Here is a 57671-nt window from a genome sequence, read left to right as displayed (position 1 = left end):
CTCTTGATTATCATTAGTTTCAAAAACAGGATTGGTAATTGTCATTACCGAATCCAGCACATCTCCATTGAAGCACATACAGTCACTAATTCCTTCGTGCTCTTTTTTGCAACTGAATAGAATAATGAAAATAAAAAGAAGAATTGAAACTTTCATAATAAGAGATAAATTTTAAATAGCAGGCAAAATCTTCCCTGAAACTTCCCCAAATCCAACTCGAATGCCGTCTTTCTCAGACCAAGCTTTCATCGTTATCGTATCGTTGTCTTCGATAAATTTTCTTTCGATGCCGTTTTTCAATTGCAATGGTTTTGTGCCTTTCCAAGATAATTCCAGCATCGAGCCGTAAGATTTTTCATCTTCTCCAGAAATCGTTCCGCTGGCGTAAACATCGCCAACTTCCACATTGCAACCATTGACCGTGTGATGCGCCAACTGCTGGAACATATTCCAATACATAAATTTGTAATTGCTTTGTGAAATCAAATTTTCTTCGGAGTTTTCCGGTTTCAAATAAACTTCAAGATTGATGTCATAATTTTTGTCGCCATCAAATTTCAGATAATCCAAGACTTCCGGTTCTTGCTTTGGAGATTCAGTTTTGAAAGGTTTCAAAGCTTCCAAAGTCACAATCCAAGGCGAAATAGACGAGCCAAAATTCTTCCCTAAAAATGGTCCCAGTGGTACATATTCCCAACTTTGAATATCTCTCGCCGACCAATCGTTGAAAATCATCATTCCAAAAATAACATCTTCCGCCTCAGCCACAGAAATCCTGTCGCCTAAATCTGTATTTTTATTTACGACAAATGCCATTTCCAATTCGAAATCGAGTTGTTTTGAAGCGCTAAAAATTGGTTTGTCTGCATCTGGCGGTTTGATTTGTCCGTAAGGTCTGATGATATCGATTCCTGATAAAACGATGGATGAAGCACGACCGTGATAACCAACTGGCAAGTGCTTCCAATTTGGAAGAAGCGCATTGGCAGGGTCTCGGAACATCATCCCGACATTGGTTGCGTGCTGGATACTACTGTAAAAATCGGTATAATTCGGGATGTGCAAAGGCATCATCATTTGGATTTCGTCGAGATTGTAGAAGCAATCTGTAATCGTTCGTTCGTCTTTCGAAAGAAGTGAATCTTCCAATAACAGTTGTTGGATTTTCTCTCTAACTTTATTGGTAATTGGTTTTCCAAGTTCGATGAATTCATTGATGGTGTAAGCTTCGAAGACATTATCGTCCATTTCGGTGATTTCTTCAAAATAGCCGAGGTCGTACAAAGTTGCCAAATCGATAACGATGTCGCCGATTCTCGTGGCGCAGGCAATAAATTCTTTATTAAAAACACAAACGCCAAACGGAATATTGTGAATGGAAAAGTCTGAATCTGAGGAATATTCTATGAATGATTTCATTTTTTTTAAGTTTAAAGTTTTGAGTTTAAAATTCAAAGTTTGGAACGTTGAATCTTAGCAACCCGACTTGAGCGGAAATCCTTTTTTGTGGCTGGAAAAGCTCGGCAAAAAGATTGAGAGCGGAAGGCGGATAAGTTGCCATAAAAAATTAAAGCATTAAAAATAATGCTTTAATTCTATAATGAATGATTTGGTTTATAAGTTACCACGTTTTTCCTGCTCTTTTTCCAAGGCTTCGAAAAGTGCTTTGAAATTTCCGGCTCCGAAACTCTGAGCGCCGTGTCTCTCGATGATTTCGTAGAACAACGTCGGCCTGTCTTCCACGGGTTTTGTGAAGATTTGAAGCAGATAGCCTTCCTCATCACAATCCACCAAAATTCCTAAATCCTGAAGTTTTTTGATGTCTTCGTCAATGTTCCCAACTCTGTCCGGAATCATATCGTAATAGGCTTCTGGCGGTGGTGAAAGGAATTCTACGCCTCTACTCTTCAGTTCTGTAACAGTTTTCACGATATCTTTTGTAGCGACCGCAATGTGCTGAACGCCCTCGCCTTCGTAGAAATCAAGATATTCCTCAACCTGCGATTTTCTCTGACCTTCTGCTGGCTCATTGATTGGGAACTTTGCAAATCCGTTTCCGTTGGACATTACTTTTGACATCAAAGCCGAATATTCTGTGTTGATTTGTTTGTCATCAAATGAGAGAATATTCACAAATCCCATCACTTTTTCGTACCACTCCACAGTTGGAATCATCCTGTCCCAGCCGACATTTCCTACGCAATGGTCCACGTACAAAAGTCCAACATCGGAAGGATTGTAGTCGCTTTTCCAAGGTTCGTAGCCTGGCATAAAGGCGCCATTGTAATTCTTACGTTCCACGAACATATGAACCGTTTCGCCGTAAGTGTATATTCCGGACATCTTCACTTCGCCAAATTCGTCGGTCAAAGTTTGAGGTTGCAAATATGGTTTCCCGCCACGTTTTGTGGTTTCTTCAAAAGCTTTTTCTGCATCATCTACCCAAAGTGCCAAAATCTTGACACCATCGCCGTGTTTTTTCTGATGTTCACAAATTGGAGAATCCGACTTGAGACCTGAAGTCAAAACCAATCTGATTTTTCCTTGCTGAAGAACGTAAGACGCTCTATCTCTGACGCCAGTTTCCGGACCTGCGTAAGCCACGGACTGAAAACCGAATGCGGTTTTGTAAAAATGCGCCGCCTGCTTGGCATTTCCTACATAAAACTCTAAATAATCTGTTCCGTTGATGGGGAGAAAATTCTCGGCTTGTGCGATTTTCTCGGCAAAAGTGAGTGTTGACATTTTACTTTTTACTTTTATACATGTTGATGCCAAGATAAGAATTTTCCGGATACCAACTAACGATTGTTAGTTTATTGCTCTTGAAAGTAAATTCAACTTCAAAAAAATATGAAATCAAGCTCATATCCATAAAATCTCCCTTCATAATCTCAAAAAAATAAAATTATATTATTCAAACAAGTGCTAGCACGCTCTATTAATAAATATAATGCAATATGTATTTTTAAGTACACTTAAGTTTAATTTTATTGATTGTGTATTAGTAGATTTGTTCGAGAGTCTTACAGATTCTAAAAACACAAATAATGATGAAAGCCGTAATTGCTACGGCTTTTTGTATATTCTGATATTTAGTAATCCAGAATTTGGATTGTAATTGTCCCAAATCATCCAGACATCATCAATGTTTTTTATAAAATAGATCTGTGTATTGAGTTCATTCACGATATGTTCTTCGCCAGATTCTTCTATGAAAACCAGATTCCAAAATTCCTGAGTCTTGATAACCATCTTGTCCGATTCTTCCGATATGACATCAAGATCAAAAATCTCAAAACTGGAACGGTTGTTTTTAATATTTAATTTCAGTTTTCTATCACAAAGACTGGAGCTGTACGTTCTGATCCTCTCGATAAAAGGAGACTCTGGGAAAATCAACTCATCAAAAACTTCCAATTTCTGCACTGGAAAACATTTGAAAAACTCAAAATTGGTATGGCAATATCTGTAAACTATATCCGTCGTAAGCTCTTTGCTGAAGGCATTTTCGTTGTAAAGATTTTGATCCTTCATACTCATCACGTAAGTATTAAGATCCTTGAAACCTAGGAAAATACAAATCTTGTCCAAAGTTTTCAGAAACCGTAAATCATTATGGGTTTTATAATGATAATCGCTTTCGAAAAAACGTTGCAAAGTGATGTGTGAAATACTGGTTCCTAACTCAAATTTCCTTTCATTTTGTAATTCTTCTCTAATGGAAAGGTCTTCTTTTATGATTTCCGAAAGAATGATGTAATGACTCCTTTTCCAGGGATCTGCTTTCCCTAGTATTGAATTCTTAACCGCAGGATTTCCCCTTATTTCGTCCTTAATTAAGTTATAGATTGATTTCAACTAGTTTTCTTCTTGAGTGTTCACTCAAATATACAAAAACAAGAAGAAAAATTAATGGTTTGTTTAATTTTTTATTTAAATCTTTCGAACGCTGCCCTATCCAACATTTCCCTGTCATCGGGATGCGAAATTTCGATCAAAGCCTGTGCTCTTTGACGAAGGTTTTTCCCATAAAGATATGCCGTACCAAATTCCGTAACAACATAATGAATATGACCTCTAGTCGTCACAACGCCAGCGCCTTGCTTTAGGAAAGGGACAATTCTCGGAACACCTTTTTTGGTTCTGGAAGATAAGGCCATAATTGGCTTGCCACCTTCGCTCAAAGCCGCGCCACGCATAAAGTCCATTTGTCCACCGATTCCGCTGAACTGATAAGTTCCGATAGAATCTGCACAAACCTGTCCTGTCAAATCAATTTCGATTGCAGAATTAATGGCATGCATTTTCTTGTTTTTCATAATATTAATTGGAAAATTCACGTGCTGAACATCCATAAAGGCAACCGCCGGATTGTCATCAACAAAGTCGTACAATCTTCTGGTCCCAAAACAAAAACTCGTGATCGTTCTGTTGGCGTGAGTACCTTTATATTTATTATTAATGACATCATTTTTGATCAAATCGATAACGCCGTCACTCAACATTTCTGTATGGACACCAAGGTCTTTGTGGTTATGAAGACATTGCAAAACCGCATCCGGAATGGTTCCGATTCCCATTTGGATCGTCGCTTTGTCATCAATCAATTCGGCAACATTTCTACCAATCTTCATTTCTTCCTCACCGACTTTCTCGCTATAATTAATGGTCAAAAGCTCGTCCTCGCTCCAAACCATTTTTTCGATTCTGTTGATGTGGATCATTCCATCGCCGTGGGTTCTGGGCATTTTCGGATTTACGATCGCGATGATTCTTTTCGCTGTATCAATTGCACCTCTCGCTACATCTACAGAAGTTCCAAGCGTGCAATAGCCGTGAGCATCTGGAGGTGAAACGGTAATCAAAGCAACATCAATTGGCAAAATCCCATTTTTGAAAAGAATTGGAATTTCACTCAGAAAGATTGGAACGTAATCGCCATTTTCGGAATTCACAGCTTCTCGAACTGGAGCTGATGTGAAGAGTGAATTGATGTAAAAACTATCTTTATATTGAGGTTTGGCGATTTCCACATTGCCTTGTTGCGTGATGGAAACCATCTCCACATCTTTCAAACGGGAGGATTGTTTTGCCAATTCATCGTACAAAAGGTTGGGTGTACACGCACTTCCGTGTCCGAAAATCCTGTCACCACTTTTGATAATTGAAACTGCTTCTTCTGGGCTTACGTAATTGATCATTGCTTTTTATTTTTAACAAAGTTAGATTTATAATTTTTGAATCGAAATGAGCATTGTCATTCAACCAGCTACAAATCAACCAAAATGATAAAAGTCACAATAATATTTTGAGAATTCAATAAAAAGATTTTACTTTGTAATTCAAAGTTCTTTATCATTAATTAAAATTTTAAAATAATGACAACACAAAAGCAAATTTCAAAAATCCTTTATTCTCTTCCAGTTTTTATATTAATGATTCCATTGGTCGCAATGCAGTTTACGAAAGAAGTCAATTGGACTTTATCCGATTTTCTGATTATGGGACTCTTGCTATTTGCAACAGTTTTTACGATTGATTTTATTTTGAAAAAAGTGAAAACTTTCAAAGCCAGATTGATTTTGGTCCTCGGAATTCTTGCTTTATTAATTTTGATTTGGGCAGAAATGGCCGTTGGGATTTTTGGAAGTCCGATTGCGGGGAGCTAATTCATTTAATTTTGAACAAAACTTAAAAAGCTAACATTTCTGTTAGCTTTCTTTATTGATTTAATCTTCCAACCAACTCGTTTTATAACTTGGGTCTTCCACTCTTATTGCTTCTTCCGTCAGTTTGAAAGGTCTGAACGGGTCAACCATCACCGCATATTCGTCGGTAGATTTTTTGCCGATGCTTCGTTCCATCGCGCCAGGATGCGGACCGTGAACAACGCCACCTGGATGAAGCGAAAAATCCATCAAATCCACGTGGTTTCTGCTCATAAAATCACCTTCCGTATAAAACAAAACCTCGTCGGAATCGATATTCGAATGGTTGTACGGCGCAGGAATCGCTTGTGGATGATAATCGTACATTCTTGCCACAAAAGAGCAAACCACAAAATTATGCGCTTCGAAGTTCTGATGAACCGTAGGCGGTTGATGTATTCTCCCCGTAATCGGTTCGAAGTTCTTAATATTGAATTTATAAGGATAAAAATAACCGTCCCAACCAACAACATCAAACGGATGCGTGGCATAAATGAAATCCGTGATTTGATTTTCCTTTTTTACTTTAATTAGAAAATCGCCTTTCTCATTTTTCGGTTCTACGAAAGTTGGCGGAACAATATCGCGCTCACAAAACGGAGAATGCTCCAGCAATTGTCCGAACTCATTTCGGTAACGCTTCGGCGTGTAAATCGGGGAATGTGCTTCGATGAAAAGAAAAACATTGTCTTCAGATTCCAATTCCAGCTGATAAATCGTGCCTCTCGGAATGATGAGATAATCGCCGACCGAAAACTCAATATTTCCGAGCATGGTTTTGAGAATTCCTTTTCCGGCGTGTACGAAGAGCAGCTCGTCGCATTCTGCATTTTTGTAGAAATAATCTGGCGATTTTCTTGGTTTTGCCAGACCCATTTTCAAATCGTTGTTTAGCATCAAAACCTTTCGGCTTTCCAAAAAGTCATCTTCGGGTGTGACTTTTGCGCCTTTTATCATTCTTGGCGTGACGTTTTTCTCGACTGCGATTTTCGGCGTCACGTCTTTTGCTTCGCCAATGGATTTGATTTGAGTCGGGCGATGCGTGTGATACAACAACGATGCAATGCCGTGAAAACCTTCTGTTCCAAAGAGTTGCTCGTAATAGAACTGGTCGTCTTCGGATTTGAAAACCGTGTGTCTTTTTGGTGGAATCTTACCTAGCTGAACGTATCTCATTTTGTTGGATTTGGCTTTTCTCAAATGTAATATTTTTTTCTGATACTTTTATTTGAACGCTAAGTGCGCTAAGATTTATTGGAAATTATTGAAAATATTTTTAAGGTTCGCAAAGGCGCTTCGCTCAGCTAAGTTTAAACACAATCTTTGTCATTCCGTAGGAATCTCAGCAGTCTAGATTCCTACGGAATGACAAAAATACGTTTTTAGGAACACTGTTGTTTTTATGCTGAAACCCATAGCCCTGATTGCAGTGGAAATCCCACAGCAGGCCCTTCGACAGGCTCAGGACAGGCTGGCTTGCGAGGAATTGCAACGGAAAGCAGGTTCCCGGCTCCTAAAAAATAATTATGAAAGTCTTAAGATTCGTTTTTATTAGAAAATGTTATCTTTGAGATTATTAAAATTTTTACAAATGAATGATTCATTAATGGTTTCGGAAATTTCGGAAATCGAAAGAGCAGAATTTTACAGAAAAACGTATATGCACGTCGCAGTGGCGATTTTGGCGTTCGGAGCGGTGGAAAGCATCTTACTGAAAGTGGTTCCGATGGAAATGATTTTGTCGATGGTTTCTGGCAAATATACTTGGTTGTTCATCATCGGCGTGTTTTGGATGGTGTCTATGTTGGCGACCAAATTGTCGTTTTCCGTTTCAAAAACCACGCAATATTTGGGATTGGGATTGTTTGTCTTGATACAAGCGGTTATTTTCCTTCCGATGTTGGGCATCGCAACGTTGTACGCACCGGAAATCATCACGCAGGCAGCGCTGGTAACGGCATTTATGTTTGCTGGATTGACGGCGGCAGTTTTCCTCACGAACAAAGATTTTTCTTTCCTTAGAAATATCATCGTGATTGGTGGATTTGTAGCGCTGGGCGTGATTGTGGTTGGCGCAATTTTCGGGTTCAATCTTGGACTTTGGTTCTCTTTGGCGATGGTTGCGCTGGCAAGTGCGAGTATTTTGTATGAGACTTACAACATCAAAAATCAATACTCCAAAGGTCAATATGTCGGCGCGGCTTTACAATTGTTCTCATCCATAATGCTTTTGTTCTGGTATATTTTGAGAATATTTTTGAGCAGAAGAGATTAATATTTATTGGTCTTCGAGAGCCTCAGACTGACATTGCTAAAAGTCTTCGATAGCCTCAGACTGATATTGTTAAAGGTTTTCAAGAGCCTCAGACTGACAATTAATAATTTAAAACTCATCATTTTTTTGATGAGTTTTTTTTGTGTGCGAGAAATTAAAATCAAAGTAAATTTTTTATTTCTAATAAAATTGTTAGCTTTGTCTAACATTTTTGTTTTAATGAAATTACTTTACATTATACTCAGCTTATTTTCGGTTTTAATTAGTGCGCAAATTGAATCTATTCCGAAAGATTCTTTAACTTCTTCTGTGGACACTTTGAAGGTGACGCAAACTAGTCGGGAAGATTCCTTAACTGCTTCCGTTGACACTTTGAAGAAATCAAATGATATTGATGAAGTGACCATCAATCAGTTTTCTGTGAAGAAATTGAACAGTCCGATTTCGACGGACGTTTATTCGCAACAATTTTTCAGGAAAAATCCGACGGCCAATATGTTTGAAGCGATTGCGATGGTAAACGGCGTGAAACCTCAGCTGAATTGCGCAGTTTGCAATACAGGCGACATTCACATCAACGGTTTGGAAGGCGCTTACACGATGATTCTGATTGACGGAATGCCCATCGTCAGTTCACTTTCCACAGTTTATGGACTCAGCGGAATTCCGAATAGTTTGATTGATAGAATCGAGGTGACGAAAGGTCCGGCTTCGTCTATTTACGGTTCGGAAGCGATGGGTGGCGTTATTAATATCATTACAAAAAATGCTTTGCAAGCGCCGGATTTTTCGACCGATGTGATGACGGGAAATCAAGGTGAAATCAATCTTGATATTGCGAAGAAAGTGTTTGACAACAAGAATTTTTCCAGTTTGCTGAGTCTTAATTATTTCTATTTCGGGAACAGAATTGACCATAACAAAGACAATTTCACCGACACGCCTTTGCAAAACCGAATCTCAGTTTTCAACAAATGGAATTTCAAAAGAAAAGAAAACCGACAAGCGAGTTTTGCTTTGAGATATTTTTACGAAGATAGATTTGGTGGTGAAATGCAGTGGCAAAAGGAAAACCGAGGTTCGGATGATGTTTACGGCGAAAGCATTTACACCAACCGTTTTGAGTTTTTTGGAATTTATCAGTTGCCTTTGAAGGAGAAATTTTTACTCCAATATTCTTACAATTACCATCATCAGGATTCGTTTTATGGAAACACTTCTTACTTGGCGACTCAGAAAGTTTTGTTCTTGCAAATGAATTGGGAGAAGCAATTGGGAAAACATCTTTTGAAAAGTGGAACCACTTTGAAATCGACTTTCTACGATGACAACACGCCTGGAACTGCAAATATCGCTGGCGAAAATCAGCCGATGAAATCACCGATTTATGGGTTTTATTTGGAAGACGAATGGGAAATCAATGATAAAAACACCTTGCTTTTGGGTTACAGATATGATTATCACAAGATTCACAAATCTGTGCATTCGCCGAGAGTGGCGTGGAAATTTGAGCCGAATCCTTATCATACTTTGAGGTTGAGTTTTGGAACCGGTTTCCGTGTGGTGAATCTTTTCACAGAAGACCATTCGGCGTTGACTGGATCGAGGGAAGTAGTTATTGCGGATGACTTAAAACCAGAAAAATCTTTGAATACGAATCTGAGTTATCTGATGAAAATTCCAATCAAGGATTATTTTATCAATGTTGATGTGAATGGATTTTATTCTTATTTCAATAATAAAATTGTGGGTGATTTTGATTCGGAGCCGGATAAAATTATTTATGATAATTTGGCTGGACACGCGATTTCGAGAGGAATTTCTGCGGACATTAGTACAAATTGGACTTTGCCGATTCAGTTGATGTTTGGAGTGACTTATATGGATGTCTATCAGGAAAATGAAGGCGACAGAATCCAGCAATTGCACGCGCCGAAATGGAGCGGAACTTACAATTTGAGTTATCAATTTGCAAACAAATTTTCGACGGATTTGACGGGGCAATTTTACGGACCAATGCGATTGCCAACTCTTCCGGATGATTTCCGACCAGAATATTCACCTTGGTTTACATTGATGAATATTCAGCTAACCAAGAAATTTGATAATGGGTTTGAGATTTATGGAGGCGTAAGAAATCTACTCAATTTCATACCGAAAAATCCGATTCTTCGTCCGTTTGACCCGTTTGACAATCAAGTGGATGATGTTGCCAGCAATCCTTACGGTTACACTTTTGATACGACTTACGGCTATGCGCCGATGCAGGGGATTCGGACGTTTTTGGGGATTCGTTATCAGATAAGATAGATGTTAGAAATTAGATTTTAGAAGTTAGATTAATGAAAATATTAGCTTTCATATTACTAATGATTTCCGGGATTTTTAATTCTCAGGAAGTGAGGCATTATGGATTTGAAAGTTTGCCGGAAAAGTTGGACAAACCGATTTTGATTTATATCAAAACCGATTGGTGCTCGATTTGTAAAATTCAGAAATATCAGATGGAGAAGGATTTGGAGTTGAAAAATTTGCTGGATGAGAATGTTTATTTTATCACTTTCAATCCTGAAAAATATAAAGAATCGATTAAATTTTTTGTTGAAAATTACAATTACATTTCGAATGGAAATTCTGGGATTCACGAATTGGCGGTTGAGATTTCATTAAATAAAAAACCGGTTTATCCGAGTTGGATTTTGATTGATAAAGATGGGAAAGTTTTGTTTCGTAATGAGGGATTGGTTAATAATGGGACTTTGAAATTATTGTTGGGGAAATTAAATTGATGCATTATCATATTATTCGCATAGGAATAAATTCCTATGCTGGGAAATCGGTCGTCCCTTTGGGACTTTCAGTGTTTTTTTGCGAATTTATCATTAATAAAAAACCTTCTGAAAATTAATCCAGAAGGTTGATAATTTATATTTAATAAAATTTTATTTCGTCAAATCTAAGCCTCCGAAATTACCGGAACTCATCATCACAAAAGCGCCTTTGGTTTTGTCCAAAGTTTCCCAGTATGCGTGAAGGTCTTCTGCATTGGTAAAGACTTTCAGGTTTTCATTTTTGAATTTTTCCTTAATCAAATCTGGAGAAATCGGGTCCATTCTCTTGATTTTCAAAGCGTCTTCTGAATAGAAAACGACGGAGTTGTCCAAACCGTCCATTGCGTGGTCGTACTGCTCGAGGAAAACTGGATTGAGACTTGAATAGGTATGCAATTCTAAAAATCCGAACGTTTCGGTCTTAGAGAATTGTTCTGCAAATGCGGAAACAGTCGCTTTCACTTTGCTTGGTGCGTGCGCGAAATCTTTGTAAAGCAAACCGCCATCAGCTCTTTTGACGATTTCAAGACGTTTCGATGCACCTTTGAAACTCATAATTGCTTCGTAGAATTCTTCTTCCATTATTCCCAATTGCGAACAGATGAATCTTGCGCCTTCCATATTCAGCAAATTGTGTTTTCCGAAAACGGACAATGGAATATCGCCCATATCGGTTTTCAGATTGACGATTCCGTTTTCTATCTTGTATGCTGGCGTTTTGTAAGGGATTTTTCTGAAATAATTTTCAGCCGAATCCACCACTTTCACTACTTCTGCATCTTCCTCGTTATAAACCAAAACACCGCCAGGCGTGATGCTCGCCACAAATTTTCTGAATTGGTCGATATAATCGTCAAAGGTTTTGAAAACGTTGATGTGGTCCCAAGCAATTCCGGAAACCAATGCGATATTGGGTTGATATAATAAAAATTTAGAACGCAAATCAATTGGGGAAGACAGATATTCATCGCCTTCGAGAATCATAAAATCATTGTCATCCGTAATTTTCACCATACAATCGAAGCCTTCCAATTGGGCACCGACCATATAATCAATATCTTTTTGATGGAAATTGAGAACGTGAAGAATCATCGATGTAATGGTGGTTTTCCCGTGGGAACCGCCGATGACCACTCTGGTTTTTTCTTTGGACTGTTCGTAGAGAAATTCTGGATAAGAATAAATCTTCAAACCTAATTCTTTTGCTTTGGCAAGCTCAGGATTGTCGGCGTGCGCGTGCATTCCGAGGATTACAGCATCGATATCCGAAGTCAGTTTTTCGGGAAACCAACCCAATTCTGCGGGAAGAATTCCTTTTTTGTCCAAACGGGATTTTGAAGGTTCGAAAATAGCATCGTCTGAGCCTGTGACCTGATAGCCTTTATCTTTGAGCGCAATGGCAAGATTGTGCATCGCAGAACCGCCAATAGCAATGAAATGGGTTTTCAATTCTGAATAATTTTAGACAAAAGTAAGGAAAGATGTGAGATATTAGAAGTGAGAACTTAGAATATTTATCAGGATAGAAATAAAAAAACCTGAACTTTTCAGATTCAGGTTTCAATTTTTATGCAACGATTTCTCTTTGCTTGAGGCATTCCTCAATTTTCAATTCCTCGCCCGTGAGCGTGAAATAAATGTTTTGTAACTGGTGAAGATGGTTGCATTTGATGTAGTTTCCAAAGAACAAAAACCCTTGTAGAATCTTGTTGGAACTCAAATCAAAATCATATCTGCAATAGTTTGGCAATTCGAATCGTACTCTTGTGGACGACCTGTACGCTTCTTTGAAGCCCAATCTCTGGAACCATTCTGCAGTGAGTGCAATTGGTTTTAGATTTCTAAAGTCGGTCACATTATGAGAATCGATTTTCACCAAAAGTCCGTTATCGTTGTTTTCCATCCCGATTACAGGTACAATTTCATCTTCGTAGATGACAAAATTGTTGAGTCTAAGTTCTGTAGCTTCCATATTGTGAAAATGTTTTGTGATTATAAATAGGTAAGTTCACCTAAACAAAATCGTTGCCAAAATTCTTAAACACAACGTTTTTTCCAAGAAAAGGGAAACTTTAACAGTTAAACAGAATTGATGCGAATTATTAAAAATTAAAAAAATTTAAGCTTTTGTTATGCATAACATAATTTTAGTTTCACCAAGTGTTTTGTCAGAATCCACCTCTATCTTGCAATCGATTGCTTTGCACAAATCTCGAATGACGTGCAATCCCAAACCTTTGGTGGTTCCAATGCTGGTTTTATCATCGTACAACGCCCGGAATTTATCAATATCGGTTCCGCCTCCGTTGTCATTAATCAAAATCAATCGTTTCTGATTTTCCTCCCAAGCTTTGCAGATAATTTTTGGATTGGGAACATCGTGAAGCACTTTCACAGCGTTGCTCATCAGGTTTCTGATAATGGTTTTGAGATATTCCTTGTCCGTGAAAATTTGAAAATCTGAATGAATATCAAATCTCATATCTATGTCTGAAGCCGAAACAAACTCTTTTTCGATTTCACTAAAAATATCCTTGATTTGATAAAATTTCTTATCTGGCTGAAAATTTTCCATTTGTCCTTTGCTCCACAGAAGCAAGTCTTCCATTTGCGTCAAAAGTTGGTCGGCGGAGTCGGAAGTTTGTTTTTCTAATCTGATTTTCGTCTCATCATCAATCAAATCCGGTGCATTTTTTTGAAGGTCCAGGAAATGGATGAGTGAAACTACTGGACTTCTCAAATCGTGATTTAGAATTCCAAAAAACTGCATTTTGGTCTTGTTGGCTTTTTCGAGGTCTTGATTCAGAACTTGCAATTTTTCATTGCTCTTTTTTCGGTTTCGACTTTGGTAAAAAAGCAAGCCTCCAATAATTCCCAGCAAACCTAAACCTGCGATGAAATACCATTTTTGTTTTTCTTTGGCTTCAATTTGCAGTTTGTTGATTTGGATTTGTTTATTCTTTAAATCAATCGTTCTTTGGTCCTCGAGATTTTTGATGGATTCTTTCGTCGCCGTATTTAAAATCGAATCTTTGTATTTGGAATAGAGCTTGTAATTTTCTAAACCACTTCTAAATTTTTTTTCCTCTTCATCAATCTTTGACAAATACAGATAATTATCCGGAACACCGTCTATCAATTCGTTTTCGAGATAGAGCTTATTGGATTTTTCAAAATTTTCTTTAGACAATCTCAGGTGGGAAGAATTTTTGGTTTTTTCATACATTTTATAGTAGCAAAGTCCCAATTCGTTTTGCGCATTGGCCATTCCCATTATATTTTCCTGCTCTGTGGATATTTTTAAAGTTTCATTGATTTTTAAAATAGCTTGTTCGTAGTTGCCTTTTTTTTCATCAACCAAACCCAAAGCAAATAAACTGGTCCCAATGTAATTTTTATTGTCAATTTCCTTTGCTAGTAAATATGCTTTTCTAGCATAGAACTCCACCTTGTCGGTCTGATTTTGATTCTCATAAAGATGGGCATAAGAAAGATAAATATAGGTCAATAGTTTTTTATCGCCTGCTTTCAGAGCATTTTTGGTTGAAATGTCCAGGTAATATTTTGATTTTTTAAAGTCATTAACTCCTCTGTAGATTTCTGCAATGTAAACATAATCCTTTCCCAACTCATTGATATTGTGCAGTTCCTCGTCTATTTTAGCTGATTTGAAATAATATTCCAGAGCAGAAGAGTAATTGTTATTATCCTGATAAATGTTACCCATTTTTTTATAAAGTTTGGACAATCTCTTCGAATCATTTTGAGAGATACCTATTTTTATAGCATTGTTGTAATATTTAATTGCTCTCTTAAAATCGGGTTCCATACTGTAGAATTTCCCAATGATTTCGTAGGAATCGGCCTCACCAGATTTGAAATTTATTTTTTTGGAAAGCGCCGTCGATTGTTGGGCATATTTTTTTCCTTTTTCATTATATAAGTTGGTGTATTCTCCTGCAATCGCGTTCAACAAATTAACTTTACTGCTATCCTGTTTTGCCTTTGGTAATTCCAAAAGCAGAGAATCTACCAAATCCTGACCTTGTTTTTGTTGAGCATAATTTTTAGAAATATAACAAATGGCGACTAATAAAAATATATTTTTCATAGCAGGAACTTCAAATTATCTTTAAAACTTCGTCCAATCGGGATGGCGAGATTATTATTGAGGATAATCTCGTGGGAATTTATTTTATCAATGAATTGCTTCTGCACCGCAAAACTCCGATGAATACGGACAAAAGACCGAAAACTAACTTCCCTTAAAAGCAGTCCAATACTGGAAAGTACACAATGTCTTTTTTGGGACGTCACCACCAAAGTATAATCCTTCAAAGCTTCGAGATAAAGGATTTCGTGCAGTTTCACTTTGATTTGCTCGTGACCTTCCTTTAGGTAAATCACGTCGCCACCAATGCTGGATTCGAAAAGGCTGGCCTTGTTTTTCATTTCGAAAAAATCGGTGATTCGTCTCATCGTATTTTCGAAACGCTCAAACTTCAAAGGTTTCACGATGAAATCCAACGTTTCCAATTCAAAACTCTCCACCGCAAATTCAGGATGTGAAGTGATGAAAATGCAGACCGGAACGTCTTTTAGCTCTCGTCTGAGGTCGACGCCGGATAATCCAGGCATATCAATATCGAGGAAGAGAATATCGACTTCGTTTTTTTCTATGGTGTTCAAGGCTTCATTAGAATCAGAAAAAGTCCCAAGAATATTGAGGTTCGGAAACTTCTTTGCAAAGGATAAAACTGTCAATCTATCGATTTCGTTGTCGTCCACAATTACACACTTCAAGTTTTCCATAACTGCCTGATATTTAATCAAATTTAAGAAAAAAAGTCATTGGTCTATTTAAAATGTTATTCGTCTATTAGAACTTTTCGCAGGATACAATTCTGTATAATTTCGATAAAAATTTTAAAACCTATTACAATGAATAAAATATTATTAATGAAATTCCTGACGCTTTTTCTGATTCCATTTGGATTGATGAAAGCTCAGACGGCAGTTCTCGCAACTGGGACAACAGCGAATGGAACAACTGGAAGTATTTCTTATAGCGTTGGACAAGTGGCCTATTCTCAAAAAGGCGATAATCTGCAGGTGATGGAAGGCGTGCAACACGCTTATGAGATTACCATTTTGGAGGTGGATGACGAGTCTATTTTGGAGAAGAACATCTTGCTTTATCCAAATCCCGTAAGAGATTTTTTGAATGTTGACTTCGGAAAGGAAAGTTTCGAAGATTCACACTACAGCTTGTTTGATTCCCAAGGAAAATTAATCAAATCAGGAAATCTAACCCAGAAAAAAACAGAGTTGAATATGACCACATTGCCAACTTCGGTTTACATCATCCAGATATTCCAGAACAATAGAAACATCAAAACCTTCAAAATCATTAAAAAATAATCTTATGAAAAAATTTGTATTAATTGCCGTTTTGGTTCTGGGAACGCATCTGGTTTCTGCCCAAGCGCCAGAAAAAATGAGTTACCAAGCCATTGTCCGAAATGCAAGCGGACAACTATTGACCAATCAAAATGTTGCGGTAAGAGTCAGCGTTCTGCAAGGCTCATCTGCGGGAACATCGGTATATTCCGAAAGAGTTTCTGGACTGACGAATGCCAATGGACTCATAAGCCTAGAAATCGGATCAGGAACCGTTCTTAGCGGAACATTCAGCGCTATCGATTGGGGAACAAACAATTATTATCTGAAAACAGAAACAGACCCGGCTGGCGGAACCAACTATACCATCACTGGAACCAGTCAACTATTAAGCGTTCCATACGCTTTGTACGCCAAAAGTTCTGGTGGTGGCGGTGGCGGAAGTTTGACACTTCCATATTCTGCTACTGCCAATAGTTCCTCGCCTTTATTTTCATTAACGAATTCAGGGACGGGAGCTGGCGTAATGAGTTCCACTGGCGCTGGTTTTGCTATCCACGGCATCACAAATTCTCAAGCCTCTGCAGGTGTGATTGCTGACAACAGTGGCGCTGGAGAAGCAGTAGTTGGTAGAAACACAAGTGATATTGCGGGTGCTGTAGTGGGAAGAAATGATGGCGGAGGCTATGGTGTAAGAGGTTTTGTGTCAGGAAACACAGCAGGAACGAGCATTGGAGTTTTTGGTCAAGCTGGTCTCAATTCGGGAAAAGGTAGAGCGGGAAGATTCGTAAATTCTAATGTAAGCAATGATAGAAACGCGTTTGAAGTAGAATCCAACAGCACAGGAAATATCCCGGATAATACGCAGGGAAATGTCTCATCTTTTCTTTCTAATAATACAGGAAGTGTCAGCGCGGCCGTAAGAGGTGAAGTCAAAACTATTTTTGGAAACTTTGGAGCGGCTGGTATTTTCGGCGTTTCTTCTGGAACAGGCGGTTTTGGTGGTTTGTTTTACTCTTCAAACACTACAGGAAACGGGCGTGCTTTAGTTGCTCTTAATGACGGTAATGGTGACGCTATTGTAGCTAATGTAGGAAAAGACGGTGATGCAATTGAAGCTAATATAGATGGGGCTGGTCGTGCTTTGTATGCGTGGACACCAACCTTCAGTACAGGAAAGGCAGCAGAATTTCAAAACTTCAACACAGCCAACACCAATGCTGTAATTACTGTTAAGACAGTAGGAAATGGTATTGCAGGAGATTTCAAGGTTGATCGGGTGTCAGGAACTTCCGCAGCTGTACGGGGAGAGGTGAATTCGCAGTTTGCAAACTTCGGGACTTCTGGCATCTACGGAATTTCTTCTGGAACTGGTGGTTATGCAGGGATATTCCACGCCAATAATCCTAACAACAATACGGATGCATTACTTGTTATAACAGAAGGAAACGGAAATGCACTTAAAATCTATTCTTCGAAAAACGGCAATGCTGTTGATGCGTCAGCAGAGGGAACAGGAACTGCGGTCTATGGTTCGATTCCTAACTTTGGTATAGGGAAAGCGGCAAGGTTTGTAAACTACAATACCACAAATAGCAATCCGGTTCTAACGATAGAAAACAGAGCAAACAATGACCTGCTCGTTTTAAAGGCCAATGCAACACCAGTTAATGTCGCGCGTATCAATGCCGCTGGAAGAGGATTTTTCAACGGTGGAACCCAAAGCAGCGGAGCCGACGTTGCAGAAGCATTTAATGTAGAAGGCAATACAGCGGATTACGAACCTGGAGACATCTTAGTCATTTCCACCAACACGGACAGAACGATTGAAAAATCTTCATCGCCCTACTCTGCTCTGGTTGCCGGAGTGTATGCTACGAAACCAGGCGTTCTTCTCACCGAGGAACACATCGATTCTGAATTGATTGGCAAAGTTCCTATGGGTGTCATCGGTGTTATTCCAACCAAAGTTTGCCTGGAAGGTGGCAATATCAAGCGAGGCGATCTGCTCGTAACCTCTTCCCAATATGGCGTTGCAATGAAAGGCGACCTTAAAAAAGTACAAATTGGTCAGGTTCTTGGAAAAGCGCTTCAGGATTACAATAAGGAAGGCATCGGAAAAATCAAAGTATTAGTAAACATCAAATAAAAATCAACCAAAATGAAAACATTATATATTACAACGTTTATACTTGTGGGCATTGTTTCTTTAAAAGCGCAGGAAAATAAGACTTACCAATTAGCTTCCGAACAAGGTTTGGAGATTGAGGAACAAAATTCGGTGCAACCAAAAAGCACTCCTAACGTTGGGAAGCTGATTCCGAACAGTGCAAGTTTTGAAGAAATCCTTGCAAGCATTCCCAATCGGAAAGTGAATAGAAGCACCAATCCAAAACCGGTCAATAGCGTAAAAGCTTTGCCAAACACTGCGACGTTCGAAGAAATCAAAAAGACAATTCCAAAGAATTAAAAACAACCAAGAAAACTTAAAACGAAATCAGAGTAAAGAAAATTTGCTCTGATTTTTTCTAAAATAAATGTTTGGCAACATAATTGTTTATTGAAAAATACCATTCACACTTATATATAGTTTTTTAAGAATAAGTAGGGGGACGCTTTGTTGGTCTCCCTATTTTATTTTGTGAGACTAATTTCCACAGATTCTATTCAAAAATTTTTCTAAATAATAATTGCTAGCTAAATTAACTTTTATAATTTTGCATAACCAGTTATGTAATTAATTATACAAAAATGAAGATATTTGAAAAAATAGGAAAGATGGCTCTGGGCAGTAGACTCAGACTCTTGACCGCGAAAATGACAGATGATGCAAGCAAAATCTATGAGTTATATGGTATCGAATTTTCTCCGAAATGGTTTCCCGCATTCTTTTTATTGTCAGTGGATGGTGAGAAAACGATCACAGAAATCGCCACCGAAATTTCGCATTCTCAACCTTCTGTCACCAAAATAGTCAAAGAAATGGCGAAGGCAGAATTGGTGGAGGTCAATTTAAAATCAGCAGATAAGCGAAGAAACGTGGTTGACCTTACTGAAAAAGGAAGGAATATTTCTGAAAAAATTAAAATACAATGTGGTGATATTGACCTTGCGGTAGAAGATATTTTAAATCAAGCGACGCACAATCTTTGGGAAGCCGTCGCGGAATGGGAATTTCTTTTGGAGCAGAAGTCTTTGTTGAAACGTGTACAAGAGCAAAAGAAACTGAGAGAAAGTAAAAATGTTCAAATCGTGGATTACGAACCAAAATATCAACAGGCATTTAAATCCCTGAATGAGGAATGGATTTCCAATTATTTTGAAATGGAAGAAGCGGACTACAAAGCATTGGACAATCCTCAGGAATATATTCTTGACAAAGGTGGAAAAATTCTTATTGCACTGTACGATAATGAACCATTGGGTGTTTGTGCATTGATAAAAATGGACGACCCAGACTATGACTTCGAAATGAGCAAGATGGCAGTTTCTCCAAAAGCGCAAGGCAAAAGCATCGGCTGGCTTCTTGGTCAGGCAATTATTGATAAGGCAAAAGAATTATGCGCATCAAAGCTTTATCTGGAGAGCAATACGATTCTGAAACCAGCCATCAACTTGTATTACAAAATGGGCTATGAAAAAATAGTAGGCCGACCTACACCCTATAAACGTTGTAATATTCAGATGGAACTTGATTTGGAAAAATAAAAGCGGTTGTCTTTCAAATGAAAAGAAAAATTAGTAAAACGTAATTAACTAATGATGGTCATAAATATAAACACATAATAAAAACAAAAAACCCTAAAACATTGTGAATAAATGAATTAGGGTTTACCAGTGAGGTGCCTAGCGGATTCGAACCGCTGTAGATGGTGTTGCAGACCACTGCCTAGCCGCTCGGCCAAAGCACCGTTTTGTTGGAGTGCAAATTTAATGATTTTTTTCTAATTTCAAATTTTAAAGGCTTTTAATTTCAAAAATTTCTTTTTAGCCACTGTAAAACGTTGATAGATAGACCAATTGTCTCCTAGCCCTGATGGTAATGGAAATCCCACAGCAAGCGATGGACAAAGCCTGGCGCGAGGAATTGCAATGGACAGCAGGTTCCCGGCTCCTCAAAAATATACAGGTTTTGCATATCTTTAATCGATTTTTACAATCTTTATTTAGGTTCTAAATAAGTATCTTTGCAAAAATTTTTTGAAACAATGGATAATTTCCAACTGAATACAATAGAAGAAGCCCTAGAAGACATTAAAAACGGAAAGATGGTCATCGTGGTGGATGATGAAGACCGCGAAAACGAAGGCGACCTTATCGCTGCCGCCGAATTGACTACGCCAGAAATGGTGAATTTTATGGCGACGCATGCCAGAGGTTTGATTTGTATGCCTCTAACGGAAACAAGGTGCGACGAATTGGAACTGCACTCTATGGTTTCAAATTCTACTGACCCGAAGGAAACAGCTTTCACCATTTCTGTTGACCTCCTAGGGAAAGGCGCTACGACAGGAATTTCTGCTGGCGACCGCGCAAAAACCATTCAAGCGATTATGGATTCTAACACAAAACCTGGTGACTTGATGCGCCCTGGACATATTTTCCCATTGCGTGCAAGAGAAGGGGGCGTCCTGAAAAGAGCAGGACACACGGAAGCAGCGGTTGATTTGACAAGGTTGGCCGGACTGAAAGAAGGTGGCGTAATCTGCGAAATCCTGAACGAAGACGGAAGTATGTCGAGATTGCCGCAACTTTTGGAATTTGGGAAGAAGCACGATTTGAAGGTAATTTCTATCGAGGATTTGATTCATTACAGAATAATGAGACAAGGCGATCTTGTGGAAAGAATCGAAGAGCGTGAGATCAAAACGCATTTTGGAGATTTCAAGTTTTATGTGTTTGAGGAGAAACCAACAGAGCAAATACATTACGCTTTGACAAAAGGAAATTGGTCTGCCGATGAGTCTGTTTTGGTAAGAGTCCAATCCACCGGAACTTATTTCGATGTTTTCAGCAGATTGTCTAATGGTGAACATCCATTGATGCAACAAGTGACCGACCTCATCAACAAAGAAGGGAAAGGCGCTGTGGTCTTCATCAACAATGTTTCTAATAAAGAAAATACATTGAGCCGAATCAAACACTTCCTGAATTATCAAGATGGAACGAGCGAACAACCAACGATTGCGCCAAACTTCCGAGATTACGGCATAGGAACTCAGATTTTGAAAGACCTCGGCATTAATAAATTTAAAGTGATTACTCAGAATCCAAACATCAAACCTATTCTTTCTGGTTATGATGTAGAAGTGACTGAAATGATTGCTCTATAGACTTTGAGAGAACAGACAGACGATAATAGATTTCATTCAGTCTTCAAATTAACAGAAAAGCGCTCCAATCGGAACGCTTTTTCTTGTTTATGCAAAATAAGAATATTATCTTCTGGTCTAATTCGCTGGCCAAGCATTATTCTTAGGATTAATATCAGGAACAAGGGATTTTGGGTCTAGTTTTACATTGGTCACTTCTTTTGTCGAATCGATTTGGAAAGTCCATTCTGTGTTGCGTTTCCAAACCTCAACTGGTAATTTTACTGTTTCCGCAGTTCCATCTTTGAAAGTCACTAAAACCGTGGTCGGCATTGGCAATTGACCAATATTTTCAACTGTGATTTGAGCGCCGTTTTTGAAATCGCCACTTACAGGTTTTACGCTTTTCACGGCTTGGTCAACTTTCCATTTGTTCATAAACCAACCTCTCCAGAACCAGTTTAGTTCCTCTCCGGAAACATTCTCCATGGTATGGAAAAAATCCCACGGCGTTGGATGTTTGTACGCCCATCTGTTGATGTAAGTTTTAAAAGCCTTATCAAATTTCTCAGGCCCAAGAATTGTTTCCCTTAAAATCCCCAATCCAATTCCCGGTTTGAAATATGCCAAAACTCCGATGCTTCTTTCTTTCATGTTATCCGGTCCAACCATAACTTGTTCAAAACTATCGCTTTGCACAAATGGTCCAACTTTACCAATATCTTGTTTGTGATAATATTCGCCTTTGTTGAAAGCCTCCGTAGAGCCATTATTGATAAAAGTATTGAAACCCTCATCCATCCAAGCAAAAACTCTTTCGTTGGAACCCACGATCATCGGAAACCAAGTGTGTCCAAATTCGTGGTCTGTCACGCCCCAAAGCCCTTCTCCTTTTGAGTTTCTGTGGCAAAAAACAATTCCTGGATATTCCATCCCGCCTTCGTTTCCGGCAACGTTGGTCGCTGCTGGATAAGGATATTCGAACCATTTTTCTGAGTAATGTTCGATTGACGCTTTCGTATATTCTGTTGAACGTCCCCAAGCTGCGTTGCCAGCACTTTCTACAGGATAAGCCGAGATTGCCAAAGATTTTTTACCACTTGGAAGGTTGATCCTCGCTGCATCTATAATGAAAGCTGATGACGAAGCCCAAGCAAAATCTCTCGCTTTTTCTATCTTGAATTTCCAGGTTTTTGTCCCCGAATTGTTTCCTTTTCCTAATTCAGATTCTGGATGGATCATAACTGTTTTTTCACTTTTTCGAGCCTCATTCCAACGGCTGATCTCTTCTTTGGAATAAACTTCTTTTTCATTCAGTAATTCCCCCGAAGCAACTACATAATGATTAGCAGGTACGGTAATATTAGCTGACAATGTCCCATATTCCAAATAGAATTCTGAAGCACCTAGATAAGGCAAAGTGTTCCATCCCATCACGTCATCATACACGTACATTCTCGGATACCATTGTGCTAAAGTGAAGATTTTACCATTCTTGGTATCTTCTACGCCCATTCTGTCTGAGCCGTATTTTGGAGATAGGAATGTATATTCGATTTTTAATTTTGCCACGCCTCCGTTCGCTTTTAAATCTGCAGGAAGGTCAATCTGCATTCGGGTGTCTGTGATGGTATATTTCACCTCTTTCCCATCATATTTTACAGATTTGATTTTATAACCCCCATCAAAAGTTTCTCCCTTCGCACCATTTCTACTGCCAGACAAAGGAATGATAGCATTACCTCTGGAATCTTTAGAAAAAAGATTTTGGTCGAGTTGCAACCAAAGAAAACTAAGTTGGTCCGGACTATTGTTGGTGTAAGTGATTTCGGCAGAACCAGTCAATTCGTTTTTAGATTCATCAAGGCTGACATTCAGTTGATAATCAGCTGAGTTTTGCCAATATTTGTGACCTGGCTGTCCGCTTGCAGAACGGGTTTCGGTGCTTGTCTGAGGATAGAAAAAAGGCTTGAAAGCTTCTGTGTAATCGTACTTTGGAGCTTCCTGAGCGTACGAATGGCCAGCAAAAGCCAAAATCGCAACTGCCGAAAGTAGTTGTGGTAGTTTGAAATTCATTTATGGAAAGATTTATTGTTAAATAAAATTAGTCAAAAAAAAACAGAACTTGTTACATCCACAATCTTTAGTAGTTGATAGTTTTCTGTTGATGGTTGATGGATTGCTAATCAATTACATAAATTTTGAAAAGAGATTTTTAATTTTTTCGATCACTTAGATTCTGATAGTTTAGAAAATTGGACGCCTGCAGTTTTGGAACTGCAGGCGTGGAGTTTTAATTTTTTAGATTTAAATTATTAATTCGATTTCTTAGCTTTGATCGTATTTTCCAGCATATCCCACATCTCTTGCGGAACATCCTCAAGCATATTGAATTCGCCTGCACCTTGAAGCCACTCGCCACCGTCGATGGTCACAACTTCGCCATTTACGAAAGATGAAAAATCTGAAACCAAATAGGCCGCAAGATTGGCCAGTTCCTGATGTTCCCCTACTCTTTTTAGTGGATTTTTTTTAGCCAAATCAAATTTATCTTTCATATCGCCGGGTAGCAATCTGTCCCAAGCACCTTTCGTCGGAAATGGACCCGGAGCAATCGCGTTGAAACGGATGTTATATTTCCCCCACTCTACTGCCAAACTTCTTGTCATTGCCAAAACGCCAGCTTTTGCACAAGCGGACGGAACAACGTAAGCAGAACCTGTCCAGGCGTAAGTGGTCACAATATTCAGGACCGTTCCTGGAACTTTGTTGTCTATCCAATATTTACCGATGGAAAGTGTGCAGTTTTTGGTGCCTTTCAAAACAATATCAAGGATGGAATCAAATGCGGAATGCGTCAATCTTTCGGTTGGTGAGATGAAGTTTCCGGCGGCGTTGTTCAAAAGAATATCAATCCTCCCGAACTCTTTCAAAGTGGCTTCTTTCATAGCTTCCACTTCATCCCAGTTTCGGACGTCGCAGGCTACGCAAAGGACTTTTCCGCCGGTTTCTGCTTCGAGTTCTTTTGCTGTTCCTTGTAGTTTCTCAAGGTTTCTGGAAGTGATAACAACTTTGGCACCGAGCTGAAGAAAATATTTGGTCATTGCTTTTCCTAGTCCGCTTCCGCCTCCTGTGACGATGGCTACTTTATCTTTGAGTGCGTCTTCGCGCAACATTGGTTGTGAATATGGATTCATTAATTGAATGATTTTTAGATTAAATTGAAATCATTTGTGGCTTTGGTAAAATTAGATTTTTATTTTGTATTGGAAATTAACAAAAGTTATGCGCGAAATATTATCACATCATCAGCCATATTAGTTTTGGCTACAACAATCATTGATTCAGCCACACAACAAAGTTGATTGTTTCTCAACTTTGTACTGTAAAAATCAATCAATTAAAAACAATCAAAAAATGGACACAAAAAAAGTATGGTTCGTGACAGGAGCTTCGAAAGGGTTAGGATTAACTTTAGTCAAAAGATTATTAGCAGAAGGTCATTTTGTGGCAGCAACTTCCAGAAATATCGCTGAACTTCAGAAAGCAGTCAGTGAAGAAAATGCATCATTTCTTCCGCTTGAAGTTGATTTGATTAACGAAAACTCTGTTCAGGCAGCGGTTTCAAAATCAATAGAGAAATTCGGGAAGCTTGATGTTGTGGTGAATAACGCTGGTTACGGACAATTGGGAACTTTGGAAGAAATCTCAGATTTGGAAAGCCGTCAAAACTTCGACACCAATGTTTTTGGCTCTTTGAATATTATTAGAAAAACAATGCCTTACTTAAGAGAACAGAAAAGTGGATTCATCATCAACATCGCTTCCATTGGCGGATTGACAGGAGAATTTGCAGGTTGGGGAATTTATTGTGCTACCAAGTTTGCGGTTGTAGGATTCACAGAAGCTTTGGCTGCAGAAGTGAAAGAATTTGGAGTGAACGCGACCGTCGTTTATCCAGGCTATTTCAGAACAGATTTCTTAACGGGTGGCTCACTCAGAACACCGAAAACTGAAATCGAGGAATACACTGTAGCAAGACAACTTCAGACGGCACACGAAAAAGATATCAATGGAAATCAACCCGGCGACCCGGATAAAGCAGCTGTAGCATTGATGGAATTGGTAGCACTGGAAAATCCGCCTGTACATTTGGTTTTAGGCTCTGATGCATTCGGCATTGCCGGAAATAAATTAAATGCACTTCAAAACGAAATTTCTGAGTTTAAAACACTAAGTACATCTACAGATTATTAAATTTGTAAAGGCAACAGTTTCTTGCTGTTGCCTTTTAATTTTAAAGTTATGACCTACAGAAAATTATACACCATCGATACCATTTCTGAATTTCACAGAATTTCAGGATTGCCAAAACCTCAGCATCCGCTCATCAGTCTGGTAGATTACAGTTTGGTAGAGTATCAAATCGAGGAATCCGAAATCAGCTGGGTTCAGGATTTATATTTTATGGGTTTCAAAAGAGATATTCAGGGCAAACTTCATTACGGTCAAGGTCAGTATGATTTTGATGAAGGTCTGATGTGTTTTATCGCTCCGAGACAGGTTGTCAAAATGGTTATCAGCAAATATGAAACGAAACCTTCAGGATATCTTTTGGCTTTTCATCCCGATTTTATCTGGAATACACCTTTAGCAAAGACGATTAATAATTATAAATTTTTCGGATATGATGTGAACGAGGCTTTATTCCTTTCCGAAAAAGAAGAGGAGACGTTGATTAGACTTTTCAAAGGCATTGAAAAAGAATACCAGTCGGGAATTGACCAATTTACTCAGAATATCATCATTTCTCAGATTGAGGTTATTTTAAATTATTGCGAAAGGTTTTATCAGCGACAATTCATCACCCGAAAAAAGACCAATCATCAGGTTTTAGATAAACTAGAAATCATTTTGGAAGATTATTTTAATGAAAATGTGATGGATAAAGGCTTACCGACCGCCAATTATATTGCTGAACAACTGAATATTTCAACCAATTATTTAGGAAGCTTATTAAAACAACTGACCGGACAAACCACACAGCAACACATCCACGAAAAACTGATTGAGAAAGCCAAGGAAAAACTTTCGACAACAGAACTTTCAGTAAGTGAAATTGCTTATGAACTGGGGTTTGAGCATTCTCAGTCTTTCAGTAAATTATTTAAAGCTAAAACTGATATTTCGCCTTTGGAATTTAGGAAGTCATTTAATTAATATATACAATTCATTTTCACCAACATTGCTACAGCAAAGACCAATTTGGTTATTTTTTTCACTTTGGCAATACAGAACTTTGTATAATAATTTAAACAAAACATTATGCAAAATCTAAAAGGAAAAGTAGTAGCTGTTACCGGAGCAAGTGCAGGAATTGGAAAAGCGATTGCCACAAAATTGGCGGAAAACGGGGTGAAAGTTGTTTTGGGAGCGCGGAACATTGAGCAATTGCAAAGCATTGTTGATGACATTAAAAAAAACAATGGCGATGCAATCTCTGTAAAAATAGATGTGAGCAAAAAAGAAGATTTGATTCATTTTGTAAATGCAGCTGTTGAAAATTACAGTAGATTAGACGTTATCATCAATAATGCAGGAGTGGCACAGCTCAGCCGAATTGATGAATTGGATGTTGACGGCTGGGAGCAAATGATTGATATCAACGTCAAAGGGGTTTTGTACGGAATGGCAGCCGCAATTCCTGTTTTCAAACAACAGCATTCGGGTCATATTGTGAATATCATTTCTACCTCAGGAATCAAAATTGTTCCAACGCAGGGAATTTATGCAGGAACTAAAAATGCCGTTCGTACCATTTCGGAAGCCTTTCGTCAGGAATCAGATGGGAATATCAGGATTACAGGAATTTCGCCTGGCGTAGTGAAAACTGACTTTGCAAATCATATAAAAAATGAATCAATGAAAACCGTCATTCAACAGAATATGGAAAACTTAGCCATAAGCCCGGAAGCTATTGCTGATGCTGTAATCTATGCCATCAGTCAGCCAAAAGAAGTTGAAATAGGTGATATCGTCATTCGTCCAGCAAAGCAAAATTAATTATTTTTAAGTCTCACAAAATGCAGCAAAAAAAAGATATCCATCACATCACAAGCATCTCACAACTGATGCGTGAACTGGGATTGCCGGCGCCTTTGCATCCGCTGATTGCTTTGGTCAATTACAATGATGTCTCTGCCGAAATGCTGGAAAAGGGACAAAAGTTAAGTATCGATTTTTATAAAATTTCTTTTAAGCCCGATTTTAAAGGGCAAACAAAGTACGGACAAGGCTATTATGATTTCGAAGAAGGCGGATTGGCTTTCCTAAAACCGAAACAAATTGTCTATACGCCGGACGATAAAGAAAGCTATGTGGGCTTTGCACTGTATTTTCATCCGGATTTTATTCTGAACTATCCTTTAGGAAAACAGATAGACCAGTTCGGATTTTTTTCATACAATGTTTCCGAAGCTTTGTTTTTATCAGCAAAGGAGAAAGACATTATCACCAGCGTGTTTCACTCGATTGCTACGGAGTTAATGAATAGTATTGACAATTTCAGTCAGGATGTTTTGGTCACACAAATCGAATTATTATTAAATTACAGCAACAGGTTCTACAACCGGCAGTTCATTACCAGAAAAGCTTTGAACAACAATGTCATCAATCAATTAGACCAACTACTGAAAAACTATTTTAATGATAAAAGCGGACTCAAAAACGGTTTACCTTCCGTACAGAATATTTGTGCAGAATTGCAATTGTCCCAACGTTATTTAAGCGATTTGATGAAATCATTAACAGGAATAAATACGCAACAATATATTCAAAATGCAATGATTGAAAAAGCCAAAGAAAAACTGTCGACAACAGAACTTTCTGTAAGTGAAATTGCATACGAACTGGGGTTTGAACATTCTCAGTCTTTTAGTAAACTGTTTAAAGCTAAAACGGATATTTCTCCTTTGGAATTCAGGAAATCTTTTAATTAAATTTTTCGGCTACAAGAAAATACTTTTCGGCTACAGGAGTACAAAAGCGAAATCTGAACTTTGCTTCATTAAAATATATCAAAATGAAAGTATTTGTAACAGGCGCCACAGGTTTTGTAGGAACTGCCGTAGTACAGGAATTATTAGCCAATGGTCACGAAGTTTTGGGATTGGTAAGATCAGAAGAATCAGCAAACAAATTGATTGCAGCCGGCGCAGAACCACACCGAGGAGATTTGAATGATTTTGAAAGCTTAAAATCGGGAGCTACAGCTTCAGATGCCGTGATTCACTTAGGTTTTGTCCACGATTTTACAAGATTTACAGAAATGTGTGAATTAGATGGGAAAGTAATTGAAACCATCGGCGAAGCTTTAAGGGGAACCGAAAAACCTTTTCTCATTACTTCAGGAACGGCACTTTTTTCAAAAGACGGACTTACTGTAGAAACAGACCGCTCAGTAAATCCACATCCCAGAATTGCAACAGAAAATGCTGCCGATGCTGTGTCCGCGAAAGATGTGAAAGTGGCGGTTATTAGATTGTCGCCGTCAGTTCATGGTAATGGCGATGCCATTGGTTTTGTTCCTACACTGATTAGGATTGCAAAACAACAAGGCAAATCTGCGGTTATTAATGATGGTAACAACTTCTGGCCGGCCGTTCACAAATTAGATGTTGCAAAATTATACAGATTAGCTTTGGAAAAACCCTTTGAAAGCGGAACAAGATATCACGCCGTTGCAGAACAGGGCATTCCGTTTAAAGATATTGCCACATTTATCGCAGAAAGATTGCAGGTTCCTGTTGTTTCTCTCAACAGTGATGAAGCAACAGAACATTTTGGTTGGTTTGCACATTTTGCAAAGCTTAATAATCTGACTTCAAGCGAAGAAACCAAATCAGTTTTAGGTTGGGAACCACAACATCCAACTCTGATGGAAGATTTGAAAAGTGATGTTTATTTCTCTGAAGCACAATAATCTGTACCTTTAGATTCATTAAATTTGATTAAATATTAGACCAATGTCTGACTCGCCGATAAGAATAAAAACCATTTCCCAATTTCATACATTGAGAGGATTACCGAAACCGAAACATCCGCTTATCAGTGTGATTAATTTTCAAGATATGGCACCCGCTTTGGAAAGCGGAAAGCAGAGTTTGATATTCGATTTTTATATGATTTCTGTCAAACGCGATATGAATCATAAATACAGATACGGCCAGCAGGATTATGATTTTGACGAAGGTGTGATGTTCTGTATGGCACCACATCAGATTCTGAGCGTTATCCGAGAAGAGCACGGCAAAAACCCTTCCGGATGGATGATGATGATTCATCCGGATTTTCTCTGGAATACGCCATTGGCAACTGCCATCAAAAAATATGAATTCTTTGATTATTCTGTGAATGAAGCCCTGTTTTTGTCCGAAGATGAGGAAATCAAGATTCAGCAAATCACCGAAAACATTAAGCAGGAATACCAGGCGAATATTGACAAATTCAGTCAGAATATTATTATCTCTCAGCTGGAAACACTTCTGAATTATTCCGAAAGATTTTATCAAAGACAATTTCTGACGAGGCATAAAGCACATCATCAATTCTTAGAAAAACTGGAGGTTTTGCTTATTGATTATTTTGAAAAAGATGATTTTAAAGAAAAAGGATTGCCAAGCGTTCAGTTTCTGTCAGACGAACTAAATATGTCGCCACAATATATGCGCAGTCTTCTGAAGACCTTGACCGGACAAACGACGCAACAGATTATCCACGAAAAACTGATTGAAAAAGCCAAAGAAAAACTCTCCACCACCGAACTTTCCGTAAGTGAAATTGCGTATGAACTGGGCTTTGAACATTCGCAGTCTTTCAGTAAACTGTTTAAGGCCAAAACGGATATTTCACCGTTGGAGTTTCGGAAGTCGTTTAATTAAAAAAATCATCAATCCGTAATTTGCATACGACAATCTTTATTTTGCATACATCGGATTCTTCATTTCTGCTCAACTTTGCTTTATCAAAATTAATATTGAAAAATGAATAAAGTAAAATTAGGAAATCAAGGATTAATCATTCCAAATATCGGATTGGGATGTATGGGAATGACGGGTTTTGGCGACGCAGATATGTACGGCAAAACCGATGAGAAAGAGGCGATTGCAACCATTCACCGCTCTTTGGAACTAGGCGGAAATTTCATAGACACTGCAGATCTGTATGGCCCTTTTACAAATGAACGATTGATTGCAAAAGCTATTGAAGGCAATCGTGACCAATACATTATCGCGACTAAATTCGGTTGGGAAATCGATGACAATGAGCAAGTGACTTGGAAAATCAACGGACAGAAAGATTACGTGAAAAAGTCGGTTGAGCGTTCGCTGAAAAACCTGAAAACAGATTACATCGACCTTTATTATATGCATCGTCTTGATAAAAATGTTCCGGTTGAGGAAACGGTTGGTGCGATGAGCGATTTGGTGAAGGAAGGAAAAATCGGTTACATTGGTTTGTCTGAAGTTTCTTCTGAGACTGTGAAAAAAGCGCACGCCGTTCATCCCATCACAGCGGTTCAAAGTGAATATTCTTTGTTTGAAAGAACGGTTGAAGAGAAAGGTGTCACCAAAACTTTGAATGAACTGGGAATTGGTTTTGTGGCGTATTCTCCGTTGGGAAGAGGATTTCTTTCGGGACAAATTCGTTCGATTGATGATTTGCCGGAAAACGATTTCAGAAGAGGAATTCCAAGATTCCAAGAACAGCATTTCCATAAGAATATTGAACTGGTGGAAGCGATTGAAAATTTGGCTAAAGAAAAAGAAATTACTTCGTCACAATTAGCTTTGGCGTGGATCATCAGCAAAGGCATTGTTCCGATTCCAGGGACGAAAAGAAGAAAATATCTAGAACAGAATATTGAAGCCGGAAAAATAGTTTTAAGTGAAAATGAGCTTGCAAAACTGGAAAGTATTGTACCTTTAGGAACCGATACTGGCGCGCCTTACGACGAATTCAGTATGGGACTTTTGGATTATTAAATTTTAAATTGATAGAATGAACACCATTACCTCCATTTCGGCTTTTCACAGGTTATTGTCGCTTCCCGAACCGAAACATCCGATGGTCAGCGTCATCAATCTTTCTGAAAGCATTTTCATTGAAGATGAGGTCTGGAAAGGTTTTGTGAGCCGATATTATTGTGTTGCGCTGAAACGGAATGCGACGGGAAAAATAAAATACGGCCAGCAACATTATGATTACGACAAAGGTGTTTTGAGTTTTACGGCGCCCAATCAGGTTCAGTATCTCGATTTGAAAACGATGGATTGTGAAAATACGGGTTATCTATTAATTTTCCACGAAGATTTTCTATTGAAACAGCCTTTGGCAACGACGATTTCGTCTTATGGATTTTTCTCTTACGCTGTGAATGAAGCCTTGCATCTTTCCGAAGATGAGGAAAATGACCTGCTTGAAATTCTGAATAAAATCGATAAAGAATGTCAGCACATCGACCAGCATACGCAGGAAATCATTTTGTCGCAGATTGAGTTGCTGTTGAATTATTCCAAACGTTTTTACGAGCGACAATTCATTACCAGAAAAAGTGGAAGTCATCAGCTTTTAACGAAATTTGAAACGTTTCTGAACGAATATTTTGATAAAGAATCTTCTGGGAAAGGACTTCTAACAGTTCATCAAATTGCCGAAGCGATGAATCTTTCTCCGAATTATTTAAGTGATTTATTAAGAATCCAAACCGGACAAAATACACAACAACATATTCACGAAAAGCTCATCAGCAAAGCAAAAGAGAAACTTTCAACCACGGAACTTTCAGTAAGCGAAATTGCGTATGAATTAGGATTTGAACATTCGCAATCGTTCAGTACCTTGTTTAAAAAGAAAACGAAAATGTCGCCGTTGGAATTTCGGCAGTCGTTTAATTAAAAATATTTCTCTCGCAGATTTTGTGGATTGTAGAGATTGAATTTAAATCTGAATTATCTGCCAAATCTGCGAGCGTCTTATTTATTTTCGAAAATATCTTCTCGGAGATTATTTTTATGTGTTCTTCCCCACTCGGAAAGCGCCATTATGACCGGCTTCAACGTTTTGCTATAATCTGTGGAAATATATTCCACAACCACGGGCGTTTGCTCGCTGTGAACGATTCTCTTCACAAAACCATTGAGTTCTAAATCCTTCAACTCATTCGAAAGTACTCTTGCAGATATTCCAGCCACGATTCTTTGGAGCTCATTGAACCGAATACTTCCCTGTTCCTGCAATGCGATAATAATTTTCAATTTCCATTTTCCGCCGATGACATAAATCGCATCTTCCACAGACGACAGACTTTCGGAACATCTTCGGGCAGTAATTGGCTCTTCTAATTCAATACTCTTTTCCATAAAAATAAGCTTAACTAACTCAAAGGTTACTACTAACCTTTTGTTCACTACTAACTTTTGATAAGCAAATGTACATAATTTTGTCGAAGAATTTAATCATCAAAAAAATTGAAATCGCTGAGAAGCGATTCCATATGACCTTTTAAAAAAATTATTACTGACTTATGAAAAATATACTTCACATTATTTCGAGCCCGAGAAAGGATTTGTCTGCAAGCAGAAAATTAGGAAATGCTGTTATTGAAAAAATCAAGGGAAAATATCCTGACAGCGTGGTGAAAGAACGCGACCTTACAAAAAACCTCGTTCCGCTTTTGGAAGAAGCACACATCAACACTTTTTTCTCTCCAGCAGAAAGTCATTCTCCCGAGCAACAGTCCATCAATGCCTATTCTGAAAATTTGATTTCGGAACTTCAGGAAGCCGACATTATTGTCATCGATTCTCCGATGTACAACTTTTCTGTTCCTGCAACACTCAGAGCGTATTTTGACTTTACTTCAAGAGCAGGTTACACTTTCAAATACAGCGAAAAAGGTCCTGAAGGTCTGTTGAATGACAAGAAATTATACATTGCTTTCGCATCGGGAAATATTTATTCAGAAGGTCCTTATCAAATTTATGACTCGAATGTTCCTTATGTAAAAAATGTTTTTGGTTTCTACGGCGTCAAAGATGTCAGCGTGTTCCGTGCAGAAGGTCTTTCGATTCCGGGAATTATGGAAAATGCTTTGGCAAAAGGGATTGACAGCATTGTCATTGACTAATATTTAAATTAATTTGTTAATAAATAAGGCTTTTCAATTGGTGAAAAGCCTTATTTAATTTTTATTCCTGAACTTCAAAAAGCAAACGCTCCCCGAATTTTTTCTCATTGATTTTTCCATTATCGTAAACCAAATTTCCATTCACAAAAGTATGCGTCACTTTAGAATGAAACTCAGTTCCTTCCAACGGACTCCAGCCACATTTGTACAAAATATTTTCTTTGGAAACCGTCCAGTTTTCTTCTAAATCTACCAAAACCAAATCTGCTTTGTAACCTTCCCTCACAAAACCTCTTTTCTCAATTCTAAAAAGAATCGCAGGATTGTGACACATTTTCTCAACGATTTTCTCCAAAGTAATTTTTCCACTTCGGAAATTCTCCAACATCACGACCAAAGAATGTTGAACCAAAGGTGCTCCGGAAGGACATTTCGTATAAACATTTTGCTTTTCTTCCCAAGTGTGAGGCGCGTGGTCGGTGGCGATGACATCAATTCTGTCATCCAAAAGAGCTTCCCAAAGTCCGTCTTTATCTTTTAAAGTTTTGACCGCCGGATTCCATTTGATGAGGTTTCCTTTTGTCTCGTAATCTTCATTGGTAAAAGTCAGGTGATGAACACAAACTTCGGCCGTTATTTTTTTTTCTTTTAATGGAATATCATTTCGGAAAAGGTCCGTTTCAATCGCTGTTGACAAATGGAAAACGTGTAGTCGCGCGCCAGTTTTTTGTGCTAATTCAATTGCTTTTGACGACGATTTATAACAAGCTTCCTCACTTCTTATCAAATGATGGAATTTCACAGGAATATCGTCGCCAAATTCCACTTTGTACTTTTCTGTGTTTTCCCGAATGGTCGCTTCATCTTCGCAATGAACGGCAATCAGCATTTTGGTATTGCTAAAAATATTTTCCAGAGTTTCAGGATTGTCAACCAACATATTTCCTGTTGATGAACCTAAGAACAATTTGATTCCGGGAACATTTCTTGGATTTGTTTTGAGGATTTCTTCAAGATTATCATTCGTTCCGCCCATCATAAAACCGTAATTGGCGTACGCTTTTTGAGAACCAATCTCGTATTTATCTGCCAACAATTCTTGGGTTACGGCATTCGGAACCGTATTCGGTTGGTCGATGAAACTTGTGATTCCGCCCGCGATTGCAGATTTTGATTCAGTTTCGATATCGCCTTTCTGCGTCAATCCTGGTTCACGAAAATGAACTTGGTCATCGATGATTCCTGGCAACAGATATTTTTCAGACGCGTCGATTATTTGGTCAACATTTTCTTCAGAGATATTTTTTGAAATCTTGGAAATCAAATCATTCTCAATCAGAACATCACTTTCGAAGACCAGATTTTCATTGACGATTTGGGCGTTTTTTATTAGAATTTTCATTTTACTTTTTTAGATTGAAACAAAATTAAGTTTTTGAATTTATAAACCACAAAAGTCACAAAAGAAAAAAGCAATCTTCATTAATTAAGTCAAAGAATACAAAGTTTTTCATTATTTAGGATTTCTAAAGTCAAGAAAACTTTTGTGCCTTTTGTGGTTTTAACTAAATTGCTTCAAAATTCCAAAGAATGTCTCCGAGAAAATACATTTTAATTCTACCCATTTTATTCGCTTCATTATTCAGTTCCCAAAAATTAGAAAACCTCTCGAAATTCGTGAATCCAATCATCGGAACCGAAAAAATGGGACATACTTTTCCCGGAGCCACTGTTCCTTTTGGCGCCGTTCAGCTGAGTCCGGAAACCGATTCGCTTTCTTATGAAGTCAATGGAAAATACAATCCAGATGTTTATAAATATTGCGCTGGTTATCGCTATGAAGACAAAACGATTGTCGGATTTTCGCACACGCATTTCAGTGGAACTGGTCATTCGGATTTGGGTGATTTTTTGATAATGCCGACAGTCGGAAAATTAAAATTAAATCCAGGAACGGCTCAAAAACCCGAAAGTGGATTTCGTTCGCGATTCTCTCATCAAAACGAAAAAGCCGAAGCTGGTTATTACAAAGTGAAGCTTGACGACTATAATATTCTGGCCGAAATGACTGCTACAACAAGAGTTGGCGTTCATCAATATACTTTTCCGAAATCTGATGATGCACACATTATTTTGGATTTGATGGCTGGGATTTACAATTATGATGACAAAAATGTCTGGACTTACGTGAGGATTGAAAATGACCACCGAATCACGGGTTACAGACAAACCAACGGCTGGGCAAGAACAAGAACGGTTTATTTTGCAATGGAATTTTCGAAGCCTTTCAAATCTTACGGACAGAAAAATTTTGACACAAAACAAGCTTACCGAGGTTTCTGGAGAAAATGGAATCAGGACGATAATTTCCCGGAGATTGCAGGCAAGAAAATCATAATGCATTTTGATTTCGATACTCAGGAAAATGAAAAAGTTCAAATCAAATTTGCGATTTCGCCAGTCAGTCAGGCCAATGCTTTGGAAAACTTAACCAAAGAAACGCCAGATTGGAACTTTGAAAAAATAAAATATCAGGCTCAAAATGACTGGAATAAGGAACTTAATAAAATCGTTGTCAACACACTTTCTGAAGATGATAAAGTGAATTTTTACACGGCGATGTATCACACGTTCATCAATCCTACCACTTATATGGATTCCAATGGCGAGTATAAAGGTCTTGACCAAAATGTGCATCAGGCCAAAGGATTCACGAATTACACGACGTTTTCACTTTGGGACACTTACCGCGCTTTACATCCGTTTTTCAATATCATTCAGCCAAAACGGAACAATGATATGATTCAGTCGATGATGGCGCATTACGACCAATTCAGTTTGAAAATGTTGCCGGTTTGGTCGCATTATGCGAATGAGAATTGGTGTATGAGCGGTTATCATTCAGTTTCTTTGATTGCTGATGCGATTATCAAAGGCACTTACACTGGAAATCCGGAAGAAGCTTTGAAGGCTTGTATTGCGACTTCCAACAAAAGAAATTACGAAGGCATCGGAGAATACATCGACAAAGGTTACATCTCTGCGGAGAAAAATGGAACGTCGGTTTCAAATACTGTTGAATACGCTTACGACGATTGGGCAATTTCACAAATCGCCAAGAAATTAGGCAAAACAGACATCTACAATGAATATCTGAAACGTTCCGAAAACTGGAAAAATGTCTTCGATAAATCAATCGGTTTTATGAGACCGAGATTGTCTGACGGAAGTTTCAAGAAGGAATTTGATTTGATGAGCACGCACGGACAAGGCTTTATCGAAGGAAATTCCTGGAATTACAGTTTCTTCGTTCCGCACAATCCTGAGGAATTAATGAAATCGATGGGCGGACAAAAGAAATTCGGCGAAAATCTTGATGAATTGTTTTCAATGCATCTGCCTGACGAGTTTTTTGCTGATACGGAAGATATTACCAGAGAAGGAATTATCGGCGGTTATGTTCACGGAAACGAACCGGCGCATCACGTGGCTTATCTTTATAATGTTGCCGGTCAACCTTGGAAAACACAAGCTCAAATTCGAAAAATCTTGACGATGCAATACAAAGCAAAACCCGACGGATTAGGCGGAAATGACGATTGCGGACAAATGAGTGCATGGTACATTTTCAGCAGTTTGGGATTCTATCCCGTTTCGCCTGGCTCTGATGATTATTGGATTGGAAGTCCGAGTATCGTCAACGCAAAATTGAATTTGGAGAACGGAAAAACATTTGAAATTGAAGCTAAAAATCAATCAGAAAAAAATGTCTATATCGAAAGAATTGAGCTAAATGGAAAAGCATTCGAAGGTTACAAATTGAAACACGAAGACATTATGAAAGGTGGAAAATTGGTTTTCTTTATGAATTATAAGCTGAAGAAATAAATCGGATTCTTGTCAGAATAGATTATTTTTGCAAAAATTTTTGAATTGAAGAAGCTTCTCGGACAAACCGCTCTTTACGGATTAACAACTGTGATTATCAGACTGTTCCCGTTTGTAATTAATCCAATTATAACAAGAACTTTTGGTCCAACTGCCTATTCTCCTTTTGCCGATTTTTATTCAGTAGCCGGCGTTATTGCAGTGCTTTTGACCCACGGAATGGAAACGACATTTTTCCGGTTTGCGTTGGACGAGAAAGATGACAGAAAATTGATTTCGACTGCCTTTTTCAGCGTATTGGCTGTGACTTTGGTTTATTTATTTTTCACATTACTTTACAGACAACCATTAGCGATTGCTTTCAAAACGCCAGACCAAGTCGATTTGCTGGCAATTCTTACAATTACTTTGGCTTTGGATGCTTTTTCTGCGATGCCTTTTGTAATGTTAAGGAAAAACGAACGACCATTAAAATACGCAGGAATCCGAATCACGAATGGCATCATCAATTTTTTATTAGTCGTATTTTTCATCATTATTCTGCCAAGATATCCGGAAGGAATTTTCGGTTTGAAATACAGTCCGACATTTGGAATCGGTTATGTTTTTGTCGCAAATCTGGTTGCAAGTGCTGTCACCTTTTTGATGCTGTCACAAGAATTGTTAATCGCAAGAATAAAGCATTTCTCTTGGGAACTTTGGAAAAAAATGATAAAATATTCCTGGCCAATTACAATTGCCGGCTTGGCAGGAATCATTAATGAAACCTTTGATAGACAGTTTCTCAAATTCCTTTTGCCGGACGAAATCGGAAGACACGAACTGGGCGTTTACGGCGGTGTTGCGAAAGTGGTGACGTTTGTAATTTTGTTCAGACAAGCCTACTCTTTGGGGATCGAACCATTCTTTTTCAGCAATTCGAAGAATGCGAACGCAAAAGAAATGTATGTGAAATTGATGGACATTTTCATCGCCATCAATTGTTTGATTGTCTTATTCTTATCTGTTAATTTGGACTGGATTGCCAAAGTTTACATCAACAATCCGGAATATTACGAGGGAATTTCGATTCTTCCTATTTTATTTTTTGCGAGTTTATTTATAGGAATCTATCTCAATCTTTCGATTTGGTACAAATTGACCGATAAAACAATTATTGGTGCCTACATCTCAGGAATTGGTGTTTTGATAACCATAATTATTAATTTTTATTTTATTCCCACATACGGATATTGGGCTTCAACCTGGGCCACGATTGGCAGTTATTTTGCTATGATGGTGATATCGTATATTTGGGGACAATACAAATATCCGGTTCCATACAATATTTATAAAAACTCAATTGTCATTCTCATAACAATGTTGGCATCTTTGATATGTTATCAATATTTAAAACAAAACATTTGGATAGGTAACCTTATATTTATATTTTTGGCAACCATTTTAATAATTTCAGAGAAACTAATTCCCAAAAAGATTTTAAACAAATTGGGTATAAATAATTAACAATATAACTAATAACCAATAACCCCACAAAATAATAAAAGTATGAAAATAATAGTTCCAATGGCTGGACGTGGCTCCAGACTTAGGCCTCACACATTGACAGTTCCAAAACCGTTGATTCCAATCGGAGGAAAACCAATCGTTCAAAGATTGGTAGAAGATATTGCAAAAGTTGCAAATCAACCAATTGAAGAAATCGCATTCATTATAGGAGATTTTGGGGCAGAAGTAGAAGCTTCATTAATCAAAGTTGCTGAAAATCTGGGGGCAAAAGGAACAATCTATGCTCAGACCGAACCTTTGGGAACAGCTCACGCAATCAATTGCGCAAGAGAAAGTATGAGTGGACCAGTGATTATTGCGTTTGCTGATACACTTTTCCGTGCAGATTTCCATCTTGATACCAATGCGGACGGTGTGATCTGGGTGAAAAAAGTGGAAGACCCTTCGGCTTTCGGTGTTGTAAAATTGGATGATTATGGTTTCATCACAGATTTTGTGGAAAAACCAAAAGAATTCGTTTCTGACCTTGCCATCATCGGAATTTATTATTTTAATTCAGCTGAGAAGTTGATAGCGGAAATAGATCATATTATTGGAAATAATATTACCGAAGGTGGTGAATTCCAACTGACAACAGCTCTTGAAAATCTTAGGTCAAAAGGCTCAAAATTCTCTCTTGGAAAAGTAGATGATTGGATGGATTGCGGAAATAAAAACGCAACAGTTGAAACAAACAGCAAGATTTTACAATACGAGAAAGAAAATATGTCCAAATTCCCAGAATCGGCTAATATTGAAAATTGCATGATCATCCCACCATGTTTCATCGGGGAAAATGTGAAGATTTTAAACTCTAAAATCGGTCCTAATGTTTCTCTTGGGAACAACACTGTTGTCATCAATTCTAATATCGATAATTCATTGATCCAAGAAAATACGATGATTGACCATGGGAATCTAAGCAATTCTATGATTGGCAACTCGGCACAATATTTTGGAGTCGCGAGAGAAATTTCTTTGGGTGATTTCTCGGTTTTAGATTTCGTTTCGAAAGATTAATTTTAATTTAAATAAATATCAACTTTGTCAAGGTTCTGAACTTTGACAAAGTTTTTTTTAGATACCTAAGTCAAAATATAAGTTTATTTTTGGCGTTAATATTGTAAGTTTCATCGAAAAAAAATTATGCAAAAATACATTCTGATCATACTTTCGGCTTTGGTCGTAACCTCTTGTAAAGTCAACAAAACACAAGCTCCAACGCCGGTCGCAAACAACACTCCGATTTCCAACAATGCCGAATTCTTTTCTGCAATTGATAAAAAATCAAGTTTCGACGCGGTGAAAATCAATAGTAAGATCGACGCAAAAACAGGTTCCTTCATTCCCACTTTGGATGCAGTGATCTATGTTGAAAACGGACAAAAAGTCTGGATGAACTTAACTGCGGTCATCCTGCAAGCAGCAAGAGGTATTGCAACGCCAGAAGGCATCAAAGGCTATTACAAGCTGGACAAAAGTTACATCGATTCGGATTTCGGTTATCTCAACAAATTATTGAATGTCAATTTCATTGATTACAACGCTTTGCAAAATCTGCTTTTAGGAAAAACCTTCATTCCAGTTTCAGAAAGCGATTACAACTTGACTCAAAATGATCTGGGTTTTAATCTAACTTCGAAAAAGAATCAAAAAATTACTGAAAACGGGAGAACCAGCGAGTACAAAATCTCTCTAGATTACGATCAAAGTTTTAATTTAAGTCACGTTTTGATGACGAATCTAGCGAACAATGACCAATTAGATATCACTTATTCCAATAGAGAAATCATCAACAATGAGAGCTTCCCGAAAAGTGTTAAAATAATTATAAAAGCCAACAAAACCGACGAAATATTAATTGAAAATACGAAATTTGATTTTTCCCGTATGGATACGCCTTATTCCGTTCCTGCCAATTACAAAAAGACAGAGATTAAATGATTAAGAAATTAAGTTTTTTTATAAGTATTATCCTTTTCGGAAGCGCATTTGGACAAAAAGATAAAGAGCAATTGCAAAAGCAAAATGCCGATTTGAAGAAACAAATCTCTTCCCTCAACGCTACTTTGAATCAAACAAAACAAGAATCCAAACTTTCTATTGCTTATCTCAACGCTGTCAACCAAAAATTGGCACTTCGTGAGAAAGTCTACAACAATACTCAGAAGGAAAAAAGATTTATTGAAGATGATATTTATAAACGTCAATTAGAAATCAATAAAAACAATCGTGAACTTGCTGTTTTAAGGAAGAACTATTCGGAAATTCTTGTAAAAGCCTACAAAACAAAAGGTGTTCAGAATAAAGTAACATTTATCCTATCTTCTAAAAATATTGGTGAAGCACTCAACAGAGTAGAATATTTGAAAAGATATTCTGAATATCAGGATAAAAAGGCAACTGAAATCTCCAACAAAGCAACTGAAATTAAGAAGAATATCGCGCTGAAGAAAAAATATGTTTCTGATAAAGACAATCTTCTACTTTCTCAGAAAAAAGACCTTTCCACAATAGAAGCTGAGAAAAAACAAAAGCAAGTCCTTTTGGATGAGTTCAAAAAGAACGAAACTAAATTAACTGCAGAACTTAGACAAAAGCAAACGCAATCGAAGGATTTGGAACGTCAAATCAGAAATATCATTGCTGAGGAAATCAGACTTGCCAAAGCCAAAGAAGAAGCAGAGCGAAAAGCCGAAGCTGAAAGAAAAAGATTGGCAGACATTGCTGCGAAAAGAGAAAAAGATAGAATAGAAGCTGAAAACAGAGCAAAAATTGCCGCTGCGGAAGCCGAAAGAAAAAAAGCAGAGTTAGAATCTAAAAGAGCTAGCGACCTTGCCAACAAACGTGCAGAAGAAGAACGAAAATTGGCCGAGACCAACAAAACTATCGAAAGAAAAGAGGCAGCGGAAAGAGCAAGTAGAGATGCAGCAATAAGAGCAAAAGCGGCGAGTGATAAATTGGCAGAAGCAAAAGCGAATGAAGTTGCTATTAACAAAAAGAATGACGACGCAAAGGATGCCGCTGAGAAGAAAGTAATGAAAAATTACGATCTAGGTCCTGTTGTAGGGAGTAATTTTGCAGAAAACAGAGGGAGAATGAGCTTCCCTGTAGACAGAGGAACTGTGACGCACCGTTTTGGAAGGCAACCACATCCAGTTTTCAAAAATATAGTTGAGGAAAATATTGGAATTAAAATCGCTGTTTCAAAAGGAGCCAAAGCAAGATGCGTTTTCCCTGGCGTTGTTTCGAAGGTATTACAAATCAGTGGAAGCTATTCTGTAGTTGTGAAACATGGAAATTATTTTACAGTCTATTCAAACTTGGCTAACACATTGGTAAAACCTAACCAACAAGTTTCTGCTGGCACACTTCTCGGAGAAGTTGGCAGTGATTTTGATGAGTCTATCACATTGGATTTCCAAATTTGGAATGGTGAAAATCCTGTAGATCCTTTGAGTTGGGTTTCGTATTAAAAAATAATTTAACTTTGTAAAAAAATCAAGATGATAATATCCACCGTTATATTAAGTATTTCTTGGCAACACATCTTAATAGTTGCCTTGATTGTCCTTTTGTTGTTTGGAGGTAAAAAAATCCCTGAATTAATGAAAGGTTTAGGCTCTGGTGTAAAAGAGTTTAAAGATGCTGTGAAAGAAGATGACAAGAAGAAAGATCCATCTTCTCCAAATAATGATCCTTCTCCTAATATATAAGTATCATTAATGAGTTTAACGAAAACAGCATGGGAAATCTTCAATCAATCGGTTGAAGATTATCATATTAGTGACGATGTCAATTCACAAGAGACTAACCCATTCCAAGTCAATAGTTTGGAATGGATTTTGTATTCAAAGAACTGGATTGATACCGTACAATGGCATTTGGAAGATATTATTCGTGAAGAAGATATCGATCCGTCAGAAGCTCTTAAAATAAAAAGAAGAATAGATAAATTGAACCAAAAAAGGACAGATCTGGTAGAACAGATTGATTTTTGGTTTTACAAAAACTTCGAGAATATTACTCCTGATCCTGATGCTAGGATAAACAGCGAAACTCCGGCTTGGTGCATAGATAGATTTTCCATCTTATCTTTAAAAATATACCACATGTCTATCGAAGCTTCTCGTGAAGATGCTTCGGAAGAACATAAATTACAGTGTACACAAAAGTTGAATGTACTTTTGGAACAGAAAAAAGATCTTTCTACAGCCATAGACCAGTTGCTCTCTGATATCGAAAACGGTAAAGTTAAGATGAAACTTTACAAACAGATGAAAATGTATAATGATGAAAGTCTTAATCCAATCCTGTATCAAAAAATACAGAAAAAATGAAACCTTTTATTAAGCTTTTGTCAGCAGTAGCTGTGTCATCATTTATAATTTCTTGTTCTACAAACTCAGCAACTTCGGAACAAGTTCATTCTGAATTATATTCAGATCCCTATTCTTACCTTACGCCAGAAGCTATTGTTTATGCTTCCTCTATCTCAAATTTGGTGTCAACATTTCCAAAATTCAGGAATGATGCTGTCAATAGAGAAGTGACTTCTTTGAAGAACTCGCTCACCGATTATTTAACTTCTGTACGAGACTTCAACCAGTCTTCAAAGAGTAGATCCTTGAACGACTTTGAAAAAAATTATAAGAAGATTCAGAAGCTTAGAAAATTTATGATGAAGGAAGATGACGAAGTTCTCAACAGATACATGGTGAAAATAAAAACCAACATGAATCTTCTGGAAGCAACTCAAAGTAAAAATATGGAGACAACATCTATGTCTTCCAACTAAAACTCACCGTTATTTTTAATGTTACAACTACAAGCAGAATCGAATGTTCCCACAGATTTTGGGGAATTCAGAATGATGGCTTTTTCTGAGAATGAGAAAGATTGGATGCCTCATATGGCTCTGATTGCTAAAGATACAGATTTGGAAAAACCTATCAATGTTAGAATCCATTCAGAATGTATTACCGGTGAAGTCTTTCATTCTCAAAAGTGCGAATGTGGACAACAGTTGAATTCGGCTATGCAATATATGCAGGAGAATGGCGGAATGATAATATACCTAAGGCAAGAAGGTAGAAATATAGGAATAATCAATAAACTGAAAGCTTACGCATTGCAGGAAAAAGGATTTGATACAGTTCAAGCAAATCTTGAATTAGGATTGCCTGCGGATGACCGTAATTTTGATATTGCGATAGAAATTTTGAAAACACTGGGGGTGAAATCAGTCAATCTGATGACAAATAATCCTGAAAAAATCAAGATTATCCAAGACAGCGATATTAATTTCAATTCTAGAATACCATTGCAAATCAAGTCTAACTTATCCAGTGCGTCTTATCTCAAAACAAAGAAAGACTTCTTCGGACATCTTTTGGATGATGAAAATCCTTAATCATAAAAATAAAAAAACCGTCCTCAGACGGTTTTTTTATTTGAATAAATTCAAATAAATTATTTTTTCTTACCTGTAGCAGGACCAGCAACCGCAGTAGCCAAATCAGCACCAGCTTTGAATTTCGCAACTGTTTTTGCTTCAATTTGAATTGGTTTTTTAGTTGCAGGGTTGATACCTTGTCTTGCGGCTCTTTCAGATACTGAGAAAGTACCGAATCCAACTAGAGATACTTTACCATCTTTTTTCTTAAGTGTTTCTGTTACGTTAGCAACAAAAGATTCCAAAGCTTTTTTAGCAGCAGCTTTTGTGATTTCTGCATCCTTCGCGATAGCGTCGATTAATTCAGACTTGTTCATAATATTTATTAATTAAAGTTATGTTGTTATAGCAAATATAAGACAATTTTCATATCGTGCAAATATTTTTATAAAAATTAGTGAAGTATGTATCTTTTTTTTTAAAACAATGCGTTTTCGGCAAATCGAATTTTGACGAAAACACTCGCTTTATTAAATATCATTTTTAATAAATTATCTTTATTCATCAACAATAATAATGAGTAACAATAAAATATTATCATATTCATAAATTCATAAAAACGAATATCAATTTTAAAAGTATCTACAATGCATCAGCCAATAGAAAAATAGTGCCATTTAAGAGTAATCGCAAAATCTTCTTTCTCAATTTTATTATTTAGCGTAAATTTGCATATATGTTTATCGAAGTTTTTAAATCGAAAATCCATAGGGTTCGTGTCACTGCATCAGACCTTGATTATATTGGAAGCATCACTATTGACGAAGACCTTATAGAAGCGGCCGGCTTGATCGTTGGTGAGAGAGTCTATATCGTAAACGTCAACAACGGCGAACGTTTTGACACCTACGTTATCAAAGGGAAGAGAAAATCTGGCGAAATATGCCTCAATGGTCCTGCGGCCCGAAAAGTACAGAAAGGCGATATCATCATCATCATCGCTTATGCGCAGATGAGTCCTGAGGAAGCTAAAGATTTCCAGCCAAAAATTGTTTTCCCAGACGAAGCGACCAATCTCCTCACATAATTCCTAATCACATTGGAAGAAAAGAAGCCATCATTACTCAAAAAAATTCTGACAGTTTTAATTTCGATTGCGATTGCAGGATTATTTCTATGGCTTGCTCTCAAAGGATTGGACTTTGACAAAATCAAAGTTTCACTGCAAAAAGCCAATTACATTTGGGTAGCGTTTGCAGGATTTTTTGGAATCTCCGCTTATTGGTTCAGAGCCATCCGATGGAATCTTTTGTTGGAACCAATGGGTCATAAGATTTCCAATTCGAACTCACTTTGGTCACTTTCCTTCGGTTATTTGATGAATCTTACTATTCCAAGAAGTGGTGAAGTTGCCCGTTCAACCGCACTTTACGGCGTAGAAAAAGTTCCGGTTGACAAGTCTTTTGGAACGATTATTTTGGAACGAGTTGTCGACTTGGTTTGTATGGGAATCTTCGCATTATTGACTTTGATTTTCAAATATGATGCGCTCTTGGCTTTCTACAAAGCGGCGACTCAACAAAAAGCTGTAGAAAAAAAAGAATTAAATTGGTTTGAGCAATCTTTGCTAAAAATTGGAATTACTGATTTAGAACAATTTTATTTCTTTTCAAAAATTGCTATTGGAATTATTGTAATCGCAGTCCTATCCTATTTATTCATATATAAAAAAGATAAATTAATCGATTTTGCTAAAGGGGTTTTTGAAGGTTTAAAATCTATTTTGACCTTAAAACAAAAAGGAAAATTCATCCTTTACACGGCAGGAATTTGGATTTGCTATTTCTTCGCTTCTTATTTGGTTTGCTTTGCATTGCCGGAAACTTCCAATTTTTCACCAGCAGACGGTTGTTTCATCTTGGTCGTTGGTACTTTGGGAATGATAATCCCAGCAAGTGGCGGAATTGGTGCTTTTAATCTAGCTATGAAATTCGGGTTCACAGCTTTATTCATTTCGATGGGAAAAGACGCTGTAGAAGGCGGAGAATTGGGACTCGCCTACTCTTTCATCACATTGCCTTTGCAAATCATCATTATGCTTGTAATGGGCTTGATTTCGATTCCGATGTTGGCGAAGAATAGGAAGCTTTAACTCAGAATCATTTCAATCTTACTTCCAGTTTCTTCATCTTTAGTAATGTTCAGCGAAATTGGGATTTTCTCCTTCAATTCTTCAACGTGTGAAATAATTCCGACGATTCGATTTTCTTTCTGAAGATTCATCAATGTTTCAAAGACCAAATTCACAGATTCCGGGTCTTGCGTTCCGAAACCTTCATCAATAAAGAAAAAGTTCCTATCCGATTTCGCCTGCGATTGCATACTTTCCGCCAAAGCCAACGCCAAACTTAGCGAAACCTGGAAACTTTGTCCGCCTGATAAAGTTTTTACACTTCGCGTTTTTCCTTCGTTCAGATAATCAATGATTTCAAATTCATTCTTGTCATTGACTTGCAAACTGAGTTGATTTCTAGTCATTCTATGGAATCTGATATTCGCGTTATCACAAAGTTGTTTCAGGTAAATCGACGAAACATATTGCACAAATCCAGCACCTTTGAAAAGATTAGAAAGTGTATCAAGATTCGCTTTTCTTAGTGACAATTTATTTTGCTCGAGAATCAATTCTTTCTTGGTTTCAAAACTTTTCTGCAAATCCGAAAGTTGTTTTTCGATAATTGTCAATTGCTTTTGTAATTGAGAAATATTTTCCTGAGAAACTAAAAAATCATTCTCCTTTGCCACGAATTCTGATTCTTCGAAATTGGACTCTCTTAATTTCAACTTTAAAGAATTAATGATTTCTTTCAGCGTATTAAAACTGATTTTAAAATCCTGAATTTCTTTTCGCGACGTTTGAATATCAAAATCTTGAGATAAAATCGTCTCGACTTCTTCAAAGTTTGTGAATGAGGATTTCGCTAAAATAGATTCAATATTTTCAATATTTTCTTTTTCAGATTTTTGAAGCTCGTCAATTTGTTTTGAAATTTGAGCAAGCAATGTTTCCTTAGAAGCAACTTTCGGGGTTGTCTCCAACAAATCTTTTTGAAATTGTTTATATTGATTTTCGACCGAAGTATTTTTGATAGACAAATTCTCAGATTCAATCTTGATGTCTGCCGAATTTGCGGTTTCAAAATCTCTAAAATCGAGAACTTTCAAACTTTGCTTTAAATCTGAAATAGAAGTTTCCAGACTGATTTTTTTATTTTTAAAATCAACAATCGCCTCTTCAAAACGTTTGGTTTCTTTTTGTTGATTTTCTAGTGCTCTTCGATGTTCATCAAGCAATTTCTCTGCTGAAGAAATTTTCTGTTCCAATACAAAAGCTTCGGTTTTTTGAGTAGAAAATTGAGTATCATCTTCTTTATCAAATTGATTCCAAATAAATTGTTCAGAATGTAATTTTGATTTTTTATCAGATTCTGATTTTTGATTTTCCAATTCAATTTTCTGATTTTCCAAAAGCTGTTTCAGTTCCAGAATTTTCTCAATCTGCTTTTCGTCTCTTTTGATTTTCTCAATTAATTCTTCAATATTCAGAAGTTCAGCCTCCAAAGTCCTCAATGATTCCGTAACATTTTCTGAGATCAAAATCTCTGGATGTTCCAGTGACCCACAAAGCGGACAAGGTTTTCCGTCTTCGATGTTCTGAGCAAATTCTGACAGTTTTTGAGATAACTCTAAATGACTTTTCTGATTCTGATGATTCAGTTTTTTCTCATTCAAAACAAGATGTTTGGAAGAGAATTCTTCCTTCCAGTTTTCGGGAAATTCATTCAGTAAGATTTGCTGTTTCGCAATTTCCTCAGATTTCGAAAGAATGTTTTTTTGAAAATTAGACCATTCGGTTTGGTAGTTTTTCCTGATTTGAAACCAGTTTTCAACTTCCATAAGAATTTTAGTATCCGTTTTCTTCAACTTCAAATCCGAAATCGATTTGGATTCAACATCTATAATTTTTTGAATCTCAATTTCCTTTTTCTTCGAATCTGATATGGTTTTTTCACCTTTTTCAATTCTTTCCAACAACAGATTTTTCTGAGTTTCGAAATCCAAAATCTTGGAAACATTCAACAAATCAACCGCTTTTTGTTTGCTGTTTTCCAGTTGATTGAAATCATTTTCTAATGCCGAAATATTCTGTTTCAATTGATTTAAAGTTTCAGCAAGCACATCAAATTCTATCTTAGTTGATTCTTGAGTCTTCAAATTTTGATTGATTTCAGAAGACAAACGCTTCTTTTCCGTCAACAAAGATTTGAAGTTTCTTTCCGCAGTTTCAAAAACTTCCAATTGCTGTTCAAGCTTCTGGAATTTTTCATTTTCTATTTCTTTAATGACAAATTCGGCTTCTTTTATTTTTAGATTATCAAAATCAGTTTTCAGATTTTTGAGTTTCTGAAAATTTACTTCAAGTTGATTATGAACTTCTTTTTCCTTACCAAAATTAATTTTAGAAAGATTCAGTTCCTCGCTTTTTTGATTGATAATCTCTTCAGAAACTTCCTCAAAAGTTCCCAATTTCCCTTCGAGTTCCGCCAATTCATATTTGGTTTCGGAAACTTTCGTAGAAACTTTATCCTGCAAATCGTATTTGTGAAGTCCGAAGATTTCCTTCATCATTTGCGTTCGGTCTTTGGCTCCCAATTCCAGAAACTCCTTGAACTGACCTTGCGGAATAATAATCGTCCGCTTGAAATTCTCATAACTCAAACCCAGAATTTCAGACGCATTCGTATGTTCCAGTGGAATCCATTCACCATTTTTCTCTTCATAAAAGCAAGTATTGTAAACCTTTACATCATCAAAACGTTTTGCATTTCTCCGAAACTCACGAACAGCGCGAAAAGTTCTATTCTCATAATTCTGAAAATCAAACTCGATGAAAGACCGATTGCTACGGAGATTCATCATATTGTAAGCACGACTATCCTTGCTGTTCATCCTTTCAGTTTCACCATAAAGTGCAAAACTGACAGCCTCCAAAATTGAGGATTTCCCAGAACCAACGGCTCCAAAAATCCCGAACAAGCCAGCTTGAGTCAGTTCCGAAAAGTCAATCGTTTGTCTGGTTTGATAGGAATAAAGCCCTTCTATTGTGAGTTTTATTGGAAGCATTTTGGTCGTTGGTTGATAGTTGCTGGTTGATTGATTTTTGAGTCTTTAAATTTTATCTTTCTTTAAATCAATTCCTTGAAAATATTCATCAGTTCGTCATTCGGTTCCTGATTTTGATTTTTCGATTTGAAGTAATCTTTGAACAAATCCTGAATGTCCTGATTCAGATTGATGCTTTTATCCGTTTCATTAGAATCGATGATGTCATATTTTAGTTTCGGAATGAGATGAATAATGCCGTGATGGGTTTGATAAAGCAACTTTCTATCTTCAGCTTTTAGAAAAGTGTCGCTTTCTAAAGTCAATTCTACCAAAGTGTCAGGATTGTCTTGCAACCAGGAAATTGTATTTTCAATATTATCAAAGGTTTTCCGGAAAAGCGGTTTTCCACTTTTGATTTCGACGGTTTTGGTTTGAGGATTTTCGGAAGGTTTCAAATCAATGATATTGACAGATTTTTTCTGCCCAGCTTCACTAAAACTATAGCAAAGAGACGAAGACGAATAAACAACTGGCTTCTCCAAAGTCCCGATATTCCGGAAGTTATGGAGATGTCCCAAAGCTGTGTATTGGATTTGAGATGGAATAATTTCCGTATAAAGCAAGTCGGCATTTCCAATCATAATTGGTTTTTCGCCTTCTGGTTCTTCAGGTTTTTCAGCACCTCTCTTCATCATATAAAGATGAGCCATCAGCACATTAATTCCGTTCTCATCGCAATAAGTATCAGCTAGATTCTGCCACGTATTTTGCAAAGAATTGCTGAGTGCGACCTCTTTGTTGTCTTCACCAAGATATTCCTTCAAACGAATTTCGTTGGCATAAGCTGTGTGAATAATTCTTATCGGATAATCGAATTGATTTAATTTGAGTTCGATGAATCCTTTATCGGTATTGATAATTTTAAAATGCTCCAGTTCGAAAATCTTAATTTCTGCGTTAGGATGACCAATCAAAATGATTCCACACTCTTTTGCCAACGGATTTGGCGCATCAATTCTATCTGGCGAATCGTGGTTTCCTGCAATGGCAACGACGGGACGTTTTCCATTTTTGGAAAGTTGTTTCAAAGTCCTATAAAATAATTCCATAGCTTCCGTCGACGGATTGAAATTATCAAACAAATCGCCTGCAACAAGAACTAAATCCACATCCTCGGCATCAGCAATCTCCACCAACTCGTTCATTACAAGTTTTTGTTCTTCCAAACGGGAAAAATTTTCTAGGCGTTTACCGAGATGCCAATCGGCGGTGTGCAGGATTTTCATTTTATAAAGATAGTTTTTTGATGAAAGAGGACAAAACGGAAAACCGTAAAGATTTATATTTCGTAAAACCTTCCCGCAACAACTTTATTAAGATTGAAAATTAAATTCGTATTTTTAAACCTTACGCAACATCTTATGCAGGAACCAAAAACAGGAAGTAAAGACAATCAGCACGAGGGAACAGAATCAATTCCAGCCATCAGATTATTCAGCACAGAAAATGGCCTTTGCAGTTTTGAAAGAGGAACTATTCCTACGCTAAAACCAATGAACACAACCACTTTCTGGGTCAGTAACAAGACCGAAGAATGGGAAAAAAGCAAACATCCTGCACCAAGAAAACAATACGTCATTACAATCAAAGGAAAAATTAAATTCAAAGTGAGTGACGGTTCTACTTTTATGATTGAACCTGGAATTATCCTGCTTGCAGAAGACACAACTGGCGAAGGACACAGCTGGGAAATGCTGGATTCCACTGGTTGGGAAAGACTTTATCTTCCAATTTCGGAAGGCGCAGAAGATTATTTCACCAAAGAAATATAGTTTCAACATTTCTCACGAATCAATATCATTGCGTAAATTTGCTCTGTGAATCCCAACTTAGAACTTCAGCTCAAAACACTTCCATCTGAACCCGGCGTTTATCGTTATTACGATAAGAACGACCAGCTTTTGTATGTCGGAAAGGCAAAACATCTCAACAAAAGAGTCCTCTCCTACTTCAACAAAAATCAAAATGGTTACCGAACCAGAATTATGGTTTCGAAGATTCATAGATTGGAAACAACCGTTGTGAACAGTGAGTACGACGCACTTTTACTGGAAAATAATCTCATAAAAGCACATCAGCCGTTTTACAACGTGATGCTGAAAGATGACAAAACCTATCCGTGGATTTGCATCAAGAATGAAGATTTCCCAAGAATATTTCTGACCAGAACCAAAATAAAAGACGGTTCCGAATATTTTGGTCCTTACGCTAAAGTGAAACCTGCGCGCGTTCTACTTGATACGATTAAAAACCTTTATAAAATTCGGACTTGTAATCTGAATTTAGCGCCATCAAAAATCGCTGAAGGAAAATACAGAGTTTGTCTGGAATATCATATTAAAAATTGTAATGGACCTTGCGAAGATCTTGAATCTAAGGAAGATTACGATGAAAAAGTAGAAGCGATAAGAGGCATCATCAAAGGAGATTTCCGATTTGCCAAGAAATATCTGGAAGAGAGAATGTTCCGTTTCGCTTCGAATCTTGAGTTTGAAAAGGCTCAGATGATTAAGAATAATATTGAGTCTCTGGAAAATTATCAGGAAAAACATACCGTCGTGAATCCAAGTATAGATGACGTGGATGTTTTTGGGATGACGAGCGATGAAACGGCGGCTTACATTAATTATTTTAAAATCAGAAATGGTTCCATCGTTCAAAGTTTTACGACAGAAATCAAGAAAGTTTTGGAAGAAAGCGATGAAGATATGTTGGAGGAAGCTCTGGTGGAAATTCGTCAGAAATTTGATTCCACTTCTAAAGAGATTCTGATTCCTTTTCATCTCGGTTTGGAAATTCCGAATGTTAAATTGATTGTTCCAAAAGTGGGCGACAAAAAAAGAATCGTAGAACTTTCTGAGAAAAATGCGAAGGAATACAGACTGGAAAAATTGAAACAAGTCCAAATCATCGACCCGGAAAGACACACCAACCGAATAATGGCAGAGATGCAAAAACTCCTAAGAATGCCCGTTGAGCCAAGACACATCGAAGGTTTTGATAACTCGAACATTCAGGGCACAAATCCTGTTTCGGCGTGTGTGGTTTTCAAAGACGGGAAACCGAGCAAAGCGGATTACAGAATTTTCCATCCGAAAACCGTTGTTGGTCCCGATGATTTCAAGACGATGGAAGAAGTGATCTACCGTCGTTACAGAAGATTGCTGGATGAAGGCGACGATTTGCCACAACTAATTTTGATTGATGGTGGAAAAGGACAATTGTCTTCGGCAGTCAAAAGTCTGAAACTGCTCGGACTTTACGGAAAAATCACAATCGTAGGGATTGCAAAACGTCTGGAAGAAATCTATTTCCCAGAAGATTCGATTCCTTTGTATATTGATAAAAAAGCGGAGACGCTGAAAATCCTTCAACGCGTGAGAGACGAAGCACACCGTTTTGGCGTGAAACATCACAGAACGAGACGAACAAATTCTACAATCAAATCTGAATTGGAACAAATCCCGGGCGTTGGTCCAAAATCCATAGAAATGCTCTTGACAAAATTGAAATCTGTCAAAAGAATCAAAGAAGCAGATCTTGTAACCCTGGAAGAGATCCTAGGGAAAGTGAAAGCAAAAGTGGTTTGGGAGTTTTTTAATTCCTAATTTACTTGGCAACAGCAGTTGGTAACACTTTCTTATAACCATTTCCATCAAACGCTGTTTCTCTGTCCACACAAGGATCATTGATGATTTTAAAAGTCAATGTATCATCAGCAATTTGATATTTGTAAAGACCTTCTTCTTCCGTTCCGCATGGAGATTTACCATTGATTTTGATCAATTTCAAACTGCCTTGATCTGTGAAAGAATATTTCATTTTTTCTATCACCATTCCCAAATAAATCAGGTCAACGTCTTCAGTATTAAACTTGAAAGTGACTTCAGCTGGCGTTGGAATACTTGCAACGCCTTTCCATTCTGTGTTCGCAAGTGGATTCGAAGTTTGTTGAGAAAAACAGAAAACGCCTGCTAACAAAAGAATTGATGCTAATGATTTTGTAATTGTTTTCATAACATTAATATTTTAATTAATACTTTGAATTGTTAATAATCAATCAATTACCAACAATTAAAATTACAAATTAAATAAACACAACTGCAAAAATTTGTTGAAATTTTAAAATCACAAATCAACAATGATCGTATTCGGAAATTCGGTCACGAATCATTATCTTTGCAACCTAAATTCTAAAAATGAACAAGTACATAAAATTCGTAATTGCTGCAATCATTATCGCTTTGGGTGTTTTCCTGATGTTCAACCGAAATATTGGCTGGGGCGTAGTTTTAGTGATTTTGTCGGCGATTCCAATTGCGCTATTCTTCAAAAACGAATATATTCTTTTGGCTTTTTGGCAACTTAGAAAACAAAATATGGAAAAAGCCACCAAGTTTTTATCCAGCATAACAAATTACAAATCTCAACTTCATAAAAGTCAATACGGATATTTCCATTATTTACAGGCTTTGACAACTGCTCAAGATCATCCAACGAAAACGGAAGGACTGATGAAAAAAGCGCTGGATTACGGTTTGAATATGAAGCACGACAGAGCGATGGCAAAACTAAACCTGGCCGCATCAGCACTTGCAAAAGGCAGAAAAACCGAAGCTCAAAAACTTTTGGAAGAAGCAAAACAATTGGATTCTGCAGGGATGATGACAGATCAAATCAAAATGATGAAGGACCAGATGAAAATGCCGACAATGCAGAAACATATGCACAATCCTCACATGAGACAAAGAGGAAAGTTCTAATATTAGAAACAAAAGTCTAAAATAAAAAAAGGATCGAAATTATTTTCGATCCTTTTTTTATTTGTTGATGAGTGAACACTATTCTACAATTATTTTTTCAGAATAAGTCTTGTTATCAATCTCATACTTCATAACATAAACTCCTTTTGGATATTTTGAAACATTGATTTGAAGTTTCTTGTCTGATGTATTATTGACAGTTTGCAACAATTTCCCTAAAGTATCATAAAGCATCACTTTCGAAGGTTTCAAATTACCCCAAACCAAGTTTACAGCATCTTTTGCAGGAATTGGATAAACGCTCACCCCTGTTTTATTGAATGAAGCAACACTCAAAGTTTTTAGTTGTATGGTAGCTTGATATGGTTTAAAGTTTTGTTTTGTAACAGTAAGCTTCAGTGATTCCTCATTTGACAATCCATTCAAATTAATAATAACGCTGCTATTTTTACTTAAGGCTGACCCAATCAAATCTCCGTTGTTTTTGGTCAAGGAAATAGACGCATCTGGCTCATTGCACGTAATTGTTATACTTTGAGCATTTGGATCTATATTCATTGGATGCTGAACTTCAAAATTCTTTGTCGTATCATATCTGAAAACTGTAGAAGGATCACCAAACAACACCCAAGTCTGCATTACTTCTTTAGCTGTTGCAGAGGCATTATAATCGTCTAGCATTCCCATTTGCGCATTGTAAAACAAACCACCAATTGTTTCTTTTTTATTATTTTGATACGCTTCTGTTAAGATGTTTGTCATTTCATCTTGTGTTTCCATCGGTTCTGCCCATGCCATCAGAATCGTAGAAGCAACTGTTGCAATGGCTCCTGCTGGGGAATTATCATAACTTGCAGCCTGCAGGTCTTCCGCCAAGCAAGTTTTTCCTACAAAAGTTCCATTGTTACAAGCTACGGAAACTACAAACGGATACATTCCATTATTTTTCAATTGTTTCACATAAGTGGAAGTATAATTGCCTGTGTACATCAAATTCAAATCACCATGTCCGGTATAATTGAACAGTCCCGTGCCAGCATTCATAGCATTATTGATCATTGTCGGCGTTGGTTCACCTACAGCATCTTCACCGCCTTGTGAACCTTGGTAAAACTCATGAACTGTTTGATACCCAAAATCCTTCAATTGCGTTCTTATTTTTCTCAAATGCACATAATCTGACTCCCCATCGTTGCCATATCCATCACCTTCGTTTGATGCAATTCCGATCGCATTTTTCATCCAGTTTCCTGCGACAGGACTTTTTTCGTATTCCAAAATCCTGTCTATCATTGTTTTGACAGCAACACTATTTCCAGAAAATCTTCCTACAAATGCTTCAGGATAAAAATCTGTTTCGCTGGAAAGTTGCCCGTAGTAAGAATCACTCCAAAGCTGTTCGCCATTGTAGCCATAAGTATGAGAAGGAACATCACCCGAATCTCCAACCAAAAGAATATAGACAAGATTTGGATGGGTTTGATAAAATGTTTTGATGTAGGTTTTGATGGCCGTATCTGTACTTCCAGTAGTAGTTGTATTCACAACTGTTGTTTTGATGCCTTTCTCTTTTTTCCAACTTACAAAAGACTGCAATTGATTTTCAAAAGTTGGCGCTGTGATGATCAGCATTTCTCCAGACTCAGCAACGGGCGTATATTTGTTTAAGGAGCTATGATTAAGATAATGTCTGGAGTAGATATCGTTGAAAAATGTATGATCTGTTTTGCTAATATCAATTTCATTTTCACCTTTATCATTATTAAAATTAATTACAACACGGAGATTTTTGTAGATCCTCAACTTGTGCTGAACTGGGTTATATTGATAGGGATAAAGCGAAAATGTAACACCTCTGGTATTTCTCAGAATATGAGGGACACCAAATTTCACCAATTCACCGGGAAAAAAATCATTTGTTTTATATGATTCTCCAAAATTATATGGAACATTTTCTGGGTCAACATTTCTCTTCAGATTTCCTTTTGATGGAACGATATCAATATTTTCTATATCTTGATAACTATCGTAGACGATTTTGTAGCTGTAATTTCCTTTTTCCGGAAGCTGTATCGATTTTGAAAAATAAGGCATTGCAGGCAATCCTTTTTCGGACATCAAAACAGAATATTGTTTGGAAAAAGTGTGATAGGCTTTCCCTTCTATTATTTTAAATGACTTTTCTAAGTTGCTAATTTCAAAATCAACTGTTGCAGATTGGCTGTCAGCATTAACTAGTTTAAAACTCTGCGCTGAAATGTGTAGTGATAAAACTAATGCAACAAAACTGAGTAATGTTTTTTCCATCTAATATATTTTTTTTCAAATATATCAAATTTTATCAAAAACATTAAATAAAAATCATAAATTAATACAATTAAATGAAATATTTACATTTCTTGATTGCTTTCATAACCATAGAATTTTGGAATTCTCCAATGATATTTTACCGCCAAAGTTCTAATGGTCACAATCAGAAGAATTGTAAAAATCTGAACCAATGTATACGATAAAATTGAAAATTTAGATAACAACAAAAATGTTCCACCACCAATGATACATGCCGTAGCATAGATTTCTTTTCGGAAGATCAATGGAATTCGATTAAGTAAAATATCGCGGATGATCCCACCGAAACAACCCGTAATCGTCCCTAAAGTCAGACATATCAAAGGGTGAAAACCAAGCGTAAGACCTTTCTGAATCCCGATAATCGTAAACAATCCCAATCCAAAACTATCAAAAATAAACAATGTTACTTTAAAATTCTTTTCTATCGATTTGAAAATCATTGATAAAACACAAGTAGAAAGAATCAACACAAATGTAAGAATATCGACCATCCAGAAAACCGGAACATCTAGTAATAAATCTCTTACCGTTCCGCCACCAACAGACGTCACAAAAGCAATAATCAAAACGCCAAAAGGATCCAGACGTTTCTGCATCGCGGCAAAACTGCCCGACATCGAGAAGGAAATAGTTCCCAAGATTTCTATGATAAGATTGAATTGCTCGTGCACGACTTTTTACAATTGATGGTTGATAAATGATGATGATTGATTTTGCGAATGCCTCGAGAACCTCAGCATGACATCTCCTATACTATTTTGATATTTATTTTGTCAGTCTGAG

At 37.3% G+C, this 57671-nt stretch carries 53 protein-coding genes and 1 tRNA gene (1 of these 54 cut by a window edge); 33 read left to right on the top strand and 21 right to left on the bottom strand.

Annotated features, from left to right (window positions below; genetic code table 11):
* From IO90_RS17200 to IO90_RS17180, 5 genes are all read right to left on the bottom strand, one after another.
* Window positions 1-156: the beginning of a hypothetical protein gene (locus IO90_RS17200; RefSeq protein ID WP_034970200.1), read on the bottom strand. 303 nt of this gene lie to the left of the window's left edge; only the first 156 of its 459 coding nucleotides appear in the window; it begins with the start codon at window positions 154-156; its stop codon lies beyond the left edge, outside the window.
* A 15-nt stretch (window positions 157-171) separates the two neighbouring features.
* Window positions 172-1419 (bottom strand): fumarylacetoacetase, encoded by a 1248-nt coding sequence (fahA, locus tag IO90_RS17195; RefSeq protein ID WP_034970197.1) that lies wholly within the window; start codon window positions 1417-1419, stop codon window positions 172-174.
* A gap of 195 nt (window positions 1420-1614) precedes the next feature.
* Complete coding sequence (hppD, locus tag IO90_RS17190) at window positions 1615-2745, bottom strand: 4-hydroxyphenylpyruvate dioxygenase (RefSeq protein ID WP_034970195.1); 1131 nt, start codon at window positions 2743-2745, stop codon at window positions 1615-1617.
* 324 nt (window positions 2746-3069) lie between these two features.
* Window positions 3070-3861, bottom strand: coding sequence for a hypothetical protein (locus tag IO90_RS17185; RefSeq protein ID WP_034970193.1), 792 nt, complete (start codon window positions 3859-3861; stop codon window positions 3070-3072).
* A gap of 71 nt (window positions 3862-3932) precedes the next feature.
* The gene (locus IO90_RS17180) at window positions 3933-5204 is read right to left on the bottom strand and encodes an acetyl-CoA hydrolase/transferase family protein (protein WP_034970190.1); all 1272 of its coding nucleotides are present in this window, start codon (window positions 5202-5204) and stop codon (window positions 3933-3935) included.
* Window positions 5205-5381: 177 nt separating this feature from the next.
* Between IO90_RS17180 and IO90_RS17175 the strand changes: the two genes are divergently transcribed.
* The gene (locus tag IO90_RS17175) at window positions 5382-5672 is read left to right on the top strand and encodes a hypothetical protein (RefSeq protein ID WP_034970187.1); all 291 of its coding nucleotides are present in this window, start codon (window positions 5382-5384) and stop codon (window positions 5670-5672) included.
* A 60-nt stretch (window positions 5673-5732) separates the two neighbouring features.
* Here IO90_RS17175 and IO90_RS17170 read toward each other — a convergent pair whose 3' ends face one another.
* A complete protein-coding gene (locus IO90_RS17170; protein WP_034970186.1) occupies window positions 5733-6887 on the bottom strand; it encodes a homogentisate 1,2-dioxygenase in 1155 nt (384 codons plus the stop codon).
* A gap of 415 nt (window positions 6888-7302) precedes the next feature.
* On the opposite strand from IO90_RS17170, the gene IO90_RS17165 reads away from it, so the two are divergent.
* The 3 genes from IO90_RS17165 (at window position 7303) to IO90_RS17155 (ending at window position 10775) form a co-directional block, all read left to right on the top strand.
* Window positions 7303-7986, top strand: a complete 684-nt coding sequence (locus IO90_RS17165) for a Bax inhibitor-1 family protein (RefSeq protein WP_034970184.1) — start codon at window positions 7303-7305, stop codon at window positions 7984-7986.
* Window positions 7987-8205: 219 nt separating this feature from the next.
* Window positions 8206-10296, top strand: a complete 2091-nt coding sequence (locus IO90_RS17160) for a TonB-dependent receptor plug domain-containing protein (RefSeq protein WP_034970181.1) — start codon at window positions 8206-8208, stop codon at window positions 10294-10296.
* A gap of 32 nt (window positions 10297-10328) precedes the next feature.
* A complete protein-coding gene (locus IO90_RS17155; RefSeq protein ID WP_131450911.1) occupies window positions 10329-10775 on the top strand; it encodes a thiol:disulfide interchange protein in 447 nt (148 codons plus the stop codon).
* Between the two features lie 153 nt (window positions 10776-10928).
* On the opposite strand, the gene IO90_RS17150 is transcribed toward IO90_RS17155, so the two are convergent.
* The 4 genes from IO90_RS17150 to IO90_RS17135 all read right to left on the bottom strand — a co-directional run bounded on the left by IO90_RS17150 (window position 10929) and on the right by IO90_RS17135 (window position 15629).
* Window positions 10929-12266 carry a UDP-N-acetylmuramate--L-alanine ligase gene (locus IO90_RS17150; protein ID WP_034970179.1) on the bottom strand — a complete coding sequence of 446 codons (1338 nt, stop codon included), beginning with the start codon at window positions 12264-12266 and terminating at the stop codon, window positions 10929-10931.
* 118 nt (window positions 12267-12384) lie between these two features.
* On the bottom strand, window positions 12385-12789 hold the full coding sequence (locus IO90_RS17145) for a hypothetical protein (RefSeq protein ID WP_034970177.1): 405 nt from the start codon (window positions 12787-12789) through the stop codon (window positions 12385-12387).
* Window positions 12790-12936: 147 nt separating this feature from the next.
* Window positions 12937-14928 (bottom strand): sensor histidine kinase, encoded by a 1992-nt coding sequence (locus IO90_RS17140; RefSeq protein WP_034970175.1) that lies wholly within the window; start codon window positions 14926-14928, stop codon window positions 12937-12939.
* A complete protein-coding gene (locus tag IO90_RS17135; RefSeq protein ID WP_034970172.1) occupies window positions 14925-15629 on the bottom strand; it encodes a LytR/AlgR family response regulator transcription factor in 705 nt (234 codons plus the stop codon). Before IO90_RS17135 ends, IO90_RS17140 begins: the two co-directional genes overlap by 4 nt.
* A gap of 129 nt (window positions 15630-15758) precedes the next feature.
* On the opposite strand from IO90_RS17135, the gene IO90_RS17130 reads away from it, so the two are divergent.
* The 4 genes from IO90_RS17130 (at window position 15759) to IO90_RS17115 (ending at window position 19925) form a co-directional block, all read left to right on the top strand.
* Window positions 15759-16238 carry a T9SS type A sorting domain-containing protein gene (locus tag IO90_RS17130; protein WP_034970169.1) on the top strand — a complete coding sequence of 160 codons (480 nt, stop codon included), beginning with the start codon at window positions 15759-15761 and terminating at the stop codon, window positions 16236-16238.
* A gap of 4 nt (window positions 16239-16242) precedes the next feature.
* Complete coding sequence (locus IO90_RS17125) at window positions 16243-18366, top strand: hypothetical protein (RefSeq protein WP_034970166.1); 2124 nt, start codon at window positions 16243-16245, stop codon at window positions 18364-18366.
* A gap of 12 nt (window positions 18367-18378) precedes the next feature.
* Window positions 18379-18687: a hypothetical protein gene (locus tag IO90_RS17120; protein ID WP_034970163.1), complete on the top strand. Its 309-nt coding sequence runs from the start codon at window positions 18379-18381 to the stop codon at window positions 18685-18687.
* Window positions 18688-18968: 281 nt separating this feature from the next.
* Entirely contained in the window at window positions 18969-19925 is a 957-nt protein-coding gene (locus tag IO90_RS17115) for a bifunctional helix-turn-helix transcriptional regulator/GNAT family N-acetyltransferase (RefSeq protein WP_034970160.1), read from the top strand.
* A gap of 132 nt (window positions 19926-20057) precedes the next feature.
* Here the strand turns inward: IO90_RS17115 and IO90_RS17110 are convergent.
* Window positions 20058-20128: transfer RNA gene (locus tag IO90_RS17110), tRNA-Cys, on the bottom strand.
* 109 nt (window positions 20129-20237) lie between these two features.
* Between IO90_RS17110 and IO90_RS19160 the strand changes: the two genes are divergently transcribed.
* Entirely contained in the window at window positions 20238-20363 is a 126-nt protein-coding gene (locus tag IO90_RS19160) for a hypothetical protein (protein ID WP_262483383.1), read from the top strand.
* Between the two features lie 62 nt (window positions 20364-20425).
* Window positions 20426-21550: a 3,4-dihydroxy-2-butanone-4-phosphate synthase gene (gene ribB, locus IO90_RS17105; RefSeq protein WP_034970158.1), complete on the top strand. Its 1125-nt coding sequence runs from the start codon at window positions 20426-20428 to the stop codon at window positions 21548-21550.
* 117 nt (window positions 21551-21667) lie between these two features.
* On the opposite strand, the gene IO90_RS17100 is transcribed toward ribB, so the two are convergent.
* Both IO90_RS17100 and IO90_RS17095 read right to left on the bottom strand, forming a co-directional pair.
* Window positions 21668-23605 carry a M1 family metallopeptidase gene (locus IO90_RS17100; RefSeq protein WP_034970156.1) on the bottom strand — a complete coding sequence of 646 codons (1938 nt, stop codon included), beginning with the start codon at window positions 23603-23605 and terminating at the stop codon, window positions 21668-21670.
* A 239-nt stretch (window positions 23606-23844) separates the two neighbouring features.
* Entirely contained in the window at window positions 23845-24726 is an 882-nt protein-coding gene (locus tag IO90_RS17095) for an SDR family oxidoreductase (RefSeq protein WP_034970154.1), read from the bottom strand.
* 220 nt (window positions 24727-24946) lie between these two features.
* On the opposite strand from IO90_RS17095, the gene IO90_RS17090 reads away from it, so the two are divergent.
* The 8 genes from IO90_RS17090 to IO90_RS17055 all read left to right on the top strand — a co-directional run bounded on the left by IO90_RS17090 (window position 24947) and on the right by IO90_RS17055 (window position 32485).
* Window positions 24947-25786: an SDR family NAD(P)-dependent oxidoreductase gene (locus IO90_RS17090; protein WP_034970152.1), complete on the top strand. Its 840-nt coding sequence runs from the start codon at window positions 24947-24949 to the stop codon at window positions 25784-25786.
* A 48-nt stretch (window positions 25787-25834) separates the two neighbouring features.
* A complete protein-coding gene (locus tag IO90_RS17085) occupies window positions 25835-26749 on the top strand; it encodes a helix-turn-helix domain-containing protein (protein WP_034970151.1) in 915 nt (304 codons plus the stop codon).
* A gap of 105 nt (window positions 26750-26854) precedes the next feature.
* Window positions 26855-27592, top strand: coding sequence for an SDR family oxidoreductase (locus IO90_RS17080; RefSeq protein ID WP_034970149.1), 738 nt, complete (start codon window positions 26855-26857; stop codon window positions 27590-27592).
* Between the two features lie 20 nt (window positions 27593-27612).
* Entirely contained in the window at window positions 27613-28527 is a 915-nt protein-coding gene (locus IO90_RS17075; RefSeq protein WP_034970147.1) for a helix-turn-helix domain-containing protein, read from the top strand.
* 83 nt (window positions 28528-28610) lie between these two features.
* The gene (locus tag IO90_RS17070; protein WP_034970145.1) at window positions 28611-29510 is read left to right on the top strand and encodes an SDR family oxidoreductase; all 900 of its coding nucleotides are present in this window, start codon (window positions 28611-28613) and stop codon (window positions 29508-29510) included.
* 43 nt (window positions 29511-29553) lie between these two features.
* A complete protein-coding gene (locus tag IO90_RS17065) occupies window positions 29554-30468 on the top strand; it encodes a helix-turn-helix domain-containing protein (protein ID WP_034970143.1) in 915 nt (304 codons plus the stop codon).
* Between the two features lie 102 nt (window positions 30469-30570).
* A complete protein-coding gene (locus IO90_RS17060) occupies window positions 30571-31572 on the top strand; it encodes an aldo/keto reductase (RefSeq protein ID WP_034970142.1) in 1002 nt (333 codons plus the stop codon).
* A 16-nt stretch (window positions 31573-31588) separates the two neighbouring features.
* Entirely contained in the window at window positions 31589-32485 is an 897-nt protein-coding gene (locus tag IO90_RS17055) for a helix-turn-helix domain-containing protein (protein WP_034970139.1), read from the top strand.
* Window positions 32486-32562: 77 nt separating this feature from the next.
* Here IO90_RS17055 and IO90_RS17050 read toward each other — a convergent pair whose 3' ends face one another.
* Window positions 32563-32949, bottom strand: a complete 387-nt coding sequence (locus IO90_RS17050; protein ID WP_034970137.1) for a winged helix-turn-helix transcriptional regulator — start codon at window positions 32947-32949, stop codon at window positions 32563-32565.
* A 164-nt stretch (window positions 32950-33113) separates the two neighbouring features.
* On the opposite strand from IO90_RS17050, the gene IO90_RS17045 reads away from it, so the two are divergent.
* Window positions 33114-33716 (top strand): FMN-dependent NADH-azoreductase, encoded by a 603-nt coding sequence (locus tag IO90_RS17045; RefSeq protein WP_034970135.1) that lies wholly within the window; start codon window positions 33114-33116, stop codon window positions 33714-33716.
* Between the two features lie 61 nt (window positions 33717-33777).
* Here the strand turns inward: IO90_RS17045 and IO90_RS17040 are convergent, their stop codons facing one another.
* Window positions 33778-35118, bottom strand: a complete 1341-nt coding sequence (locus tag IO90_RS17040) for a dihydroorotase (protein WP_034970133.1) — start codon at window positions 35116-35118, stop codon at window positions 33778-33780.
* A gap of 188 nt (window positions 35119-35306) precedes the next feature.
* Between IO90_RS17040 and IO90_RS17035 the strand changes: the two genes are divergently transcribed.
* The 9 genes from IO90_RS17035 (at window position 35307) to ribA (ending at window position 44565) form a co-directional block, all read left to right on the top strand.
* Window positions 35307-37604: a GH92 family glycosyl hydrolase gene (locus IO90_RS17035; RefSeq protein ID WP_076768796.1), complete on the top strand. Its 2298-nt coding sequence runs from the start codon at window positions 35307-35309 to the stop codon at window positions 37602-37604.
* A gap of 45 nt (window positions 37605-37649) precedes the next feature.
* Entirely contained in the window at window positions 37650-39110 is a 1461-nt protein-coding gene (locus tag IO90_RS17030) for a lipopolysaccharide biosynthesis protein (protein WP_034970131.1), read from the top strand.
* Window positions 39111-39152: 42 nt separating this feature from the next.
* The gene (locus IO90_RS17025) at window positions 39153-40172 is read left to right on the top strand and encodes a sugar phosphate nucleotidyltransferase (protein WP_034970129.1); all 1020 of its coding nucleotides are present in this window, start codon (window positions 39153-39155) and stop codon (window positions 40170-40172) included.
* A gap of 126 nt (window positions 40173-40298) precedes the next feature.
* Window positions 40299-41096, top strand: a complete 798-nt coding sequence (locus IO90_RS17020; RefSeq protein ID WP_034970126.1) for a DUF4292 domain-containing protein — start codon at window positions 40299-40301, stop codon at window positions 41094-41096.
* The gene (locus IO90_RS17015; protein WP_034970121.1) at window positions 41093-42628 is read left to right on the top strand and encodes a murein hydrolase activator EnvC family protein; all 1536 of its coding nucleotides are present in this window, start codon (window positions 41093-41095) and stop codon (window positions 42626-42628) included. The genes IO90_RS17020 and IO90_RS17015 overlap by 4 nt, the downstream gene beginning before the upstream one ends.
* Window positions 42629-42658: 30 nt before the next feature.
* Window positions 42659-42868: a twin-arginine translocase TatA/TatE family subunit gene (locus tag IO90_RS17010; RefSeq protein WP_034970118.1), complete on the top strand. Its 210-nt coding sequence runs from the start codon at window positions 42659-42661 to the stop codon at window positions 42866-42868.
* 9 nt (window positions 42869-42877) lie between these two features.
* The gene (locus IO90_RS17005; protein ID WP_034970114.1) at window positions 42878-43492 is read left to right on the top strand and encodes a DUF4254 domain-containing protein; all 615 of its coding nucleotides are present in this window, start codon (window positions 42878-42880) and stop codon (window positions 43490-43492) included.
* Window positions 43489-43950, top strand: a complete 462-nt coding sequence (locus IO90_RS17000; RefSeq protein WP_051878893.1) for a hypothetical protein — start codon at window positions 43489-43491, stop codon at window positions 43948-43950. The genes IO90_RS17005 and IO90_RS17000 overlap by 4 nt, the downstream gene beginning before the upstream one ends.
* A gap of 18 nt (window positions 43951-43968) precedes the next feature.
* The gene (ribA, locus tag IO90_RS16995) at window positions 43969-44565 is read left to right on the top strand and encodes a GTP cyclohydrolase II (protein WP_034970111.1); all 597 of its coding nucleotides are present in this window, start codon (window positions 43969-43971) and stop codon (window positions 44563-44565) included.
* Between the two features lie 59 nt (window positions 44566-44624).
* Here ribA and IO90_RS16990 read toward each other — a convergent pair whose 3' ends face one another.
* Window positions 44625-44924 carry an HU family DNA-binding protein gene (locus IO90_RS16990; RefSeq protein WP_028121109.1) on the bottom strand — a complete coding sequence of 100 codons (300 nt, stop codon included), beginning with the start codon at window positions 44922-44924 and terminating at the stop codon, window positions 44625-44627.
* A 359-nt stretch (window positions 44925-45283) separates the two neighbouring features.
* Between IO90_RS16990 and panD the strand changes: the two genes are divergently transcribed.
* Together panD and IO90_RS16980 are read left to right on the top strand one after the other, a co-directional pair.
* Window positions 45284-45634, top strand: coding sequence for an aspartate 1-decarboxylase (panD, locus tag IO90_RS16985; RefSeq protein ID WP_034970107.1), 351 nt, complete (start codon window positions 45284-45286; stop codon window positions 45632-45634).
* A gap of 12 nt (window positions 45635-45646) precedes the next feature.
* Window positions 45647-46699 (top strand): lysylphosphatidylglycerol synthase transmembrane domain-containing protein, encoded by a 1053-nt coding sequence (locus tag IO90_RS16980; protein ID WP_034970102.1) that lies wholly within the window; start codon window positions 45647-45649, stop codon window positions 46697-46699.
* Here IO90_RS16980 and IO90_RS16975 read toward each other — a convergent pair.
* Both IO90_RS16975 and IO90_RS16970 read right to left on the bottom strand, forming a co-directional pair.
* Window positions 46696-49731 (bottom strand): AAA family ATPase, encoded by a 3036-nt coding sequence (locus IO90_RS16975; protein WP_034970096.1) that lies wholly within the window; start codon window positions 49729-49731, stop codon window positions 46696-46698. The two genes, IO90_RS16980 and IO90_RS16975, sit on opposite strands and share 4 nt — an antisense overlap.
* A 62-nt stretch (window positions 49732-49793) precedes the next feature.
* Window positions 49794-50999: an exonuclease SbcCD subunit D gene (locus tag IO90_RS16970; RefSeq protein ID WP_034970092.1), complete on the bottom strand. Its 1206-nt coding sequence runs from the start codon at window positions 50997-50999 to the stop codon at window positions 49794-49796.
* A gap of 93 nt (window positions 51000-51092) precedes the next feature.
* Here IO90_RS16970 and IO90_RS16965 point away from each other — a divergent pair, with 93 nt between their 5' ends.
* Both IO90_RS16965 and uvrC read left to right on the top strand, forming a co-directional pair.
* Window positions 51093-51545: a hypothetical protein gene (locus IO90_RS16965; RefSeq protein WP_228374711.1), complete on the top strand. Its 453-nt coding sequence runs from the start codon at window positions 51093-51095 to the stop codon at window positions 51543-51545.
* A 45-nt stretch (window positions 51546-51590) separates the two neighbouring features.
* Window positions 51591-53381 (top strand): excinuclease ABC subunit UvrC, encoded by a 1791-nt coding sequence (gene uvrC, locus IO90_RS16960; protein WP_034970090.1) that lies wholly within the window; start codon window positions 51591-51593, stop codon window positions 53379-53381.
* A gap of 1 nt (window position 53382) precedes the next feature.
* On the opposite strand, the gene IO90_RS16955 is transcribed toward uvrC, so the two are convergent.
* Window positions 53383-53790: a hypothetical protein gene (locus IO90_RS16955; RefSeq protein WP_034970089.1), complete on the bottom strand. Its 408-nt coding sequence runs from the start codon at window positions 53788-53790 to the stop codon at window positions 53383-53385.
* 182 nt (window positions 53791-53972) lie between these two features.
* Here IO90_RS16955 and IO90_RS16950 point away from each other — a divergent pair, with 182 nt between their 5' ends.
* Window positions 53973-54536 carry a membrane protein gene (locus IO90_RS16950; protein ID WP_034970088.1) on the top strand — a complete coding sequence of 188 codons (564 nt, stop codon included), beginning with the start codon at window positions 53973-53975 and terminating at the stop codon, window positions 54534-54536.
* Between the two features lie 78 nt (window positions 54537-54614).
* Here the strand turns inward: IO90_RS16950 and IO90_RS16945 are convergent, their stop codons facing one another.
* Window positions 54615-56843: a C25 family cysteine peptidase gene (locus tag IO90_RS16945; protein WP_034970087.1), complete on the bottom strand. Its 2229-nt coding sequence runs from the start codon at window positions 56841-56843 to the stop codon at window positions 54615-54617.
* An 83-nt stretch (window positions 56844-56926) separates the two neighbouring features.
* A complete protein-coding gene (locus IO90_RS16940) occupies window positions 56927-57559 on the bottom strand; it encodes a trimeric intracellular cation channel family protein (protein ID WP_034970083.1) in 633 nt (210 codons plus the stop codon).
* Between the last annotated feature and the right edge of the window lie 112 nt (window positions 57560-57671).

The sequence above is a fragment of the Chryseobacterium sp. FH1 genome (genome assembly GCF_000735135.1).
Lineage (GTDB): Bacteria > Bacteroidota > Bacteroidia > Flavobacteriales > Weeksellaceae > Epilithonimonas.
The sequence above is the reverse complement of the archived record's forward strand: the minus strand, read 5'-3'. Positions and strand labels throughout refer to the sequence as shown.

Excerpts from the sequence above, each read along its gene's own strand:
- fahA (WP_034970197.1), bottom strand. The coding sequence starts at position 1,419 with ATGAAATCATTCATAGAATATTCCTCAGATTCAGACTTTTCCATTCAC.
- hppD (WP_034970195.1), bottom strand. The coding sequence starts at position 2,745 with ATGTCAACACTCACTTTTGCCGAGAAAATCGCACAAGCCGAGAATTTT.
- IO90_RS17180 (WP_034970190.1), bottom strand. The coding sequence starts at position 5,204 with ATGATCAATTACGTAAGCCCAGAAGAAGCAGTTTCAATTATCAAAAGT.
- IO90_RS17175 (WP_034970187.1), top strand. The coding sequence starts at position 5,382 with ATGACAACACAAAAGCAAATTTCAAAAATCCTTTATTCTCTTCCAGTT.
- IO90_RS17170 (WP_034970186.1), bottom strand. The coding sequence starts at position 6,887 with ATGAGATACGTTCAGCTAGGTAAGATTCCACCAAAAAGACACACGGTT.
- IO90_RS17165 (WP_034970184.1), top strand. The coding sequence starts at position 7,303 with ATGAATGATTCATTAATGGTTTCGGAAATTTCGGAAATCGAAAGAGCA.
- IO90_RS17160 (WP_034970181.1), top strand. The coding sequence starts at position 8,206 with ATGAAATTACTTTACATTATACTCAGCTTATTTTCGGTTTTAATTAGT.
- IO90_RS17155 (WP_131450911.1), top strand. The coding sequence starts at position 10,329 with ATGAAAATATTAGCTTTCATATTACTAATGATTTCCGGGATTTTTAAT.
- IO90_RS17145 (WP_034970177.1), bottom strand. The coding sequence starts at position 12,789 with ATGGAAGCTACAGAACTTAGACTCAACAATTTTGTCATCTACGAAGAT.
- IO90_RS17140 (WP_034970175.1), bottom strand. The coding sequence starts at position 14,928 with ATGAAAAATATATTTTTATTAGTCGCCATTTGTTATATTTCTAAAAAT.
- IO90_RS17135 (WP_034970172.1), bottom strand. The coding sequence starts at position 15,629 with ATGGAAAACTTGAAGTGTGTAATTGTGGACGACAACGAAATCGATAGA.
- IO90_RS17130 (WP_034970169.1), top strand. The coding sequence starts at position 15,759 with ATGAATAAAATATTATTAATGAAATTCCTGACGCTTTTTCTGATTCCA.
- IO90_RS17125 (WP_034970166.1), top strand. The coding sequence starts at position 16,243 with ATGAAAAAATTTGTATTAATTGCCGTTTTGGTTCTGGGAACGCATCTG.
- IO90_RS17120 (WP_034970163.1), top strand. The coding sequence starts at position 18,379 with ATGAAAACATTATATATTACAACGTTTATACTTGTGGGCATTGTTTCT.
- IO90_RS17115 (WP_034970160.1), top strand. The coding sequence starts at position 18,969 with ATGAAGATATTTGAAAAAATAGGAAAGATGGCTCTGGGCAGTAGACTC.
- ribB (WP_034970158.1), top strand. The coding sequence starts at position 20,426 with ATGGATAATTTCCAACTGAATACAATAGAAGAAGCCCTAGAAGACATT.
- IO90_RS17100 (WP_034970156.1), bottom strand. The coding sequence starts at position 23,605 with ATGAATTTCAAACTACCACAACTACTTTCGGCAGTTGCGATTTTGGCT.
- IO90_RS17095 (WP_034970154.1), bottom strand. The coding sequence starts at position 24,726 with ATGAATCCATATTCACAACCAATGTTGCGCGAAGACGCACTCAAAGAT.
- IO90_RS17090 (WP_034970152.1), top strand. The coding sequence starts at position 24,947 with ATGGACACAAAAAAAGTATGGTTCGTGACAGGAGCTTCGAAAGGGTTA.
- IO90_RS17085 (WP_034970151.1), top strand. The coding sequence starts at position 25,835 with ATGACCTACAGAAAATTATACACCATCGATACCATTTCTGAATTTCAC.
- IO90_RS17080 (WP_034970149.1), top strand. The coding sequence starts at position 26,855 with ATGCAAAATCTAAAAGGAAAAGTAGTAGCTGTTACCGGAGCAAGTGCA.
- IO90_RS17075 (WP_034970147.1), top strand. The coding sequence starts at position 27,613 with ATGCAGCAAAAAAAAGATATCCATCACATCACAAGCATCTCACAACTG.
- IO90_RS17070 (WP_034970145.1), top strand. The coding sequence starts at position 28,611 with ATGAAAGTATTTGTAACAGGCGCCACAGGTTTTGTAGGAACTGCCGTA.
- IO90_RS17065 (WP_034970143.1), top strand. The coding sequence starts at position 29,554 with ATGTCTGACTCGCCGATAAGAATAAAAACCATTTCCCAATTTCATACA.
- IO90_RS17060 (WP_034970142.1), top strand. The coding sequence starts at position 30,571 with ATGAATAAAGTAAAATTAGGAAATCAAGGATTAATCATTCCAAATATC.
- IO90_RS17055 (WP_034970139.1), top strand. The coding sequence starts at position 31,589 with ATGAACACCATTACCTCCATTTCGGCTTTTCACAGGTTATTGTCGCTT.
- IO90_RS17050 (WP_034970137.1), bottom strand. The coding sequence starts at position 32,949 with ATGGAAAAGAGTATTGAATTAGAAGAGCCAATTACTGCCCGAAGATGT.
- IO90_RS17045 (WP_034970135.1), top strand. The coding sequence starts at position 33,114 with ATGAAAAATATACTTCACATTATTTCGAGCCCGAGAAAGGATTTGTCT.
- IO90_RS17040 (WP_034970133.1), bottom strand. The coding sequence starts at position 35,118 with ATGAAAATTCTAATAAAAAACGCCCAAATCGTCAATGAAAATCTGGTC.
- IO90_RS17035 (WP_076768796.1), top strand. The coding sequence starts at position 35,307 with ATGTCTCCGAGAAAATACATTTTAATTCTACCCATTTTATTCGCTTCA.
- IO90_RS17025 (WP_034970129.1), top strand. The coding sequence starts at position 39,153 with ATGAAAATAATAGTTCCAATGGCTGGACGTGGCTCCAGACTTAGGCCT.
- IO90_RS17020 (WP_034970126.1), top strand. The coding sequence starts at position 40,299 with ATGCAAAAATACATTCTGATCATACTTTCGGCTTTGGTCGTAACCTCT.
- IO90_RS17015 (WP_034970121.1), top strand. The coding sequence starts at position 41,093 with ATGATTAAGAAATTAAGTTTTTTTATAAGTATTATCCTTTTCGGAAGC.
- IO90_RS17010 (WP_034970118.1), top strand. The coding sequence starts at position 42,659 with ATGATAATATCCACCGTTATATTAAGTATTTCTTGGCAACACATCTTA.
- IO90_RS17005 (WP_034970114.1), top strand. The coding sequence starts at position 42,878 with ATGAGTTTAACGAAAACAGCATGGGAAATCTTCAATCAATCGGTTGAA.
- IO90_RS17000 (WP_051878893.1), top strand. The coding sequence starts at position 43,489 with ATGAAACCTTTTATTAAGCTTTTGTCAGCAGTAGCTGTGTCATCATTT.
- ribA (WP_034970111.1), top strand. The coding sequence starts at position 43,969 with ATGTTACAACTACAAGCAGAATCGAATGTTCCCACAGATTTTGGGGAA.
- IO90_RS16990 (WP_028121109.1), bottom strand. The coding sequence starts at position 44,924 with ATGAACAAGTCTGAATTAATCGACGCTATCGCGAAGGATGCAGAAATC.
- panD (WP_034970107.1), top strand. The coding sequence starts at position 45,284 with ATGTTTATCGAAGTTTTTAAATCGAAAATCCATAGGGTTCGTGTCACT.
- IO90_RS16975 (WP_034970096.1), bottom strand. The coding sequence starts at position 49,731 with ATGCTTCCAATAAAACTCACAATAGAAGGGCTTTATTCCTATCAAACC.
- IO90_RS16970 (WP_034970092.1), bottom strand. The coding sequence starts at position 50,999 with ATGAAAATCCTGCACACCGCCGATTGGCATCTCGGTAAACGCCTAGAA.
- IO90_RS16955 (WP_034970089.1), bottom strand. The coding sequence starts at position 53,790 with ATGAAAACAATTACAAAATCATTAGCATCAATTCTTTTGTTAGCAGGC.
- IO90_RS16950 (WP_034970088.1), top strand. The coding sequence starts at position 53,973 with ATGAACAAGTACATAAAATTCGTAATTGCTGCAATCATTATCGCTTTG.
- IO90_RS16945 (WP_034970087.1), bottom strand. The coding sequence starts at position 56,843 with ATGGAAAAAACATTACTCAGTTTTGTTGCATTAGTTTTATCACTACAC.